The sequence below is a fragment of the Streptomyces typhae genome (genome assembly GCF_009755605.1).
Classification (GTDB): Bacteria; Actinomycetota; Actinomycetes; order Streptomycetales; family Streptomycetaceae; genus Streptomyces; species Streptomyces typhae.
On record NZ_WPNZ01000003.1, the window covers coordinates 57672 to 115342 of the forward strand.

The window sequence follows — 57671 nt, forward strand, 5'->3', positions numbered from 1 at the left end:
CCGGTCGGGCCTGAACTCGCGCTCGGCGGCGTTGAGCCGGGCGCCGATGCCGTCTCCGGAGCCCATCAGCTCGGCGACGACCACGAGGATCAGGGCGAAGCCGAGCGCGACCCGCAGCCCCGTGAAGATCCTCGGCGCGGCCGCGGGCAGCACGACGTACCGCAGCCGGGCCCAGCCGCCCAGGCCGCAGACGCGGGCCGAGTCGAGGTGCAGGGGCTCCACCGAGCGCACTCCGTCGGCGGTGTTGAGCAGCACCGGCCAGACGGCGCCGAAGACGACGACCGCCAGGTGCATGGACGTACCGAGTCCGAAGACGACCATGAAGAACGGGATGAGCGCCGGCGGCGGCACCGCGCGGCCGAACTGAAGCACCGGGTCGGCGAGATGGAACGCCACCCGGGACAGGCCGATGCCGACGCCGACGACGACGCCCGCCACCCCGGCGAGCGCCCAGCCGAGCAGCAGCCGGGCGAGGCTCGGCACGAAGTCGTCGACGGCCTGCTCGCTGAGCCACAGCCGGGACGGAGGCCCCGACCACCACAGCTCCCGCATGGTGCGCACGATCCGGGTGGGCGGCGGGAAGTACAGGTCCCCGGCCCGCCGGGCCGCCGCCTCCCAGACGAGCAGCAGCAGGACGAGCAGCCACCCGCGGGCGACGGCGGCGCCGAGGACCCGGCGCGGTCGCGGGGTCACGGGCCCGCCCCCGCCGCGGCCCGGCGCGGGAACAGCCTGCGCCCCGCCCCCACCAGGACCGCGTTGGCGGCCACCCCGAGCGCTCCCGCCCAGCAGGCGCCCGCCACCATCAGGTCGGGCCGCCCGCCCCCGGACTGGGTGGCGAGGAGGTACACGCCGAGCCCGCCGTCTCCCCCGGCCCGCAGCTCCGCGCTGACCGCCACGACCAGGCCGACCGACGCGGCGATCCGCACGCCCGTGACGACGTGGGGCCCGGCGCTCGGCAGCGACACCCGCCACACCACCCCGAGCGGCCCGAACCCGAAGGAGCGCAGCGTCTCCTTGGCGACGGGGTCGACGTCGCGCAGCCCGTACAGGGTGTGCAGGAGTACGGGCCACAGCGCGGCGTAGCAGACGAGGGACCGCTCCACCCGGCCCGGCTCGACGAAGACGAGGATCGCCAGCGGGATCAGGGCGACGGACGGCACGGGCCGCAGCAGTTCGACGACGGCGAGGGACGCGGTGTCGAGGCGGGGCAGCGAGCCGAGGAGCAGTCCCGCGGGCACCGCGAGGGCGACGGCGAGGGCGAGGCCGCCGAGCCAGGCGGAGACGGTGATCCACAGGTCGCCGAGGAACCCGTCGTCGACGGCCATCTCCGCGGCGCGGGCGAGCACGGACGTGGCGGGCGGCAGCGCCTGCTCGTCGAACAGGCCGCCGCGGGCGAGGAGTTCGACGAGCAGCAGCGTGCCCGCGATCCCGGCGGCGCCGAGTAAGGACCGCCCCCAGGCGTGTCGGGTCAGCCCCCGGGCACGCGCGGTCGGCCGCCGGGCGCGCCCGGCGAGGCTCCCGGTGCGTCCGGCCGTCCGCCCGGCGCGGGCGGGGCGGGTGCGCGCCCCGGGCCCCTGGCGGCCGGGCCCCGGGCCGGAGCGCGCGGGCTGATTCACGGCGCCGTGCGCACGAGGAGCGGTTCCACGTCGATCTCCTGTTTCACATAGCCGAACTCCCGCATCAGGTCGACCACGCGGCGCAGCCGGGCCGGGTCGAGGGCCACGGGGTAGCCGCCCAGATGGAGCTGGGCGGCCTCCTCGGCGGTGATCCTGGTGTAGTCCGGCAGGGCGGCGACGACGTGGGAGCGGTCGGCGGCCTGTTTCTGGGCGCGGGACATGGCGCGCTGGAAGGCGGCGACCGTCTTCGGGTTCTTCTCGGCGAACGCGGCGGTGCTCGCGTAGCCGGCGACCGGGAAGCCCGCGGTGGGCGGCTTGCCGAGGTCGGCGACGACGCGGCCCGCGCCGGACTTCTCGATCGCGGTGGCGAACGGCTCGACGGCCTGCACGGCGTCGACGCTGCCGGACTTCAGGGCGGTGCCCATGTTCGGCATGTCGATCTCGACGAAGTCCTCGTCGTCGAAGGCGGCGCCCTCCGCCTTCCCCGCCTTCTGGACGAGCAGGGCGCTGATGTTCCGCTTGGTGTTGACGCCGATCTTCTTGCCTTCGAGGTCCTTCAGGGACCTGACGGGCGAGTCCTTCGGTACGAGGACCGCGTGCGTGCCGGGCGCGGACTGGAAGGCGTCGGACACGAACCGCACGTCCAGGGCCTTGTTGGCGTGCGCGAGGAAGTACGAGACGTAGTTGCCGAAGGAGACGTCGATGGCGCCCGCCCGCAGCCTGCCCACCGACTCGGCGCCCCCGCTGAGGGTGGTCGTGCGGACCGTGAGCCCCTCCGCCTTGAAGAAGCCCTTGCGGATCGCGATCTGCAGCGGCGCGGTGTCGGCGACCGGCATGGTGCCGACGGTGATCCGGGGCCGCTCCGGGCCCTTGCCGTCGGCCGTCCCCGCGTCGGGGGCGCCGGACACGCCGCAGCCGGCGGTGACGGCACCCGCCAGCAGAACGGCGACCACCGGATGCGTCACACCGCGTAATCGCGCGGCGCCCCGGGCCGACCGCGGTCTTCGCGGCCCGCGCGGGATCCGGACATCGCGTGCACCCCTTGCCATATCCATCCGCTCCCGACCGTACGTCGCCGCTTCAGGCCGCTTCAGGCCGCTCCGGACCGTTTTCCGGCCGGAGCCGACGCGCGGATGCTAACGGCCGCGCGACCGGAGAACAATGGCTCGGCGCAGGCCACGGCGCCACGTGCAAGGATGGCGAGAAACATCGCAGAAACCACGCAAGTCGTACCGAGGAGATGACCGCGTGCCCGGCACCAATCTGACCCGCGAAGAGGCGCAGCAGCGGGCGAAGCTGCTCACCGTTGACTCGTACGAGATCGATCTCGACCTCTCCGGAGCGCAGGGAGGGGGTACCTCCCGCTCGAACGGAGCCGAGAGTGGGGGAGGGACATACCGGTCGGTGACCACGGTCCGCTTCGAGAGCGCGGAGGCGAACGCCGAGACCTTCATCGATCTCGTCGCCCCCGCCGTCCACGAGGTCGTCCTGAACGGACACTCCGTGGACGTCGCCGCGGCGTTCCGCGATTCGCGCATCACGCTGAAGCACCTGCGCGAGGGCGCCAACGAACTCAAGGTCGTCGCCGACTGCGAGTACACCAACACCGGCGAGGGCCTGCACCGCTTCGTCGACCCCGTCGACCAGCAGGCCTACCTCTACACCCAGTTCGAGGTCCCGGACGCGCGCCGGGTGTTCGCCTCGTTCGAGCAGCCGGACCTGAAGGCCACGTTCCAGTTCACCGTGAAGGCGCCGAGCGGCTGGACGGTGGTCTCGAACTCGCCGACGCCCGAGCCCTCCGGCCCCGGGGGCGACGTGTGGGTCTTCGAGCCCACGCCGCGCATCTCGACGTACATCACGGCCCTGATCGTCGGCCCGTACCACTCGGTGCACTCCTCGTACGAGAAGGACGGGCAGAGCGTGCCGCTCGGCATCTACTGCCGTCCCTCCCTCGCGGAGCACCTGGACGCGGACGCGATCTTCGAGGTCACCCGGCAGGGCTTCGACTGGTTCCAGGAGAAGTTCGACTACGCCTACCCGTTCGCGAAGTACGACCAGCTCTTCGTGCCGGAGTTCAACGCGGGCGCGATGGAGAACGCGGGCGCGGTGACGATCCGCGACCAGTACGTGTTCCGCTCCAAGGTCACCGACGCCGCGTACGAGACGCGCGCCGAGACGATCCTGCACGAGCTGGCGCACATGTGGTTCGGCGACCTCGTGACGATGGAGTGGTGGAACGACCTCTGGCTGAACGAGTCGTTCGCCACCTACACCTCCATCGCCTGCCAGGCGTACGCGCCCGGTTCGCGCTGGCCGCACTCCTGGACCACGTTCGCCAACTCCATGAAGACGTGGGCCTACCGGCAGGACCAGCTGCCGTCCACGCACCCGATCATGGCGGACATCCGCGACCTGGACGACGTCCTCGTCAACTTCGACGGCATCACGTACGCCAAGGGCGCGAGCGTCCTGAAGCAGCTCGTCGCCTACGTCGGCATGGACGAGTTCTTCAACGGCGTGCAGGCCTACTTCAAGCGGCACGCCTTCGGCAACACCCGGCTGAGCGACCTCCTCGGCGCCCTGGAGGAGACCAGCGGCCGGGACCTGAAGACCTGGTCGAAGAAGTGGCTGGAGACCGCCGGCATCAACGTCCTGCGGCCGGTCGTGGACGTCGACTCGGCGGGCGTCATCACCTCCTTCGCGGTCAAGCAGGACGCCCCTGAGCTGCCCGCGGGCGCCCAGGGCGAGCCGACGCTGCGCCCGCACCGCATCGCGATCGGCCTGTACGACCTGGACGCCGCGACCGGCAAGCTGGTGCGCACCGACCGCGTCGAGCTGGACGTGGACGGCGAACTGACGGCGGTGGAGGCGCTGGTGGGGCGTGCCAGGCCCGCGGTGATCCTGTTGAATGACGACGACCTGTCGTACGCGAAGGTCCGCCTGGACGCGGACTCCCTCGCCTTCGTCACCGAGCACCTCGGCGACTTCGAGGCCTCGCTGCCGCGGGCGCTGTGCTGGGCGTCGGCGTGGGACATGACGCGCGACGCGGAGCTGCCGACGCGGGACTACCTCTCCCTCGTCCTCTCCGGCATCGGCAAGGAGTCCGACATCGGTGTCGTGCAGTCGCTGCACCGCCAGGTGAAGCTCGCACTCGACCTGTACGCGGCCCCCGCGCACCGCGAGGAGCTGCTCGCGCGCTGGACCGCGGCGACCCTGGAGCAGCTGCGGGCCGCCGCGCCCGGCAGCGACCACCAGCTCGCCTGGGCGCGGGCGTTCGCGGCCACCGCCCGCTCGGAGTCCGACCTGGCGCTGCTCGAAGCCCTCCTCGACGGTTCCGATTCGGTGGCGGGGCTTGCCGTGGACACCGAGCTGCGGTGGGCGTTCGTGGCGCGGCTCGCGGCGACCGGGCGGCTCGACGAGGACGGGATCGCGGCGGAGTTCGAGCGGGACCGGACGGCCGCGGGTGAGCGGCACGCCGCGGCGGCTCGGGCCGCGCGGCCGACCGCCGCGGCCAAGGCCGAGGCCTGGGCCTCCGTCGTGGAGTCCGACAAGCTGCCCAACGCCGTGCAGGAAGCGGTGATCTCCGGCTTCGTCCAGACCGACCAGCGGGAGCTGCTCGCGTCGTACACGCAGAAGTACTTCGACGCCGTGAAGGGTGTCTGGGAGTCGCGTTCCCACGAGATGGCGCAGCAGATCGTGGTGGGGCTCTACCCCGCGCTCCAGGTGTCCTCGGGGACGCTGGACGCGACGGACGGGTGGCTCAAGGCCTCGGAGCCCCCCGCCGCCTTGCGGCGACTCATCACTGAGTCGCGCGCCGGGGTGGAGCGGGCCCTGCGGGCCCGGGCCGCCGACGCCTGACCCTTCCAGGTCCGCCTGGCCCGCCCCGGTTCGCCCGGGGCCGTCCGAGTCCACCCGGTCCGTCTGGGTGCCGGGTCCCTTCCTGACCCGCCGCTCCGCGCCGGATGCCTCCCACCCACCCGCCCGTTGCCCCGCACATACCGGTGCGGGGGGGCGGGTGGGGTCGCCGTTCCCCGGCAGCAGCCCCCCGCTGTGGGCAACTGGCCCGCCAGGGGCGGAACGGGTGGGCACAGCCCGTGTACCGGGGGCCGGTTCAGCCGGGGAGAGGGGCCACCCCCGGCAGCGGTCCCCCCGCTGTGGGCAACTGGTCCGCCAGGGGCGGAACGGGTGGGCACAGCCCATGTGCCGGGGGCCGGTTCAGCCGGGGGGAGGGGTCGCCTCGCGCAGGGCGCCCAGCACCCGGGCAAGAGCCGGAGCCCCCTCCGCCCCCCGGCGCACCGCAGCGACGACATGGCGCCGGGGCCGCCCGGCCCCGAGGTCCCGCATCACCACGCCCGGAGGGCGCATGGCCCCCGCCCCGGCGGCGAGCCGGGGCACTAGAGCCACCCCCATCCCCGCCTCCACCATCGCCAGAATGGCCCCCCACCCGGCCGCACTGTGGGCGGCTTCGGGCACGAACCCCGCCGCCTCGCACGCGGCCAGCGTGATCTCCGACCAGGGCCCGGACCCCCCGAAGATCCACGCCTCCCCGGCCAGCTCGGCCAGGCTCACCCCGGGCGCGGAGGCCAGCGGATGCTCCGCGGGCAGGGCGACGTCCAGCGGGTCGGCGCACAGCGTCACCCGCGTGAACCGCCCGTCCCGCCCCCGCCCCGACGCCTCCCGCGGAGCCCCCGGAGCCCGCGGAGCCCGCGGAGCCCGCGCCGCCAAGGACAACGCCAGGTCCACCTCCCCCGAGGCCAGCAACTCGTACGCCTCGCCCGCCTCGGCCTCCCGTACCCGCACCCGCACCCCGGGGTGCGCGGCCCGCAGGGCCCGTACCGCGGGCACCACCAGGGCGGGCACCGCCGTGGAGAACGCCCCCACCCGCACCTCCCCGGCCTCCCCCTGGGCATAGGCGGCCAACTCCGCGTCCGCCCGCTCCAGTTGGGCGAAGACGGCGTCGGCGTGCCGGAGCAGGAGCCGGGCGGCGGCGGTGAGGCGGACCCTCCTGCCGTGTGCTTCGAGGAGCGGCACGCCCACCTGCTTGGCGAGGTTGGACAGTTGCTGGGACACCGCCGAGGGGGTCATGAGCAGGGCGTGGGCGGTCGCCGTGACGGTCCCGCGCGCGTCCAGGGTGCGCAGGATGTGCAGCTTCTTGATGTCCCACTCGGTCATGGCGCGCCCCACTCGTTCCTGGCATGCCCCGTCCATGGCATGTCCCACTCGGTCACGGCGCCAACGTATCCGCCGCCCGCGGTCACTTCCGCGTCGCCGACCCGAGCACCACCCCGGTCAGGATGAGGCCCATGCACACCACCTGGAGCCACCCCATGCCCTCGCCGAGCAGCGCGAAGGACAGCAGGGCCACGCACACCGGCTGGAGGTAGTAGACGACGCCCGCGCGGGCCGCGCCGACGAGGGAGATCGCCCGGTTCCAGGCGAAGAAGGCCACCGCCGACGACACCACGCCCACGTACAGGAGCGGCGGGACCGTCGCGGCCGTCGGTTCGAAGCCGCCCTGGAGGCCAAGGCTCACCAGGAACACGGGCAGCAGCATCAGGGCGCCCAGGACGAAGGTCGCGAAGAGGAACGGGAGGCCGGAGATCTCCGCGGGCTTGCGGCGCAGCAGGGCGCTGTAGGAGCCGAAGGCGAGCGCGCCGCCGATCACCCAGAGGTCGCCGGCCGCCAGATCCATGGCGAGGGAGCCGCCGCTGACCAGGAGCAGCACCCCGACGCAGGCGACGAGCATGCCCGCGACGCGCCGCGCTCCGAGGCGGGCCCCGCCGAGTCGTTCGTACACCGCCATCAGGACCGGCGAGGCCGCCATGATCATGCCCATGTTGCCCGCCGTGGTCGTCACTCCGGCCTGGTTGACGAGGGTGTTGTAGACGGTGACACCGAGCAGGGACGCGGCGAGCAGGAAGCGCAGATGGCGGCGGAGCAGGGCGCGCTGCCGCCAGGCGCGGCGGGCGGCGAAGGGGGCGACGGCCACGATCGCGATGATCCAGCGCCAGAACGCGTGCTGGACGGGCGGGACGCTGTCGGCGAGGGCCCGCGAGGTGACGAAGCTCCCCGACCAGACGACGGTGGCGAGCGCGGCGAGCGCGAGCCCGAACCCGAGCCCGCGCCCCCGGGCGACCCCCGCGCCCTTCCCGGCCCGCGCCCCCGTCGCCGTCTCCGCCGTCTCCGTCATCGCCGCCGTCGCCGCGGTCGCCGCGGTCGCCGTCCTCGCCGCAGCCGCCGCCGCGGCCGTCGCCGCCGTAGATCCTGTGTCCGCGCCGCTGCGCTCCAGGACGGTCGCCACTGCTCCCCCTTGTCTCTCCCCCGTCCGCGTGCTGCGTCAGGGGCCCGGTTGTCTCTGCCGGACTACCGTCGCACCGCCGCATTCTCCAGGTCCACCGAAACTTTTCGCTCAGTCTTTGAAGCTGAACTGAATGTTTCGGGGTCTGTCGCGGGCCGCCCCGGGCGCAGTTGCCCGAACACCGTCGCCGCGAAGGCCAAGGCCATGCCCCCCAGCTGCACCGCCGTCAGCGCCTGACCCAGCGCCGCCCAGCCGATGACCGCCGCCGTCAGGGGCGAGAGCGGGCCGAGCAGGCTGGCCTGGGTCGCGCTGAGGCTGCCGATGCCCCGGAACCACAGCCAGTACGCGACCGCCGTACCGGCCAGGGACAGGTAGACGTAGCCCGCGACGTTCCGGCCGTCGAGGGCGGGCGGCGCGCCCTCGACGAGGAGCGCCACCGGGGCGATGAGCAGGCCGCCCGCCGTCAGTTGCCAGCCGGTGAGCGCGAGCGGGCCCACGCCGTCCGGGCGGCCCCACCGCTTGGTGAGGACGGTTCCTGTCGACATCGACGCCGTCGACCCGACCGCCGCGAGCAGGCCGACCGCGTCGAGGGCCCCGGCGGCCCTGAGGACGACCAGGCTGACGCCGAGGGCCGCGGCGGCGCCGGTGAGCAGGGTGCGCGGGCTCGGCCGGTCGGCGAGGAGCAGCGCCGAGAGCCCGGCGACGAACAGCGGGCCGACGGAGCCGACGACCGCGGCCATGCCGCCGGGCAGCCGGTAGGCCGAGAGGAAGAGCAGCGGGAAGAAGGCGCCGATGTTCAGCGCCCCGAGGACAAGGGATTTCCACCACCACTCCCCTCTAGGCAGCCGTCTCGCGATGAGGAGCAGCAGCAGCCCCGCGGGCAGGGCCCGCATCAGGCCCGTGAACAGGGGCCGGTCGGCCGGCAGGAACTCGGTCGTGACGGCGTAGGTGGAACCCCAGGTCAGCGGGGCGTAGGCGGTGAGCAGGATCGCGGTGGCGCGCTTCATGACGTACGGCTCCCGAGGAATCGCGGCAAGTGGCTCGACAGGAAGTAGCTTAGCCCTAAGCTACTTTCCGTCAAGCTACTTACTTGTGAGCATCCAATGGGCGCGGGATACTTCTGCCATGGACATCGAGAACGGGGCGAGCGGTCCGCCCGACGCCGTCGACGCGATCATCGAGCAGTGGGCCGCGGTCCGGCCCGACCTGGAGACCACTCCCATGGAGGTCTTCGGCCGCGTCCACCGCATCACGCAGGCGATGGGCGACCGCGTGGAACAGGCGTACCGCCGGCTCGGCACCAGCCGCGGGGAGTTCGACGTGCTCGCCACGCTGCGCCGCTCCGGGGAGCCGTACACGCTCTCACCGCGGCGGCTGTCCTCGACGCTGATGCTGACCACGGGCGGCATGACGGGGCGGCTCGACAAGCTGGAGCGGGCGGGACTCCTTCGCCGCTCCCCCGACCCGCACGACCGGCGGGCGCTCCAGGTGACGCTGACCGAGGAGGGCCTGGCCCTGGTCGAGCGGGCGGTGGCGGCGGGCCTGGAGGAGCAGCGCGCGGCGCTCACGTCCGCGGGCCTCGACACGGCGGAGACGGCCCAACTGGCCGCCTTGCTGCGGAGGCTGCTCGCGGGTTCCCGCCCGGAGGACGGCGCCTGAACAACACGCCGAGGGCGCCCCTCGGCCGCACGCGCGGACGACTGCGTCTGCGTTCGCGACCGGGGAGCGCCCTCGGCAGAAAGACTGAGAGCTGGAACGGACCGGTGCCGTCAGCCCTGCTTCTGCTGCTTGCGGGACTTGTCCCCGACCATCACCAGACCGGCGATCACCAGGAACAGCACGATCGGCGCGGCCACGTACAGGCCGAGCGTCTCCATCACGCTCAGGCCGGAGCCCGGGTCGTCGCCGTCGTCGCGGTGGAGCGACGCGGCCGCGGGGGACGTCATGAGCAGCATCATCAGCGTCGTACCGGCAGCCAGGGCACCGGCGCGCAGGGCGTTCTTCTTGTCCACGGTGCCAAAGTAGCGAACGGCTCCGCGGGCCGCGCGCCCGGGGTGCCGTACGGGGTGTCTCAGCCCGTACCGCCCCCGGGGCGCGGATGCGGGCGGAACACCTCCATGAGGGCGTGCAGGCGCGGCGCGGCGGCGAGTTCCTCCAGGGTGACGGGGCGGCCGGTGGCGTCGGCGACGGGCAGCCGCCAGTTGGGGTACTGGTCCCAGGTGCCGGGCAGGTTCTGCGGGCGGCGGTCGCCGACGGTGTCCGGCAGCCAGATCCCGACCATGCGGGCGGGCGTCGCGAGCAGGAACCGGTGCACGGCCCTGACCGCGTCCTCCTCGTCCCCCGCGCCGCCCGGCAGCATGCCGAGCCGGGCGAGCAGCGCGAGCCAGGTGTGCACGTCGGCGGCGGCCTCGGCGCGTTCGGCGGCCTGCGGCCGGGTCAGCAGGCCGAGGTCGTGGCGGAGGCGGACGTGATCGCCCGTCATGCGGGCGGCCGTGGACGGCAGGTCGTGGGTGGTGGCCGTGGCCAGGCAGTCGGCGCGCCACTGGGCGGGCGGCAGCGGCAGGCCCGAGCCCTCCCAGTCGCGCTCGAACCACAGTACGGACGTGCCGAGCACCCCGCGTTCGCGCAGCGCGTCGCGCACGCCCGGCTCGACCGTGCCGAGGTCCTCGCCGATGACGAGGGCGTCCGCGCGGTGTGCCTCAAGGACGAGGACGGCCAGCATGGCCTCGGCGTCGTAGCGCACGTACGTACCCTCCACGGGGGTGCGTCCCCGCGGCACCCACCAGAGCCGGAAGAGGCCCATGACGTGGTCGATGCGCACCGCGCCCGCGTGCCGCAGCGTGGCCCGCACCAGCTCCCGGAACGGGGCGTAGCCGGACGCGGCGAGCCGGTCCGGGCGCCACGGCGGGAGCCCCCAGTCCTGCCCGAGTTCGTTGAAGGCGTCCGGTGGCGCGCCCGCTGACATGCCGGTGGCGAAGTACCGCTGCTGCGCCCAGGCGTCCGCGCCGTCCGGGTGCACGCCGACGGCCAGGTCGTGGATGAGGCCGACGCTCATCCCGGCGTCGTGCGCGGCCCGCTGGGCGGCGGCGAGCTGCTCGTCGGTGAGCCAGGCGAGGCGTTCGTGGAAGTCGACGCGGTCCATGGCCTCCGTGCGGGCGCGGGCGGTCTCGGGGGACGCCGGGTCGCGCAGGGGCGCGGGCCAGGTGTGCCAGTCGGGGCCGTACCGCTCGGCGAGCGCGCACCAGGTGGCGTGGTCCTCCAGGGCCTGGCCGCGCTCGGCGAGGAAGTCGCTGTAGCCCGCGCATCTGCCGGGCCCGAGCGGCACGCCGCGGATCAGTTCCAGGGCGGCCGACTTGAGCTCCCAGACGGCGTCGCGGTCGATGAGGCCGTTCTCGTGCAGGACGGACCCGCGCAGCGTCGCCGCCTGATCGAGGAAGAGGCCCGCGCGCTCCCGGGCCTCGCCGCGCAGCCCGGCGAACTCCGGTACGTCCGGGACGCGCAGGTGCACGGGGTCGGGGAAGCGGCGCGACGAGGGGCGGTACGGGGAGGGGTCACCGGCGCCGCCTGGGGGCTTGGGCACAGCCGAGTGCAACGGGTTCACCTGGACGAAGCCGGCCCCCAGCGCCCGCCCCGACCACGACGCCAGCTCGGCGAGGTCACCGAGGTCCCCCATGCCCCAGGAGTGGCGGCTCAGAAGGGAGTAGAGCTGCACGAGAAAGCCGTACGTGCGCGGCGGCGGCGCGGGGGCCCGGCGCGGGGCGACGATCAGATGGGCGTCGGCGGTGGCGCCGTCGGGGGTGACGGCGCGGAGGCGGTGGATTCCCAGGGGGATTGCCGAGGGCGTTCCCGAGGGGGCTCCCAGGGGGAGATGGGCGGCTGAGGGCGGCTGCGCGGAGGCCAGGGGCGGCTGCCCGGGGACGGGCGTGGCGGTCTCGACCCGGTCCCCGGCCTCCGTCTCGACGGTGACGCGGGTGCCCGCGGGGAGGTCGGTGAGAACGGCCAGGGAGGCGAGGGAGGCGAGGGCCGCCTCGGGGCCGGGGGCGGGGCCCTTGCCGTCGGGGGCAGGCCGCCCCTCGGCCCACAGGACGACGGTCGGGGGCAGCAACCGCTCCCGCAGCGCCCCCTCGCGGGCCGCCACCGCGTCCCGCACCGCCTCGGGAGTGCTCGCGTCGACACCGAGCGCGGCGAGGACCGCGACGACCGCGGCCTCGGATGCCTGGACCGTGCGGTCCGGGGACGGTGAGTAGGAGGTGGCCACGCCGTACAGGGCGGCCAGCCTGGCAAGGGTCATCTAGACCCCCATGGGGTCCACGCCCGCGGCCGTGCCCGTGGAGGTCGGCTCGCTGGTCAGGGGGGCGGCGTCCATCAGGGACGGCTCGCTGGTGAGCGGGGCGGCGTCGGCGAGCGGCGGCTCGCTGGTGAGGGGCAGCTCCAGACAGCCGCAGGAGCAGGACCCGTCGAGGCCGGAGTCGGGGTGCGAGACCTGTTTGGACAGGGCGGACAGGAGGAGATTCGCGGAAGCGGGCATGAGGTGCTCCTTGGTCGCGGATACCGGTGCGAAAGCCCTACCCACTGCGATGGGGGGCATCCGTATACCGTCCGGGAACGTGGCGCTGGTCACAAACAGGCCTTCCGCCCAGGGTGCCGGACCGCCCGCCTCCGCGCAGAGGCATGCGGGGACACGCATGGATGTGCGGGGTCGCGCGTTGACACGTTCCCGGTGCGGGTGGTGGGCTTTCTGAGCTGTGCGTGACACCGCATCACCTCCACGTGACAAGGAGAGCCTGTGCAGCTGCGGCGCGGGAAGGGCGCGGCCGCCGTCGCGCTCGCCGTCATCGCGGGCGCGCTCGGCACCGCGCCGGGCGCCCTCTCCGCACCTCTCCCGCCGGACGGCGGCGCCGCCCCCGCGACGTCACCGGCCGACCGGCGGGCGGGTGAGGCCCCCCTCGTGTCCGGCCCCGGCCGCACTCCCAGGAGCCCACGGGTCCGGGCAGCACCGTCACCGTCGGCGACACCGTCGTCCTCGTCACCGAGGGCACCCCGGACCGGCACGCCGTCGACGCCCTGCGCACCCTGCTCCGGGGTGCGGGGGCCCGCCGGATCACCGAGGTCCCCGCGGACGCGGCGCTGCCCGCGGGCGGTCACCTCGTGATCCGCGTCGGAAGCGGAGGCGAGGACGGGACGGTAGGCAGGAGCGGAAGCGGAGCCGGAAGCGGGAGCGGAAGCGGGAGCGGAAGCGGAGCCGGAAGCGGGGCCGGGGGCGCCGACGCGGCGCTGCGCGCCCTCGGTGAGCGCCCACGCGGTGATCTCCCCGCGGGCGGCTACCGCCTGGCCGTCGGACGGGTCGCGGGGCGCGCCACCGTGGCGCTCGACGGCGTCGGACCGGACGGCCTCTTCCACGCCGTGCAGACGCTGCGGCAGCTCACCGACCCCGGGGCCCGCACGATCCCGGGCGTGCGGGTCCGCGACTGGCCGGCGACGGCGGTGCGCGGCCTGACGGAGGGGTTCTACGGCACCCCGTGGACGCACCGGCAACGCCTCGCGCAGCTCGACTTCATGGGGCGCACGAAGCAGAACCGCTATCTGTACGCGCCGGGCGACGACCTGTACCGGCAGGCGCGCTGGCGCGAGCCCTACCCTGCCGCGCAGCGCGCCCGGTTCCGCGCGCTCGCCGAACGCGCGGCCCGCAACCACGTGACGCTCGCCTGGTCCTTCGCGCCCGGCCAGTCCCTGTGCCTGTCGTCGGAGGAGGACGCCAGGGACCTGAAGCGGAAGGTCGACGCGATGTGGGCGCTCGGCGTGCGGGCGTTCCAGCTCCAGTTCCAGGACGTGAGCTACAGCGAATGGCACTGCGGACGGGACGCGGACACCTTCGGCTCGGGTCCGCGGGCCGCCGCCCGCGCCCAGGCGCGGGTCGCGAACGCCGTCGCCCGGCATCTGTCCGCGCGCCACCCGGGGGCGCCGGCGCTGTCCCTGATGCCCACCGAGTTCTTCCAGGACGGGGCGACGGACTACCGCGCGGCGCTGTCCGCAGCGCTCGACCCCGCCGTCGAGACGGCGTGGTCGGGCGTCGGCGTCGTACCGAGGACCATCACCGGGCGCGAACTCGCGGACGCGCGCTCCGCGTACGGGGACCATCCGCTGGTCACCATGGACAACTACCCGGTGAACGACTTCGCGCCCGACCGGATCTTCCTCGGCCCGTACAGGGGCCGGGAGCCCGCCGTGGCCCAGGGGTCGGCCGCGCTCCTCGCGCAGGCGATGGAGCAGCCCGCGGCGTCGCGCGTCCCGCTGTTCACGGCAGCGGACTTCGCCTGGAACCCCCGCGGTTACCGGCCGGAGGAGTCCTGGCAGGCGGCGCTCGACGAGCTGGCGGGCGGGGACTCCGGGGCCCGCGCCGCGCTCGCCGCCCTCGCGGGCAACGAGGCCTCGTCCGTCCTCGGCGCCGAGGAGTCGGCGTACCTGCGCCCGCTCCTGCGGGAGTTCTGGCGTACCCGTACGACGACGGACCGGCGCCGCGCCGCCGATGCCGCGCACGCCCTGCGGGACGCCTTCCGCGTACTGCGGGACACCCCGGGGACGCTGGCGGCGAGCAGCGTGGACGGGCTCGGCGACCTCGCGGCGGAGGTGCGGCCCTGGTCGGCCCGCCTCGCGCTGTACGGCAGGGCGGGCGCCGCGGCCGTCGACATGCTGGAGGCGACCGGACGGGGCGACGGCGCCGCCGCGTGGCAGGCGGCCCGCACCCTGCGGTCGCTGCGCGCCGAACTGCGGCCCGGCCGCGTGACGGTCGGCAAGGGGGTCCTCGACCCGTTCCTGGAACGTGCGGAGTCGGCGTACGAGAGGTGGGCGGGCCTCGCCGGGGAACACGCGGCGGCGGGCGCGGATGCCGGGACCGGTCGGGACGTGCCGGGCGAGGACGGGGCGAAGGGCGGCCGGGGGCACCACGCGCGGGACGACGGCGCGGTGGCGCGCTGGCGGGACGCCCGGCCGCCGGCAGCCGTGACGGCCCTGACCGACCCCGGCACCCGGGGCGTCCTGGAGGCGCACGAACCCGGCACGGGCTGGCGGCGCCTCGCGCCCCTGGCGGCCTCGGGGTTCACCGAGGTGTCCCGGGGACGGGGACTTGAGGACATCGAGGCCGACGCCGTCCGGGCGGTCGCGGCGGACGGCAGGGTCCGGCACGTCGTGCCGTGGTTCGCGGACGGGCCCGCCGCCCGGTTCGGCCTGGACCGTACGGCGGTGGACGCGGAGATCGGCGGCGGCCCCGAGCGGGTCACGGCGAGGCTGGGGTCGCGCCGCCCCGGCGAGGTGCGGGGCGAGCTGACCGTGGAGGCACCCGCGGGGGTACGGGTGCGCGCCCCGCGGGCGGTGACCCTGCCGCGCGGCACCGAGGTGTCCGTACCGCTGGAGGTGACCGTCCCGCCTGGGACGCGCGCGGGCTCGTACCGGATCACGGTCGGGTTCGCCGCAGAACCGGGCACGGAGAAACGGGTCACGGAGAAACGGGGCGCAGAGAAACGAGGCGCAGAGAAGGGGACGTCGCAAAGGATCACGGTGCGGGCGCACCCCCGGACCGGCGGCCCGGATCTGGCGCGCGGCGCGAAGGCGACGTCGTCGGGCGACGAGACGAAGGACTTCCCCGCGTCGGCGGCACATGACGGCGACGCCACGACCCGCTGGTCCTCGCCCGCCGACGACGGCGCCTGGTGGCAGGCGGAGCTGGCGGAACCGGTGCGGCTCGGGCGGGTAGTGCTGCGCTGGCAGGACGCGTACGCGGCCAGGTACCGCGTCGAGACGTCGGCCGACGGCAGGACCTGGCGCACCGCGGCCGTGGTCCGTGACGGCGGGGGCGGCCGCGAGTCCGTGCGGATGGACGCGCCGGGGACCCGCTTCGTGCGGGTGCGGGGCGAGAAGCGGGCGACCCGTTTCGGGTACTCGCTGTGGTCGGTGGAGGCCTACGCGGTGGCGGAGGACTGAGGTCGCCTCCGGCACCGCGTACACGAGGAGCCGCCTGCGGAGGACGGCCGCGTCGGGCTCCGCGTACTCCGCGTGTTCCGGCGTACTCGGCGCACTCCGCGTACAACAAAGCCCGGATCGTTTCTAGGCGGATATGCCGTCGATCCGGGCCATCGCGTCGTCCGCGCCGAACGGCTGCAAGTACGGCAGCCAGCGCGGGTCCCTATGCCCCGTGCCGATGATGCGCCAGGCCAGGCCCGTGGGTGGGGCGGGCTTGTGGCGCAGGCGCCAGCCGAGTTCGAGCAGGTGCCGGTCGGCCTTGGTGTGGTTGCAGCGGCGGCACGACGCCACCACGTTGTCCCAGACGTGCTGACCGCCGCGGCTGCGCGGGATGACGTGGTCGACGCTGGTTGCGACGCCACCGCAGTACATGCACCGGCCGCCGTCGCGGGCGAACAGGGCACGGCGGGTCAGTGGCACGGGCCCCCGGTAGGGAACCCGCACGAAACGCTTGAGCCGGACCACGCTGGGTGCGGGGATGGTGCAGGTCGCGCTGTGCATGAAGGCGCCGGACTCCTCGAGGCAGAGTGCCTTGTTCTCGAGGACGAGGACGAGCGCGCGGCGGAGCGGTACGACGCCGAGGGGCTCGTACGACGCGTTGAGGACCAGGACATGCGGCACGGATGCCTCCTTGTACGCCGGCGGCGCGTGGCTCGCGCCGGGACGATCTGCGCCCAGTCTCCCCTCATGCCTGGTCGGAACGCCAGCATGAGCCGGTAACGGCCCTGAAGTGTTTTCGACCACACGGCGTCCGGAGGGCCGCTTCCGCCCTGGTGAGCACCGCCTCTCCGTCAAACGTGACAACGATCCCCACACAATGCCCCGTTAGTGTGGTGGGTCTGTCCGGGGCATCTACTGGGCAGGCCGCTATGCCTGGAGGTACCAGCCGTGTTCCTGTCCGTCCTGTCGGCTGCCGGAACGGACCCGGACCCGACGCCATCACCCACGCGCAAACCCGTGACGCTCGACGAGGCGCAGGAGAGCGCCGAGAACGCCGCCAGCTGGGTGGAGCAGAACTGGTCGACGTGGCTCGCGATCGGCCTGCGCATCCTTCTCATCGTCGTGATCGCGATGACGCTGCGGGTCCTGGTGCGCCGCGCCATCACCAAGCTCATAGACCGCATGAACCGCACGGCGCAGGCCGTGGACGGCACGGCGCTCGGCGGACTCCTCGTGAACGTGGAGCGCCGCCGCCAGCGCTCCCAGGCGATCGGTTCCGTGCTCCGCTCGGTGGCGTCGTTCCTGATCCTCGGCACGGCGGCGCTGATGATCCTGGGTACGTTCCAGATCAATCTGGCGCCGCTGCTCGCCTCGGCGGGCGTGGCGGGCGTGGCGATCGGCTTCGGCGCCCGCAACCTCGTGACCGACTTCCTCTCCGGCGTCTTCATGATCCTGGAGGACCAGTACGGGGTCGGTGACTCCATCGACGCCGGGGTGGCCTCCGGCGAGGTCATCGAGGTGGGCCTGCGCGTCACGAAGCTGCGGGGCGACGACGGCGAGATCTGGTACGTCCGCAACGGCGAGGTCAAGCGCATCGGCAACCTCTCCCAGGGCTGGTCCACGGCGGGCGTGGACGTGACCGTCCGCTCGGACGAGGACCTGGACAAGGTCAAGAAGACCCTCGCCGAGGTCGGCGAACGCCTCGGCAAGGACGAGCCCTGGAACGAGCAGCTGTGGGGCCCGGTGGAGGTACTCGGCCTCGACAGCGTCCTCCTGGACCAGATGGTGTTCCGCGTCGTCGCCAAGACCATGCCGGGCAAGTCCCTGGGCGTCGAACGCGAACTCCGCTGGCGCATCAAGCGTGCCTTCGACGCGGAGGGGATCCGCCTGGTGGGCGGCCTCCCCATCGCGGTCGACGGCGGCGTGGTCGCCGCCCCCGACCCGACGGCGGGCATGGCGGCCCCGTCGGCGTACGCGTCGGCGACGTCCCCCCAGTCCCTGGCGGCGTCCCCCATACCGCAGCCCCCGCCGAACCTGTCGAAGTAGGGGCGCGCCCCCGAGCGGGTACGTCGGCTGCGCCGCTCAGCGGGTCCAGGCTTCGAGCGGTCTCGTGTCGAGGGTGATGCCGACAGGGTCGGGCAGGGTGACCTCTCTGCCGAACGGCAGCGTGCACACCCGCTCGTAGCGGACGCCGTCAGGCCGACTGTGCACCTTGACCTCGCAAGCGTCGCGGTCGATGAACAGATGGACCGGGATGCCGGTCTCGGCGTAGGCACGGGGATTCTCCACCAGGTCGCGGTGACCGGTGCCCGAGCCGGAGCCGGAGCCGCACGAGGTGACCTCGACGACCATGAGTACAGGGGTGGGGTCGGCCCACTCGCCCTGCCCCGCGAAGGCGTCGGCGGGGGCCAGTGAGCCGTCGGGGCGGGCGCGGCCCCCCCGACGGCTCTCGATCACCAGCCCCTGGAGGGTGTCGAGCCACAGCTCGGGCCACTGCCGCAAGCAGGTGCGCGTCAACCACTGGAGAACGCACCCCCGGTCGCCGTGCGGCACGGTCTTGACGCCGAGCTGTCCGCGAAGCAGTTCGACGCGTGCTCCTTCCGCGACGCGGGCCGCGTGCAGGGCGATCGCCTCGAACTCGCCGACCCGCATCCGCGCTGGTCCGCCGGCGCTCACCACGTCAGCTCCGCGTACACGGTCTTGCCCACGGCCCTGGGCTCGCAGCCCCAGCGGTCGGCCAGTGCCGCCACCAGGAGGAGTCCGCGCCCGAACTGGTCCGAGAGGGCCGCGAAGCGGGGCTCCGGGAGCCGCTCCCCGCGCGGGTCGGTGACCTCGATGCGGAGGGCGCCCGCGGTGAGGGTGATCCGTACGCGGATCAGGCGGTCCCGGAGGCTGCCGTGCAGCAGGGCGTTGGTCATCAGCTCGGACGTGATCAGTGCGGCGTCCCCCGCGAGGGCGGGGCGGCCCCACTCGCCGACGAGCCGGGCCGTTCTGCGCCGGGCGAGCGAGACGCTGCCCGCCAGGGGGAGGTAGTCGAGCCGGTCCTCGTGGAGCACCGGTTCGGGTGGGGCCGGCGTGGGGGTTTGTTCGGCCATGGACACGCACCTCCTTGTGCGGTCGGAGTCGCGAAACTCCGCCAACTGTCACCGCTGGGTCAGCGGTTGAGCACTGAACGTAGCGATGCAGCCACTCTGCGCGCAATCAACCTCAGGAAGTTCTTCCTGAAAGAGTGAACCTCTCCACCTCCGTAACGGCGGTGGGACACACTGTGACCGTGACGCGATCAACACAGTCCCGACAGGGCCAGGTCTCAACTGTCCTGGCTCGCAGGCTCGGTGGAGAGCTGCTGCGCCTGCGCGACGCAGCGGGAAAGACCCAGCAGCAGGCTGCGGAGTCCATCAACGCGACCGGCACGAAGATCGTGAAGATGGAGCGCGGCTGGGTCCCGATGCGGGACCCGGACATCCGGGTGCTGTGCGAGTTCTATGGGGTCGAGGACCCCAAGGTCCTGGCCAGGCTCTTGGAGTTGGCGAAGCTGGACCGCGAGCGGCGCAAGGCCAAGGGATGGTGGCAGAACATGCCCAGCGACCGCTTCACTGCCGAGTACATCGCCATGGAGGACGTAGCGAGCCATGTCCGCACTTGGCAGTCCGCGCTGATCCCAGGACTCTTTCAGACGCCTGCTTACACCCGCGCTCTCGGCGTGACGGACGCCAGCTGGACGGACCCCGAGGAGATCGAGTTCTGGGTGCAGACCAAGCAGAAGCGTCAGAGGCGGCTGTGGGGCGGGCAGCCCCTCCAGCTCTACGCGGTCGTCTGGGAAGCCGCGCTGCGGCAGCAAATCGGCGGCCCGGACGTCATGCGCGCCCAGCTGGAGCGCGTGCTCGAACTCGCAGAGCTGCCGAACGTACGCCTACAGGTACTTCCGTTCCGTGCCGGCGCGCACCCCTCCAGCACAGGCCCGTTCAGCATCGTTTCCTTTCTGGAGATGGGCGCCCTGGATGTGGTGCAGGCCGACCGCGTGCTGGGAACAGCTTGGGTGGAGAACGAGGCCGAGAGTGCGCTGTACAGCACGCTGTTCGACCGCACGACTCGCCTCAGTCTGGCTCCACACGATTCCCTGGAACTCATTGACAGCCTGCGCAAGGAGATGTGAACCATGCCCGAGTTCAAGTTCACCAAGTCCAGCCGCAGTGAACTCAGGGACGAGTGCGTCGAAGTAGCCCGCAACGTCCCTGGCACCGTCGCCGTCCGCGACTCCAAGGACCCGGCCCCCGACGCCCCCATAGTCCGCCTGGCCCCGACGGCCTGGACACGCTTCACGGCATCGCTGCGCTGAATAAGGTCAGCTCCCTCAGCGAGGTGCAGAACCCTACCGTGGCCGCTTCGGACTTCCGCTAGTCCAGCCGCAGCAGCGAAAGCGGCGAATTGCGTCGAAGTGGCCGTCAACATCCCCGGCACCGTCGCCGTCCGCGACTCAGCTGGGGCGACACCCGGTCCACCACGCGGGCGAGTTCGGCTCAAAAGGCTCCGGCCGTCTCGGCGGACGCACCAGGATGGGGCGGGTGACACAGTCCGCGCCCGGCCCGAAATCCTCCGGTTCCCCGCAGCGGGTCGGCTACCGGAGCGACCCGCACTTCGAGGACATCGCGAACGCCTCCTGGTGGCGGATGGCCGCCCGGCTTCCCCGTACGCTCACCGCCGCGGCTCGCCTCGGCTGGGCCGCCGATCGCCCCGCGATGCTCTGTCTTGGCCTGTGCCAGCTGGTGGTAGCCGTCTCCTCGGCCGTCTCGCTCGGTGCGCTGCCCGGCGCGATGAACCACCTCTTCAGCGGCGGCGCGGTCGCCGACCGGGTGGGCTCCGCGACGCCCGCGCTGATCGTGGTCGCCGTGGCCACGGGGGTGCGGGCCGGGGCCGACGTGCTCGCCGTGTACGCCTCCGCCAGGCTGGCGCCTGAGGTCGCCACCGAGGCGGACCTTCAGATCCTGGCCGCGACCCCGGAGGTGGAGCTGGAGGCGTACGACCGGCCCGGTTTCACCGACCGCCTCCAGGCCGCGGGCAAAGGGGCGGAGGCAACGGAGAACCTGATCGGCGACACCCAGGCGCTGGTTTCCGCGCTCGCCCAGCTCGTCGCCGCCGCCTCGGTTCTGACGGTCCTGCACCCCCTGCTTCTGCCTCTTCTGGTGCTGGCCGTGGTGCCCAAGGGCGCCGCCGCCGTCACCATCGCGCGGATCCAGCACCGGGCGGACCACCAGAACATCTCGGACAACCACCTGCGATACCTGCTCAGGTACTACTCCACCGACCGCCGCACCGCCGCCGAGGTTCGTGCCACCACCATGACGGGCTTCCTGGCCTCCTGGTACCGCCAGATCACGGATCGGATCAAGGCCACCCACCGGGCGGCGGCCCCGCGTGTCCTGCGCGTGACCCTGCTCGGCTCCGCCGCCAGCGGCCTGATGCTCGGCGCGACCTGGGTCGCGCTCGGGTGGCTGGCCGCCACCGGCCGGATGGACCTGGCCGTCGCCGCGACCGCCGTCATCGCGGTTCGAACCTCGACCGGCGCCCTGACCTCCCTGGTCATGGCCGCTGCAAGACTGTTCCGAACGTCGCTGTACCTGGACGACTGGCAGGCGTTCCTGCGCCGGGCGAAGGCCCTGCGCGCCGTACGCGGCACCGCCTTCATCGCGGCCGCCGGGCCCGCCGAGATCCGCGCCGAGAACGTCTCCTACACCTATCCGGGCGCCAAGACCCCGGCGGTCGACGGCGTCAGCCTCACCCTGCGGCGCGGCGAGCTCATCGCGTTGGTGGGCGAGAACGGCTCCGGCAAGACCACGCTCTCCGCGCTGCTGACCGGGCTGCGGGTCGCGACCGGCGGAGGCAGGGTGACCTGGGACGACACCGACCTCACCGAGGCCGACCCGCACAGCGTGTGGGCGCGGGTCGGCCTGGTGCCGCAGGACTACACGCGCTGGCCCATGGACCTGCGCGCCAACATCCACCTCGGCCAGCCCCGCACCGAAGACGACGCCCTCCTCCTGGACGCGGCGAAGGCGGCCGGCGCGGACAGCGTCATCGCGAAGGTCCCGTACGGCCTGGACACCCTCGTGGCGAGTTCGAACTGGGGCGGCACCGACCTGTCCGGCGGGCAGTGGCAGAGAATCGCGGTCGCCAGGGCGTTCTACAGGGACGCCGCGGTGCTGATGCTGGACGAGCCGACGTCCGCGATGGATCCGCGGGCCGAGCATCTGGTGATCCGCCGGTTCAAGGAGCTCGCCGCGGGCAAGGCCGCCGTGTTCGTCACGCACAACATGGAGAACGCCCGCATCGCGGACCGCATCATCGTCCTCGACCAGGGGCGCGTCGCCGAGTCCGACACCTTCGAGGCGCTCCTGGACGCGGGCGGAATCTTCGCCGAGCTGTACAAACTCTCCCAGGACCGGTGAGAAGTCCGATCAGGGCGATCCGCCCTCCACTGACGCCGACAGCATAACGAGCCGACCACATAACGACTTGATAGCCCCCAACCCACCGCCCCTTGACGCCCTCTGCCCAGAGACTTACGTTCCTCGCATCCAATAGGAAGCCTTCCTAACAGTGAAGCGGGGGAGGCGGGCAGCCGAAGGGCAGGTGTCGAACAGCGATGGCAGGATCCACCCCACCCAGCGGGCCCCCCGGCGCGCCGGGAGCTCCGGGAACCCCCGTGTCCCCGGGAACCCCGGGGACACCCCGCGTACTGCGGGCCATGAACGACCGCGCCGCCCTCGACCTCCTCGCCGCCCACGGGCCACTGACCCGTACCCGCATCGGTGAGCTGACGGGGCTGTCGAAGCCGACGACCTCGCAGTTGCTGAGCCGCCTGGAGGCGGGGGGCCTCGTCCGGACCACCGGGAGGCAGAGCGGCAGGCCGGGGCCGAACGCGGCGCTGTACGAGATCGACCCCTCGGTCGGCCACGTGGCGGCGCTGTCGGCGGACCCCTTCGGGCTCAGCGCCCTGGTGGCCGACATCACCGGCCGCGAGGTGGGCCGCTTCCGCATCGAGGCGGACGCGGTCGCCGAGGACGTACGCAACCGCACCGCGCAGCTGGTCGCGGAGGCCGTCGACGGGGCGCTCGCCGAGGCCGGGGGGCTCGGCCACGACGACCTGCGGGCCACCGTCATCGGCACCCCCGGTGCCATCGACCCGCGCACGGGCCAGCTCCGCTACGCCCCGCACCTGCCGGGCTGGCACTCCCGCACGCTCCGCGACGAGCTCGCGGAAGTCCTCGGCACCCCGGTGACCATCGAGAACGACGTGAACCTCGCCGCCATCGCCGAGCAGTACGAGGGCGCCGCCCAGGACCACGACGACTTCGTGCTCGCCTGGCTGGACGAGGGCGTGGGCGCGGCGATCGTGCTGGGCGGGACGCTGCTGCGCGGGGCGACCGGCGGCGCGGGCGAGATCGGCTACATGCCGGTTCCCGGCGCCCCCCTGCTGCGCGGCGCCCCGACCGGCGCCCCCGGCTCGTACCGGGGCGGCTTCGAGAGCCTCGTCGCCGGCGCCGTGATCCGCGAGCGCGCGGGCGGCAAGTCCATCCCCGACGCCCTCGCCGACCCGGCCGTGCTCGACGACCTGGCCCGGCACATCGCCGGCGGCCTCGCCGCCGTCGTCGCGGTCGTCGACCCCGAACTCGTCGTCATGTCCGGCCAGGTGGCCCAGGCGGGCGGCGAGAAGCTGCGGCTGCGCGTCAAGGAGGAGATGACGGGGCTCGCCCTGCCCCGCCCACTGCTCCGGATCAGCGAACTGGATGGCGACCCCATCCTCACCGGCGCGCTCCGCACCGCCCTCACCCAGGCCCGCGACACCCTCTTCGACACGGCCTGAGCGGCCCCCTCCCGGTCCCTGGACACGCCACCCTCCCCCGGTCCCCCGGTCCCTGGACACGTCCCCCTCCCCCGGATACTCCCCCTCCCGCAAAGGAAGTCCGCCATGCCGCGATGGCGCATACGCCGCACCCGCGTGCCCGCCGTGCCGGTCGTGCTGGCCGCCGCCGGACTGCTCCTGTCCGGCTGCGCCAACCCGAGCACCGGCAGTGCCGACGACGACCCCACCAAGCCGGTGACGCTGAAGTTCTGGCACGGCTGGGCGGCGCCCAGCGAGGTCGAGGCGATCAACGACAGCATCGACCGGTTCGAGGAGCAGCACCCGAACATCAAGGTCAAGGCCACCGGCAACGTCACCGACGAGACCATCAACCAGGCCCTCAGGGCGGGCGGCGGCGAGGCCCCCGACGTGGTGACGTCGTTCACCACGAACAACGTCGGCCAGTACTGCGACTCCGGCATGTGGGTGAACCTCGACCCCTTCATGAAGAAGACCGGGCTCGACAAGAAGAAGACGTTCCCCAAGACGCTGCTCGACTACACGAGCTACAAGGGCACCCAGTGCGCGCTGCCGCTCCTCGCCGACGCGTTCGGCATGTACTACAACAAGGACGCCTTCAAGGAGGCGGGCATCGCCCGTCCGCCCCGCACCATGTCGGAGTTCACGGCCGCCGCGAAGAAGCTGACCGTGCGCAAGGGCAAGGACTCGTACCGGCGCGTCGGCTTCATGCCCAACTTCCGGCTCTACCAGAACAGCCCCGACCGGATGTTCGCGCAGTGGAGCCCCCAGTACTTCGGCGCCGACGGCAAGGCCCGCCTCGCCGACGAGCCCGGCTCGTACGAGTTCTTCAAGGCCGCCGGTGAACTGGTGCGGGCCCAGGGCGGCTACGACGCCCTGGAGAAGTTCCGCACCACCTTCGGCGACGAGATGTCCAGCCAGAACGCCTTCCTCACCCAGAAGCTCGCCATGCACCTGGACGGCGAGTGGCGCGGCCTGATGCTGGACGAGGCCAAGGCGAAGTTCGACTGGGGCGTGGCGCCGCTGCCGGTGCCCGACGACCGGGCCGACACCTACGGCAAGGGCTTCATCACGGGCACCGTCGCGGGCATCGCGCACAGCAGCAAGCACCAGAACGCCGCCTGGGAGCTGGTCAGGTTCCTGACAGCCGACACCGACCAGGTCGTCGAGTTCGCCAACGCCATCCACAACGTGCCCTCGACGTTCGAGGCCCTGAAGTCCCCGAAGCTGGACGCCGACCCCAGGTTCCGCACCTTCTTCAAGATCCTGGAGAACCAGTACAGCCAGGCGCTCCCGCCCTCCACCAACGGCGGCGCGTACGTCGTCTCGCTCCAGGACTTCTCGTACGGAGTCGAGGCCGGACGGGTGAAGGACCTGCGCAAGGGCCTGAAGAAGCTCGACGACCAGATCGACGCCGACAACCTCCAGGCAGAGAACTGAGGAGCGCCCCGCCATGGCCCTGTCCCTGTCCACCCCCGCACGCCGCAGACTGCGCGTGCTCGGGTTCCTCTCCCCCTGGCTGATCGGCTTCAGCGTCTTCTTCCTCTATCCGCTGATCGCCACCGTCTACTTCTCGTTCATGCACTACAACCAGATCAAGGAGCCCACCTTCGTGGGCCTGAAGAACTGGCGGTACGTGTTCGAGCAGATGCCGCTGTTCGGCCCCGCCCTGTGGAACACGCTGTGGCTGGTCGTGGTGATGGTGGCGCTGCGCGTGGTCTTCGGGCTCTCGCTCGGGCTGCTCGTGACGAAGCTGAAGAGCGGCGTCGGGTTCTTCCGCACCGCCTTCTACCTGCCCTACCTCGCCCCGCCGGTGGCGGCCACGGTCGCCTTCGTGTTCCTGCTCAACCCCGGCACCGGACCGGTCAACGAGATCCTCTCCAAGATCGGCATCACCGCCCCCACCTGGTTCAACGACCCGACCTGGGCGAAACCGTCCCTCGTGATGCTGTCCCTGTGGGGCATCGGCGACCTGATGGTGATCTTCATGGCGGCGCTGCTCGACGTCCCCAAGGAGCAGTACGAGGCGGCCGACCTGGACGGCGCGGGCGCCTGGGCGAAGTTCCGGTACGTCACCTGGCCCTCGATCACCCCGATCGTGATGTTCGCGGTGGTCACCGGCGTCGTCCAGACCATGCAGTACTACACCCAGGCCCTGGTCGCCGGAAAGATCGCCTCCGGTGTCTCCATCGGCCCCGGCACGGTGATTCAGCCCGGCTATCCGGACCACTCCACCCTCACCGTGCCCCAGCTCGTCTACTCGATGGGCTTCCAGAACTTCAACACCGGTGCGGCGTGCGTGCTCTCGCTCGTGCTCTTCGCCATCGCCATGGCCGTGACGATGCTCCTTATGCGCAAGCGCTCGGGCCTGCTCTCGGCGGAGGACTGATCCCACCATGACTTCCACGACACTCCCCGGCACGCCCGCCGCGCGGGCCGCCACCGCGGCACCCGTCGAGCCGCGCGGCCCCGAGGCCGCCCGCGCCCGCCGCAAGCGCGTCCTGCACTGGATCGCCGTGCACAGCGTCGCCATAGCGGTCGCGCTCCTGTTCGTCCTCCCCTTCGTCTTCGTCTTCCTCACCTCGGTGATGAGCGACTCGCAGGCGATGAGCGGCGACCTGTGGCCGTCCTCCTGGCACTGGGAGAACTACAAGGCCGTCTTCGAGACCGACGGCTTCCTCACCTGGTGGCGCAACTCCCTGATGTACGCGGGCCTCGGCACCCTCTTCACGGTGTGCTCGGCGATCCCCGTCGCCTACGCGCTCGCCAAGTTCCGCTTCCGCGGCCGGCGCACCGCGATGCTGCTCGTCATCTCCACGATGATGCTGCCGCCGCAGGTCATCGTGATCCCGATGTACCTGGTGTGGGCCCAGCAGTTCCACCTGTCGGGCACGCTGTGGCCGCTGATCATCCCGATGGCGTTCGGCGACGCGTACTCGATCTTCCTCCTTCGGCAGTTCCTCCTGACCATCCCCAAGGAGTACATCGAGTCGGCGCGCGTCGACGGCTGCGGCGAGTTCAGGACGCTCCTGACGATCATCGTGCCGATGGCCAAGCCCGGCATCGCGGCGATCGCCCTCTTCCAGTTCTTCTACTGCTGGAACGACTACTTCGGTCCGCAGATCTACGCGGCCCAGGACCCGACGTCCTGGACCCTCAGCTACGGCCTTGAGTCCTTCAAGAGCGCCCACATGGTGAACTGGAACATGACCATGGCGGCGACGCTCCTGGTCATGGCTCCGGTCATCGTCATCTTCTTCTTCGCACAGAAGGCCTTCGTCGAAGGCGTCACCCTCACCGGAGTAAAGGGCTGATTCAGCAATGAAGCTCGCAGTGGTCGGCGGAGGCTCGACCTACACACCCGAACTCATCGACGGATTCGCGCGGTTGAGGGACACCCTGCCGATCGAGGAACTCGTCCTCGTCGACCCGGCGGCCGACCGCCTGGAGCTGGTCGGCGGCCTCGCCCGCCGCATCTTCGCCAAGCAGGGCCACCCCGGCAGGATCGTCACCACCTCCGACGTGGACGCGGGCGTCGCCGACGCCGACGCGGTCCTGCTCCAGCTGCGCGTCGGCGGCCAGGCGGCCCGCCAGCAGGACGAGACGTGGCCGCTCGACTGCGGCTGCGTCGGCCAGGAGACCACCGGCGCGGGCGGCCTCGCCAAGGCCCTGCGCACGGTCCCCGTCGTCCTCGACATCGCCGAACGCGTCCGCCGCACCAACCCGAACGCGTGGATCATCGACTTCACCAACCCCGTGGGCATCGTCACCCGCGCCCTCCTCCAGGCCGGTCACAAGGCCGTCGGCCTGTGCAACGTCGCGATCGGCTTCCAGCGGAAGTTCGCCGCGCACCTGGGCGTGGACCCGGCCCGGATCCACCTGGACCACGTCGGCCTCAACCACCTCACGTGGGAGACGGGCGTGCGCCTCGGCGGCCCCGACGGCGAGAACGTCCTGCCCCGGCTGCTCGCCGAGCACGGCGAGGCCGTCGCCGAGGACCTGCGCATGCCGCAGGCGATCGTGGACCGCCTCGGCGTCGTCCCCTCCTACTACCTGCGCTACTTCTACCAGCACGACGCCGTGGTGGAGGAGCTGCGCACCAAGCCGTCGCGCGCCGCGGAAGTCGCCGCGATGGAGAAGGAACTCCTGGAGATGTACGGCGACCCGTCCCTGGACGAGAAGCCGGACCTGCTCGCCAAGCGCGGTGGAGCGTTCTACTCGGAGGCGGCGGTCGACCTGGCCGCCTCCCTCCTCGGCGGCGGCGGAAGCCCGTACCAGGTGGTCAACACGTACAACAACGGCACCCTCCCCTTCCTCCCCGACGACGCGGTGATCGAGGTCCAGGCGTCCGTGGACGCCACGGGCACGACCCCGCTCGCCGTCCCGTCCCTGGACCCGCTGTTCTCGGGCCTGATCGCGAACGTCACCGCGTACGAGGATCTCGCGCTGCACGCCGCCCTGCACGGCGGCCGCGACCGCGTCTTCAAGGCACTGCTCGCCCACCCCCTGGTGGGCCAGTACGCGTACGCGGAGCAGCTCACGGACAAGCTGATCGCACACAACCGGGAGCACCTCGCGTGGGCCTGAGCACTCCGCACGGCACCGGCCCCGCGGCGTCCGGGGCACTGCTCGCCATCGACGCGGGCAACAGCAAGACCGACGTCGCGGTCGTCACGGCCGAGGGGCAGGTCGTCGGCACGGCCCGCGGGGGCGGGTTCCAGCCCCCGCAGGCCGGCCTCGAACCGGCGGTGGACGTCCTCGCGGAGGCGGTCTCCCGCGCGCTCGCCGAGGCGGGCACCCCCGTGATCGGGCACGTCTCCGCGTGCCTGGCCAACGCCGACCTGCCCGTGGAGGAACGGCAGTACGCGGAAGCGGTACGGCGGCGCGGCTGGAGCGACAGCGTCGACGTGCGCAACGACACCTTCGCGATACTCCGCGCGGGCCTCGTCGAGGACGCCGAGCCGCGCGGCGTCGCCGTGGTGTGCGGCGCGGGCGTCAACTGCGTGGGCATGCTGCCCGACGGGCGGACCGCCCGGTTCCCCGCGATCGGGAAGATCTCCGGGGACTGGGGCGGGGGCGGGGGCCTCGCCCTGGAGGCGCTGTGGCACGCCGCCCGCGCGGAGGACGGCCGCGGCGGGCCCACCGCCCTCATGGGCGCGCTCCCCGCCCACTTCGGCCTGCCCACGATGTACGCGCTCATCGAGGCGCTGCACCTGGGCGACATCCCCACCGCCCGGCAGCACGAACTGACGCCCGTCCTGTTCGCGGTGGCCGCGGACGGCGACCCCGTCGCCTGTTCCCTGGTCGACCGCATGGCCGAGGAGGTCGTCGCCATGTCGACGGTCGCCCTCGACCGGCTCGGTCTCCTGGACGAGACCGCGCCCGTGCTGCTCGGCGGCAGTGTCCTGGCCGCCCGGCACCGGCGCCTGGACGACGGTGTCCGGGCGCGGCTCGCCGAGCGCGCGCCCAAGGCCGTGCCCCGCGTGGTCACGGAACCCCCCGTGCTCGGGGCCATCCTGCTCGGCCTCGACGAGACAGCCGCCCCGGCAACCGCGTACGCCCGCGCCCGCACCCACTACACCCCTGCGGCCAGCCGCCCCTGACCCTCCCTCACCCTGCCGTCGCGCTGCCGCGCCTCGTCCTAGAACGCCGGACGGGCTTCTTCTCTCCCCCACCCGCCCGCCCTTCCACCGCGCTGACGCGCTTGTCCTCAATCGCCGGACAGGCTTTTCCCACCCGCCCGCCCCCATGCCCCGCCGGGGCACCCCAGCCCGGCCCGGGGAGGTCCCGGGGAAGTTGAAGCCCGTCCGGCGTTTGAGGACGAGCGCGGAGCGCGATTTCAGCCCGTCCGGCGTTTGAGGACGAGGCGCGGAGCGCCGATACGGGGTCCGGGGCGGAGCCCCGGGATCGGAGAAGGGGCGGGACCGGGGCGCCCCGCGAAGGACCGAGCCGCCGAGCCGCCGAGCCGAACAGCCCCCCACGGAACCGAACACCCCTGCGCAGCGTGTTCAAAGATGCCCGGTGGGGGGCCAATCCGTACAAGATCCAGTCAAGGCCTGTGCGGATGTCAGTCCGGGCGGCGATACTTGCGGCCGAGAACCACTTCCGCCGCCACCGGGGCCCGGCCCGGAAGGAAGGCCAGTCCGAAGACCAAGGGGGAGGTCAAGGTCAGGTGACACACCCACCACAGGCACCACCGCAGACACCCGCGCCGACCCGTCCACAGCTCCCGCCCCAGCAGGGGCGAACACCCGGACGACAGGCGCCCACGCCCGCGAGAAGCACGGCATGGGCCGAAGGCATGGACCGCCTGCGCGCGGCGGCGACGACGGAACCGGGCAGGCTCCGCGCCATCGGCGCGATCCTCGCGGCCCTGCTCCTCGCGTTCGGCGCGGTCACCACCTGGCAGACGGCCACCCGCGCGGACGCCGCGGACCGCGTCCTGAACCGCAGCCAGCCCCTGAGCAACGACGCCGCGGCCATCTACCGCTCCCTGGCGGACGCCAACACGGCGGCGTCCAGCGGCTTCCTGGCAGGCGGCCAGGAACCCGCGAAGGTCCGCGAGCGCTACCAGCGCGACATCGACCGGGCCGGCGAGAAACTCGCGACGGCCGCGTCGAACGCGGGCTCCGACTCCTCGTCGGCGGCCTCCGTGAGCCGCCTGAACACGCTCCTCCCCCAGTACACGGCCCTGATCGAGCGCGCCCGCGCCAACAACCGCCAGGGCCTGCCCCTGGGCGGCGCCTATCTGCGGTACGCGAACGACACGATGCAGACCCGGATGCTCCCGGCCGCCGAGAAGCTCTACAAGGCGGAGAACGCCCGCCTGGCCGACGACTACGCCGAGGCCGAGCCCTACCCCTGGGCCGCCATCGCCCTCGGCGTCGTCGCCCTGGCGGCGCTCGGCTTCGCCCAGCACCGCAACTACCGCCGTACGAACCGGGTGTTCAACACGGGCCTGCTCGCCGCCACCACGGCCGCCGCGGTGGCGCTCCTGTGGCTCCTTGCGGGGCACGCCTTCGCCCGCTCCGGCCTGAACGAGTCGTACGACCGCGGAGTGAAGTCCCTGAACGTGCTCAACGACGCCCGCATCAGCTCCCTGAAGGCCCGCGGCAACGAGAACCTGACCCTGGTCAGCAGGGGCGCGGAGACCGTGGCCGTGGGCAGCGCCACGAAGGACAAGTTCGACGTCGCCTATCAGCAGCAGATGAAGCGGCTCGCGGGCGCGCGGGGCACCGGCGGACTCCTCGGCGAGGCGGCGGACCTGGCCGACGACGACGCGGGCAGGACCCCGCTGAAGGCGGCCGCGGACAACGTGACCGAGTGGAAGGACCGCCACAAGTCGGCCCGCACGAGCGACGACTCGGGGGACTACGAGGGCGCGCTCGACAAGGTCATAGGCGCCGCCGGCGCCGAGCCGACCGGTGAGTCCTTCGACAACGTGGACGCGGCCCTCGACGCCGCGCTCGCGCACGAGCAGGGCGAGTTCCAGCGCGCCGCCGAGGACGGCAAGGGCGCCATGGCGGGCCTGCCGGTGGGGGTCGCCGTCCTCGCGGTGCTCGGCGCGACCGCCGCCGTGCTCGGCATCGGCCGCAGGCTTTCGGAGTACCGGTGATAGGGGGCGCGCGGACCATGCGGACGCGACCTGAGAACAGCGGACGGCACGGCGGCGAGGCGCGCCGTCAGGGTGGCGTCGCGGCCCTGCGCGGCTGGGGCGGGGTGGCCACCATGGCGTTCGCCTGCCTCCTCGCGGCCGCGCTCGTCCTGGCCCTGCCGCAGTGGCGCGGCGACGACGGCCGGGGCACCGGGACGGGATCGCGCGAGGGCGACGCGGTGACGCAGGCCGCGCCCGCCCGCGCGGACGAGTGCGAGGCCCCCGAGCGCAGCCTGCGGCCCGACACGAAGGACGGGCCGACGCTGGAGAAGATCAAGCAGCGCAAGGTCAAGAAGCTCGTCGTCGGCGTCGACCAGAACAGCTACCGCTGGGGCTACCGCGACCCGAACAAGGGCGTCGGCACGCTGGAGGGCTTCGACATCGACCTGGCGCGCGAGATCGCGGAGCGGCTGCTCGGCGACCGCGACGCCGTGGTGTTCCGCGCCATCCCCACCAACCAGCGCATCCCCGCGATCCAGAGCGGCCAGGTCGACATGGTCGTCCGCACGATGACGATCAACTGCGACCGCATCAAGGACGTCGCCTTCTCCACCGCCTACTTCGAGACCGGCCAGCAGGTCCTCGCCCCGAAGTCGTCCGACATCACCGGGTACGACGACTCCCTCAAGGGCAAGAAGGTCTGCTCCGCCGCCGGTTCCACGGCGGAGGCCGCGCTCAAGGAGAACAGCTTCGGTGCCGACATCAAGACCACGGTGCCCAATCAACTCGACTGCCTGGTAAGGCTTCAGCTCGGTGAGGTGGACGCGATCGTCACGGACAGCGCGCTCGCCGCCGGCCAGGCCGCCCAGGACCCGACGGTGGAGCTGAAGGGCAAGAAGCCCTTCACCACGGAGTACTACGGCGTGGCGATGAAGAAGGACGCCGACGACCTGGTGCGGCGGGTGAACGCGGTGCTCGACGACTTCCGCAACGACAAGAAGAACGGCTGGCAGGCCTCGTACGACGCCTGGCTCGCCGCCGACCTCGGCAAGTCGGCGGGCCCGCCGAAGCCCACGTACAAGGACTGAGGACGCGTACGCGGGACGAGTGCCGGACGGCGAGTGCCCGACGACGAGAGCCGAACAAGGACAACGCAGAGCGGAGAGGTGATCGATGAGCGTCGCGGGACCCCCCGGCTCCGTGATGGACCGGGACGAGGTGGACCGTGCGCTGGTGCGGCTCGACGCCGAGCACGAGGCGATCGAGACGTCGCTCCTCGCCCTCCAGGACCACGCGGGCCGCCGCCTCCTCGAAGGCGCGAAGCTCACCGGCACCACCCAGGAGCGCTGGCTCGCCGCCGAACGCCAGATCGCGCTCCTGTGGACGTACTTCGACGCGTACGCGGGCACGCTGCGCACCGCACGGGAGGTCCGCGAGCGCAGGCGCTGGCCCAACCGCGAGGACCTCCAGGAGCTGACGCGGCTGCTCCGCGGGCAGAGCGTCACCGTCGCGGGCGGCTCGGCGTCCGGCGCGGCGCCGTCCATCACGGGTCCCGCGAAGCTCACCGAGCACTTCACCCTCGAAGAGCTCGTCACCCGCATGAACGACCTGTACGCGCACTCCCTGGACATGGTCGTCGCCGCCGACGCCGTGTGGTCGGCGCTGCCCGCCCGCATCGACCTGCTCGCCGCCGAACTCCAGCGCACGCGCAGGCTCGCGCACTCGGTGGGCGTGCGCCCCGGGGAGCACCCCTCGGGCGACGACCTGGAGCGCATCACTCGCGAGCTGGCGGCCCTGCGGGAGCAGGTGGTCTCCGACCCGCTGGCGTTCTGGCAGCCCGCGCAGGGCAGTTCGGCGCCGGGCGGCGGCCGCCCGGGCACCGACCGCTACGACCACGCGGCCCGCGCCCTGGAGGACGTGCGCCGCGAGATCGACGCCGTGCTCACGGTCCGCCAGGACGCGGAGGCCCGCCTCGGCAGGCTGCGCGACGTGCTGTCACGGGCGGACCGCACGCTCGCCGAGGCCCGCTCCGCGCGCGGCGAGGTGCTCGCGAAGATCGCCGCCTCCGAGGTGCCCGCGGTCTCCGGACCGCCCACAGCGCTTCAGGAGCAGCTCGCGATGGCCGCCGACTACCGCAGGAACGCCCAGTGGCACCGCCTCTCCCCGCTCCTCGAATCCCTGGAGGAGAAGGCCGAGGACGAACTGCTTCGCGCCCGTGAGTCGTTGACGGCGGTGACCGCGCCGCTCGCCGTCCGCGCCGAGCTGCGCGGCCGGCTCGACGCGTACAAGGCGAAGGTCGCCCGGCACGGCCTGGCCGAGGACCCGTTCCTGATCGAGCGGTACGACGCGGCGCGCCGCATGCTCTGGAGCGCGCCCTGCGACCTGCGCGTGGCCGAGCAGGCGGTCCTGCGCTATCAGCAGGCGGCGGCCGACGCCCTTGCACAAAGGGTTCCGCAGCAGGGCGGGCCCACCGACCGGAGGGGGGAAGCATGAGTGAGCAGCCCGGCGGACAGCAGCCCTGTCAGCGGCCCCAGTGCACGGGTTCGTACGAGGACGTGGGCGGCGGCGAGATGTACTGCGACACCTGCGGCCTCGCCCCGGTGGTGTCGGCGAGCGGCATGGTGGGCTCCCCGGCGACCGGCATCACGGTCGGCGGGCGCAGCGGGAGGAGCGGCCGCAGCGGGCGCAGCGCACGCGGTTCGGCGAGCGTCGGCACCCGCGGCAGCACGCGTTCCACCCGGTCCGCCTCGTCGCGCCGCTCCGTCTCGGGGCGGCTCTCGCGCGCCCTGTCGGGCAAGTCGGGCAGCACGTCGGCGCGTTCGGTCTCGGTGCGCAGCTCCGGTTCGGCGGCGGCCTCCTCCGGCCGCAGCGCGCTCGGCGTCGGCCTGGTCTCCGTACCGCAGGTGCCCCGCCCCGACCCGCGCGGCGCGGTCCAGGAGAAGCCCGAGGTCCCCGAGAGGAAGCGGTTCTGCTCCCGCTCCGACTGCGGCGCGCCGGTGGGGCGCGCCCGCGGCGACCGCCCGGGGCGCACGGAGGGCTTCTGCACCAAGTGCGGCCACCCGTACTCGTTCGTGCCGAAGCTGAACCCGGGCGACATCGTGCACGGCCAGTACGAGGTCGTGGGCTGCCTCGCGCACGGCGGGCTCGGCTGGGTGTACCTCGCCGTGGACCGCGCGGTGTCCGACCGCTGGGTGGTCCTCAAGGGCCTCCTCGACACCGGCGACCAGGACGCCATGGCCGCCGCGATCTCCGAGCGGCGCTTCCTCGCCGAGATCGAGCACGCCAACATCGTCCGCATCTACAACTTCGTCGAGCACCTGGACCAGCGCACGGGCTCCATGGACGGCTACATCGTCATGGAGTACGTCGGCGGCAAGTCCCTCAAGGAGATCGCCAACGGCCGCCGCACCGCGACGGGCAAGCGCGATCCGCTGCCGGTGGAGCAGGCCTGCGCGTACGGCATCGAGGCCCTGGAGGCCCTCGGCCATCTGCACAGCCGCAACCTGCTGTACTGCGACTTCAAGGTCGACAACGCCATCCAGACCGAGGACCAGCTCAAGCTCATCGACATGGGCGCGGTCCGCCGCATGGACGACGACGAGTCGGCGATCTACGGCACCGTCGGCTACCAGGCCCCGGAGGTCGCCGAGGTCGGCCCGTCCGTGGCGTCCGACCTCTATACGGTCGCCCGCACCCTGGCCGTGCTCACCTTCGACTTCCAGGGGTACACGAACGTCTTCGCGGACTCCCTGCCCGACCCCGACAACATCGAGGTCTTCCGCACGTACGAGTCGTTCTACCGGCTCCTCGTGCGCGCCACGGACCCCGACCCGGCCCGCAGGTTCTCCTCCGCTCAGGAGATGGCCGAGCAGCTCACCGGCGTCCTGCGGGAGGTCGTCGCGGTGCAGAGCGGCCGGCCGCGGCCCGCCCTGTCCACGCTGTTCGGGCCCGAAGTGAAGGTCACGGACACCGAGTTGTTCGCGGAGCTCGCGGGCGAGGTGTCGCTCTTCGGGGCGCGCGGGCTGCTCGGCAAGCGGGCCGGTGCGGGGGCGCGGGCCGGTTCCGGTGCGCCCGGCGGCACCGCGCTGCCGGGGCGGGGAGCCGCGAACGCGCTGGGGTTCCCGGCGCCCGGGGAGGCGTCGTCCGGGAATGGTGCGCTGTCGGGCGGTGGGCTGCCGGGCGGTGCGCTGCCGGGCGGCGGTGCGGCGGGCCCGGTCGTCGGGGCCGGTGGAGCTGCCGGTTCCGGTGGGTCCGGAGGGTCCGGAGGAACTGTGGGGGCCTTGGGGGCCGTGGGGGCCATCGGGGCCGGTGAGGGCGGGGCCTCCAGGGCCGCACCCGTGGCCATGGTGCGTCCGCTGGACGCCGCGGCGGCGGCGCTCGCGCTGCCCGTGCCCCGGGTCGACCCGGGCGACCCCAACGCCGGTTTCCTCGCCGGGCTCGTGGACTCCACGGGCAGCGAGCTGATCGCCGCGCTCGGGGCCGCGCCCGCCGCCTCCCCCGAGCTGCGCCTGCGCGAGCTGCGCGCCCGCCTCACCATGGCCGAACCCGCCGCGGCCGCCAAGGCCCTGGAGTCCCTGGAGATAGACCACCACGACGACTGGCGGGTGATCTGGTACCGGGGCGTCGCCTCGCTCACCACCGGCGATCACGAGATCGCCGCGCTCTCCTTCGACGCGGTGTACGACGCGTTCCCCGGCGAGCCCGCGCCCAAGCTCGCCCTCGGCGTCTGCGCGGAGGTGCTCGGCCAGTTGGACAACGCCGCCGAGTACTACCGCCTGGTGTGGGCGACGGACCCGAGCTACGTCAGCGCCGCGTTCGGGCTCGCCCGGGTGCAGCTCGCCGCGGGCGACAGGAGCGACGCCGTGCGCACCCTGGAGTCGGTGCCGGAGTCCTCGATCCACTACACCGCGGCGCGGGTCGCGGCAGTGCGGTCGCGGCTGCGGCAGCGTATGAGGTTCGACACGGAGGCCGGGCCCGGGACCCGGTTCCTCGACGACCTGACGGCCGCCGCGGGGCAGGTGGAGGCGCTCGCGGGCTTCGGTCTCGACGCCGTGCGCAGAGAGCGCCTGTCGACGGAAGTCCTCGGCACGGCGCTCGACTGGGTACTCTCCGGTAGCCACTCCGGTAGCCGTTCCGGCGCCGTGCTGCTCGGCAGCGAGCTGGACGAGCGCGGCCTCAGGTTCGGTCTGGAACGTTCGTACCGAACGCTGGCCCGGCTCGCACAGGGTGGCGAGGAAAGGATCGAACTGGTGGAACGGGCAAACCGTTTCCGCCCTCGGACGTGGGTGTGAAGATGTCGCAGATGCACCAACCGGCGGCCTTGTCGACGTGTCCCAGCTGTGAGGAGCCCCTGGAGTCGGGCGACTTGTTCTGCGGCGCGTGCGGGTACGACCTCTCGGCGGTCCCCGAGCCGCCGGTGGACCGCCCCACCCTCGCGATCAACGGGATGCCTCCGGGGCCTGCGCCTGCCGCGGCTCCGGATCAGGTTCCGGTTCCGGGGCCCGCTCCTGCCGAGTGGCCCGTGGCGCCCGAGGTGGACAGTTCCGACGTCCCGGCGCCGACCCACCGGTCCGCGGACCTGCCCGGCACGGACTCCGCGGGCGGTGACCTCGGGGGCGGCGGCCTCGCGGGCGACGCCGCGCCGGACGACTACCCCCTGCCCGCTCCCGCCGACCCGCGCACGGGCGAGTCCATGGGTGCACCGGCCAACGCGGGAGCACCGGTGAACGCGGGAGCACCCGCCGCCGAAGGAACGGAGGCCGGGATGCCGGCGCCCACCACGGCCACCAAGCTCTGCGTCGCCTGCCGCTCCGGGCACGTCGCCCCGGACGGCTACTGCGAGAACTGCGGTCACGCGCAGCCACGCGAACGGGACCACATGGAGCAGGAGCTCGACGCCGTCGCGGCCGTCAGCGACCGCGGCCTCAGGCACCACCGCAACGAGGACGCGTTCACGATCTCCTCGACCGCGCTGCCGGACGGCTCGCCCGCCGTCGTCGCCATCGTCTGCGACGGCGTCTCCTCCGCGACCAGGCCCGACGAGGCCTCCATGGCCGCGTCCCGGGCGGCCGGCCTCGCCCTCGACGCGTCCCTGCCGCGCGGTACGCACCCGCAGCAGGCCATGCACGAGGCGATCGTCGCCGCCGCCGAGGCCGTCAACGCGCTCGCCGAGGAACCGCACGGGGCCCGCGAGCACCAGCCGCACCAGAACGCCCCCGCCTGCACCCTCGTCGGTGCCGTCGTCACCGGCGGCCTGCTGGTCGTCGGCTGGGTCGGCGACAGCCGCGCCTACTGGGTGCCGGTCGACCGCACCGGGCCGACCGTGCGCCTCACGGAGGACGACTCCTGGGCCGCCCAGATGGTCGCCGCGGGCCTGATGAACGAGGCCGAGGCCTACGCCGACGAGCGGGCCCACGCCATCACCGGCTGGCTCGGCGCGGACTCCTACGAACTGGAGCCGCACACCGCTTCTTTCAAACCGGACCGTCCGGGTGTAGTGGTGGTGTGCACCGACGGCCTGTGGAACTACGCGGAAGCAGCCGAGGAGATGGCCCGCGCCGTACCCGCCGACGCCGCCCTGCGCCCGCTGCACAGCGCCCGGGTGCTCGTCGGCCACGCCCTCGACGGCGGCGGCCACGACAACGTAACAGTGGCGGTCGTACCGTTCCCCGCCGCGCCGCAAGGGGCAGGATCGGCCTAGCGCGGGCGGCGGGGGGCCGCGGCGGCAGGCGCGAGACCTGTGCCTCACGAGACCTGTGCCTCACGAGACCTATGCCTCACGAGACCTGTGCTTCACGAGGCTTCGGCCTCACGAAGCCTGCGCCTCACGAGATCGGTGTCTTACGAGGTCTGTGGAAGAAGTCCTAGGGGGGAGCAACGTCCATGGCCATTTTCTCCAAGTCGAACGTGCCGCAGTTCACGGTCGACGTGTACCAGAACGAGTACCTGCCCGAGGGGGGCCGCGAGGTCAACGCGATCGCCACGGTCACCTCGACCGGCGGCGGCACGATCGGCTCCGCGGTCGGCGCGCCCCATCTGTACTCCGCGGCCGAGGGCCCGGACGCCGCAGTCGCGATCATGGTCGACTGTTCGGGTTCCATGGACTACCCGCCGACGAAGATGCGCGGCGCCCGCGACGCGACGGCCGCCGCCATCGACGCCGTCCGCGACGGAGTCCACTTCGCCGTCATCGGCGGCACCCACGTGGCGAAGGAGGTCTACCCCGGCGGGGGCCGGCTCGCCGTCGCGGGCACGCAGACACGCGCGCAGGCCAAGGAGGCGCTGCGCAAGCTCAGCTCGGGCGGCGGCACCGCCATCGGCACCTGGCTGCGCCTCGCCGACCGGCTGCTCGCCTCCGCCGACATCGGCGCGTCCGCGGTGCGGCACGGCATCCTGCTCACCGACGGCCGCAACGAACACGAGTCACCCGAGGATCTGCGCGCCTCCCTGGACGCCTGCGCGGGCCGGTTCACCTGTGACGCCCGCGGCGTCGGCACCGACTGGGAAGTGAAAGAGGTCACAGGCATCGCCTCGGCGCTGCTCGGCAGCGCCGACATCGTCGCCGACCCCGCCGGTCTCTCCGCCGACTTCACACAGATGATGGAGGCGGCCATGGGCAAGGAGGTCGCCGACGTCAGCCTGCGGCTGTGGACACCCATGGGCGTGGAGATCATGTTCGTCAAGCAAGTGGCGCCCACGGTGGAGGAGTTGACCGACCGCCGCACCGAGGCCGGGCCCCGCGCGGGCGACTACCCCACCGGCTCCTGGGGCGACGAGTCCCGCGACTACCACGTCTGCGTACGCGTTCCCGGTGCCGAACTCGGGCAGGAGATGCTCGCCGCCCGGGTCTCACTGGTCGTACCGGCCGCGGACGGCACCGTACAGACTCTGTCGCAGGGCCTGGTCAGGGCCGTGTGGACGGACGACATGGCGGCCTCCACCTCCATCAATCCGCAGGTCGCGCACTACACAGGTCAGGCGGAACTGGCACAAGTCATCCAACAAGGTCTTGACGCCCGCAAATCGGGCGACTTCGATGGCGCAACGGCCAAACTGGGCCGGGCCGTTCAGCTCGCGAGCGCCTCCGGCAACGAGGACACCGCCAAGCTCCTCTCTAAGGTGGTGGACGTGGTCGACGCCACGACAGGTACTGTTCGATTGAAGGCGCGGGTCGCCGAGGCCGACGAGATGACCCTCGAAACGCGCTCGACGAAGACGGTCCGCGTGAAGAAGTAGCACGCCCCGCCGGTCCCGCGGCGGCAACACCACCAACGCCACAGCAAGCAGTGCACACGGCCTTCGGGCCGGAGAAGGAGAGGGGGAAGCGCCGACATGCCGACCTGCCCGAACGGACACCAGTCGGGTTCCGACGACTGGTGCGAGGTCTGCGGTCACCGCATGGCCGGTGCCGTACCGCCACCGCCTCCCCCGCCGCCTCCGGCCGCCGGGTACGGCTATCCGCCGGCGCCTGGCCAGCAGGGCCAGCACGGTGGGCCGCCCGGTCAGCCTGGCGGTCCTGGTCAGCACGGTGGCCCCGGCGGTCCTGGGGGTCCCGGTGGGCCCGGTCAGCCTGGCGGTCCTGGTCAGCCTGGGCCCGGTCAGCATGGTGGGCCCGGAGGTCCCGGTCAGTCTGGCGGTCCTGGTCAGCACGGTGGGCCCGGAGGTCCCGGGGGCCCTGGTCAGCACGGGGGTCCCGGTGGCCCCGGGGGTCCCGGACAGCCTGGTGGCCCCGGTCCGCACGGAGGTCCCGGGGGCCCCGGTGGTCCCGGCTTCGGCGGTCCCGGCGGTCCCGGCCCGCACGGTGGCCCGGGTGGCCCCGGCCAGCCCGGCCGCCCGCACCTGTCCGCGGTCCCGGACCGCGGCGGCGAGCCCGAGCTCTGCCCCCAGTGCCGCACGCCCCGCGAGGCCAACGCGCCGTTCTGCGAGGAGTGCCGCTGGAACTTCCTGACGGGTACGGCCACGTCGTACACCCCTGCCGCGCCCAACCCGCCACTGCCCACGCCCGGACCCGGTGGGCCCGGCGGCCCCGGGGGGCCTGGTGGGTACGGTCCCGGTGGTCCCGGTGGTCCCGGTGGCCACGGAGGGCCCGGCGGCCCGAGCGGTCCCGGTGCGCCCGGCGGGCCTGGTGGTCCTGGTTTCGGCGGCCCCGGCGGTCCCGGCCCGGGTGGCCCCGGCGGTCCCGGTGGGCAGGGCCCCGGCCCCGGCGGCCCGGGTGGTCCCGGCTTCGGCGGGCCCGGCCCCCATGGGCCTGGTCCCGGCGGTCCCGGCGGCCCCGGCCCCGGTGGGCACAGCGGCCCCGGCGGTCCCGGCCCGGGTGGTCCCGGTGGACCTGGCGGACACGGCCCCGGCCCCGGTGGGCCTGGCGGTCCCGGTGCGCCCGGCCAGCCGTTCCACCAGGGTCCGCCCCCTCCCGGCTCCGGCGGTCCAGGTGGCCCCGGCGGCCCGAACGGCCCCGGCGCCCCCGGCACCGCTCCGGACTCCGGCCGCCCCGGCCCGGGTCAGGACGGCCTCGACTACCAGGGCTCCCGGCCCTCCCAGGTGAACCGCCCGGCCGAGCCGATCCCTCCGTTCGGCAACGGCGGCGGCAACACCGGCGGCGCGGGTGGCCCGGGTGGCCCCAACGGTCCCGGCGGTCCTGGTGGTCCGGGCGGACCCGGCTCGACCCCGCCCGGGGCCCCGCAGGCCTTCCACCAGCAGGGCCCCCCGGCCCCGCCCGCGTACCCGCAGGAGACCGGCGCCCCGCAGGGCCCGCCCGGCCAGGGCGGCCCCGGCCAGGGCGGCCCCGGCGGCCCGTCCGCGCAGCCCTTCGGCGGCGGGGGCGGCGTCGGTGACGACTGGATGATCTCGCCCCCGTCGACAACGGCCCCCGGCCAGGGCGGCCCTGGCGGACCCGGTAGTCCTGGTGGTCCCGGCGGACCCGGCGGTCCTGGCGCTCCCGGCCAGGGCGGCCCCGACGGCCCACCACAGCAGGCGCAGCAGGCGCAGCAGGCGCAGCAGGGCTACGGCTACCCCGGCCCCGCCCCCAGCCAGCAGCAGTCGCAGCCACCGTCGCAGCCCCAGGGCCCCGGCACCTGGACGGCGACCATCGGCCCCGACCGTGAGTACTTCATGGCGATGATGCAGCGCAGCGGCCCCGAGGCCGCGGGCCTGAACCTGCCCGCGTACTCCCCGGAGCAGCAGCGTCCGCTGATCGGCAACCAGATCTCGATCGGCCGCCGCCGCCACTCCACCGGCGACACCCCCGACATCGACCTGTCGGTGCCGCCGGAGGACCCGGGCGTATCGCACCAGCACGCGGTCCTGGTCCAGCAGCCGGACGGCGGCTGGGCGGTCGTCGACCAGAACTCGACCAACGGCACCACGGTCAACGGCGGCGAGGAGCCCATCCAGCCCTTCGTCCCGGTCCCGCTCCAGGACGGCGACCGGGTGCACGTGGGCGCCTGGACGACGATCACCGTCCGCCGCGACTGAACCACCCGCCGCGACGGATCCGTCCGCCGCGACCGACCCGATCCGACCCACCCCCTACGGGGGGAACGCCCCTACGGGGGACCCGAAGGGCCGTACACCTGTCACCGCCGTCACAGCGGCCAGGCGTACGGCCCTTCGGGGTCGTCCAGCCACGCCCACTCGTACGGTCCGCTGATGGTGACCCCGAAGCGTTCCCGTACGGGCCGCCGCTCCCGCTGCCACAGCGCCAGGGCCTCGTACGGGTCGAGGCTGCCCGCCGTGAGTTCGAGCAGGAACCGGAACAGTTCGCTCTGCAGCGCCCTGCGCGGCAGCCCGCCGATGTGCTGCTCCGGCCGTGTCCGGCCGCTGCCGCCGCGCAGCGGCACGAAGTACGCGGGTGTGTGCAGGAAGCGTCCCTCCGCGTGCTCGGCGTCCGTGACCCGCAGGGCGATGAGCCCGGTCGCCAGCGGCGCGAGCACCCGCGCGCCGGGGCGGCACTGGGCGAGCCAGGCCCGGGGCACCGCGTCGAGCGCGCAGGTCGCGATGATCCGGTCGAAGGGCGCCCGCTGCGGGCAGCCCGCGGCGCCGTCGCCGGTGACCACGGCCGGCCGGTACCCGGCGGCCCTTAGGTGCTGCCGCGCGGCCTCGGTGATGTCGGGGTCGAGGTCGACGGTCGTGACGTGCTCGTCGCCGAGCCGGTGGGCGAGCAGCGCCGCGTTGTAGCCCGTACCCGCGCCGATCTCCAGTACGTCGTGCCGGGCGCCGTCGCCGACGTCCAGCTCCAGCAGCATCCTGGCCATCAGCGAGGGCTGGCTGCTGGAGGAGACCAGTTCCCCGTCCCGCACCCGGGTCGCGAGGGGCGCGTCCGCGTACGCGCCGCGCAGCCACCGCGCCCGCCGCACCGGATCGGGGTCCTCGCCCCACAGCCGCTCGTACGCCCCGGTCGAGCTCACGTAGTAGTACGGCACGAAGAGGTGGCGCGGCACCGCCTGGAACACCTCCCGCCAGGCCGGGTCGTCCTCGAAGGCGCCACCGGCCTCGATCTCCCGCACCAGCGCGGCCCGCGCCTCCGCGGCCTGCGCGGGGTCGGGTTCCCTATCGAGCGGAGCGTGCGCACCCATACCTCTACTGTGCTGCCCGGGGCCGCCCTGTGCGAGTGGTCCTAAGCCTTCCGTCCTCGTCCGGCGCGTCTGAGACCATGGAAGGGTGAATGAGATCCCGCGCGGCACGCTTCAGGAGCAGACCTTCTACGAACAGGTCGGCGGCGAGGAGACCTTCAGGCGCCTGGTGCACGTGTTCTACCAGGGAGTCGCGGAGGACCCGCTGCTCCGGCCGATGTATCCGGAGGAGGACCTGGGCCCGGCCGAGGAGCGCCTCGCGCTGTTCCTGATGCAGTACTGGGGCGGCCCCCGCACCTACAGCGACAACCGCGGCCACCCTCGCCTGCGCATGCGCCACGCGCCCTTCACGGTCAACAGGGAGGCCCACGACGCCTGGCTCAAGCACATGCGCACGGCCGTCGACACCCTGAACCTCTCCGAGGAACACGAGCGCATCCTCTGGAACTACCTCACGTACGCGGCAGCCTCCATGCTGAACACCCCCGGCTAGCCCCGGTGCTTCCGCCCCTGTGGAGCTTGGGGCCGGGGGCACCGCCCCCGGCCTTCGGTGCCGCTCATGCGGGCGTGACGGTGAGCCCCTCGGCGACGCCCGCCCGACGCAGGGCAACGGACCCGTAGGACGTACGCAACCGCAGCCAGGGCCCGGCGGCCAGCAGGTCGAGCGCGCCCCCGCGCAGGAACCCCAGGGCCTGCGCGGCATGCGCGGCCCGCACGGGCACCTCGGTCCCGGGCACACACCGGGACCAGATCTCCCGCCCCACCCGGTCGAGTTCGGCCCGCACCCGCCGGTCGGGCGCCAACTCCTCCACCCGCGCCCGGAATTCGGCGACAGCGGCCTTCACGAGCTCCCGCACGTCCCCCATCGGGGGCAGCCCGGACACCTGCCGCCACCCGCCCCTGGGCGGCAGCACACCCGCCCAGGGCGGCCCCGTGACAGCCGCGGGCACGGCGAGGGTACCGGCCGTCTCCACGGACTCCCCCGCGTCCGCCACGCTCTCCAGCAGTTCCCCCGCGGAGACGGTGATGTCCAGCGAGGTGTCGAGCCCGTGCTCGTACGGCTTGGCGAGGCGCGCCGTCCGGATCGCGAGCACCTCGAACGACGGCGGCCGTCCGAACACCGCGAGAGCGTCGCCCGTGGCCTGGAGCCGCACCGCGGCCGCCTTGTCGTAATGGATCAGCCGGGCCAGGAAGGCGGCGAGATCCGCCGCCTCCCCGGCATCGACCAGGTGCAGTCGCACGGTCATGCGACGAGCGCCCCCGAACCGCCCGCGCCCCGGACCGCCGCGGCGGCCACCGGGCCCACGGTGCTCTCGGGCCGGTACTGCTCGAGGACGGCCCGCTCATGGGCGGTGATCCGCCGCGGGCGCTGCGCCTTCAGATCGAAGGGCACGACGACCGTGGAGGCCCGCACGTACACCTGCCCGCCCGGCTCGGGGTCCTTTATCTCGTACGAGACCGTCAGCGAGGCGGCACCGATCTTCGTGACCCACGACTCGATGGTCACCGGCTCGTGCCGGTGCACCAGCGGCCGCAGGTAGTCGATCTCGTGACGCGCCACGACGGACCCGCCGGAGAACGAGGGACCGTCGTCCTCGGCCGAGAGCCGGAACATGAAGTCGATCCGCGCCTCTTCCAAGTACCGCAGGAAGACGGCGTTGTTGACGTGCCCGAAGGCGTCCATGTCCGACCACCGCAGTGGGCAGCTGTAGAGGTGACGGGCCATGTCAGCCCCGGGTGAGCTTCTTGTACGTGGCGCGGTGCGGCCGGGCCGCGTCCGGGCCGAGACGCTCGATCTTGTTCTTCTCGTACGACTCGAAGTTGCCCTCGAACCAGAACCACTTGGAGTCGCCCTCGTAGGCGAGGATGTGCGTGGCGACCCGGTCGAGGAACCACCGGTCGTGGGAGACCACGACCGCGCAGCCCGGGAACTCCAGAAGCGCGTTCTCGAGCGACGACAGCGTCTCGACGTCGAGGTCGTTGGTGGGCTCGTCGAGGAGCAGCAGGTTGCCGCCCTGCTTGAGGGTCAGCGCCAGGTTCAGCCGGTTGCGCTCACCGCCGGAGAGCACACCCGCGGGCTTCTGCTGGTCCGGGCCCTTGAAGCCGAACGCGGAGACATACGCGCGCGAGGGCATCTCGACCTGGCCCACGTTGATGTAGTCCAGCTCGTCCGACACGACCGCCCAGAGCGTCTTCTTGGGGTCGATGTTGGCGCGGCCCTGGTCGACGTAGGAGATCTTGACGGTGTCGCCGACCTTGATGTTGCCGGAGTCCGGGGTCTCCAGGCCCTGGATCATCTTGAACAGCGTGGTCTTGCCGGCACCGTTCGGGCCGATGACACCCACGATGCCGTTGCGCGGCAGCGTGAACGACAGGTCGTCGATGAGCACCTTGTCACCGAAGGCCTTGGAGAGGTTCTCGACCTCGACGACGATGTTGCCGAGGCGCGGGCCCGGCGGGATCTGGATCTCCTCGAAGTCCAGCTTCCGCATCTTGTCGGCCTCGGCTGCCATCTCCTCGTAGCGGGAGAGTCGCGCCTTGGACTTGGCCTGCCGCCCCTTGGCGTTGGAGCGGACCCACTCCAGCTCTTCCTTCAGACGCTTCGCCCGCTTGGCGTCCTTCTGTCCCTCGACCTTGAGGCGGGTGGCCTTCTTGTCCAGGTACGTGGAGTAGTTGCCCTCGTAGGGGTGCGCGCGGCCGCGGTCCAGCTCGAGGATCCACTCGGCCACGTTGTCCAGGAAGTACCGGTCGTGGGTGACGGCGACGACGGTGCCGGGGTACTTCGCGAGGTGCTGCTCCAGCCACTGCACGGACTCGGCGTCCAGGTGGTTGGTGGGCTCGTCGAGGAGCAGCAGGTCGGGCGCCTCCAGGAGCAGCTTGCACAGCGCGACGCGGCGGCGCTCACCACCGGAGAGGTTGGTGACCGCCCAGTCGCCGGGCGGGCAGCCGAGGGCGTCCATGGCCTGCTCGAGCTGGGTGTCCAGGTCCCACGCGTTGGCGTGGTCGAGGTCCTCCTGGAGCTTGCCCATCTCCTCCATGAGGGCGTCGGAGTAGTCCGTCGCCATCAGCTCGGCGACCTCGTTGAACCGCTTGAGCTTGCCCATGATCTCAGCGGCGCCGTCCTGCACGTTCTCCAGGACCGTCTTGGACTCGTCCAGCGGCGGCTCCTGCAGGAGCATGCCGACCGTGTAGCCCGGCGACAGGAACGCGTCACCGTTCGACGGCTGCTCGATGCCCGCCATGATCTTGAGCACCGTGGACTTGCCGGCGCCGTTCGGACCCACGACACCGATCTTCGCGCCGGGCAGGAAGTTCAAGGTGACATCGTCGAGGATCACCTTGTCGCCGTGCGCCTTGCGCGCCTTGCGCATGGTGTAGATGTACTCAGCCAAGAGGAACCGTCCGGCAATCAGTGTGTGGGCAGATACACCCCATCTTGCCTGACGGCCACCTCCCGGAGGAAACCAGTAGGCCCTGGGGCCGCTTACCTGGACCTTCCCCGCGCAAACCCGTGACCGGCCCGTCACCTGCCGTCAGAGGGGCGGAGCGCGTCTCAGTCCTCGGATGGCGCCTCACTCCTCGGACGGGGCGAGGAGCCTCACCCCTCGGACGGGGTCGCGAGGCCTCACCCCTCGGACGGGGTCGCGAGGCCTCACCCCTCGGACGGGGTCGCGAGGCCTCACCCCTCGGACGGCGATGAGGAGCCTCACTCCTCGGGTGCGGAGGGGGATGAGGCGGACGAGGCAGACTCGGCAGGCGGGGCGGTCGGGGCCGTTGCCGCCGGGGCCGCCGGGTCCTTCTTCTTACGGAGGAAGAAGACCGCGCCGCCGCCGACCACGACCATGACGATCGCGATGCCCGCTATCAGAGGCGTCGCGTTCGACCCGCCGGTCTCCGCGAGGTCGCCGCCCCCCGAGGTCCCGCCGGCCGAGGCGGGGCTCGGTGCGGGCGCGGGCTGCGCCTTGCCGCCGACGTCGACCGCGCTGCCCTCGGTCCTGCAGTCGAGGACCCCCGCGAACCGCTTCTGGAAGCCACCGGGCCCCGTGATCGTGAAGTCGTAGGCCTGGTCCTCCTGCAGCGGTATCGTCACCGTCCGCTTCGTACCGGCCTCGATGGTGTGCTCGACCCCCATCAGGCTGAAGCTGAACGGGGCGTCCCCCTTGTTGCTCGCCGTGATGTCCACGCCGCGCTCGGCGCAGTTCTTCTCCGCGGACAGCGCGGGTATCGCGCCCTTCTGCGCCCAGTGGGCGGTCGCGCCCGCGGACACCGTGGACTCGCTGGACCCCGCGAGTATCTGCGTCTGGCTGCGGGTCTCCGAGGTGAAGGCCCGCCCGACGGGCACGGTCGTGGACGCCTGCACCTCCAGGGCGGCCGTGCCGTCCGGGCTGCCCTTCGGCACGTCGAAGAAGAGCCTGCTGCCGTCCCGCGCCGCCTTGACCGGCTTGCCGTCCTTACCGACGATCCGCACACCGCTCGCCGAGTCCGCGGGCGGTGTGACGGTCACGCCGTCCGCGCCGGTCCGCACGGTCACCGGGCCGATGCGCTCGCCCGCGCGCCCGGCGACGGCAGGCTGCTCCAGGGTGAGCGACGCCTTCGGCTCGGGACTGCTGCGGGCGCTGCGCTGGAGGTAGTCCGCTAGCTTCTCGGCCCGCGGGTCCACAGCCTTCACGTCCGCCTTGTCGGAGTACCGCCAGATCGCCACCTGCGTGCCCGCCGCGGCCGCCTCCGCGGTGAGCGACTTGGCGCCCGCCTTCCGCGCGAGCTGCGCCAGGTCGTTCACCCGGGGGTAGGAGTGCTGGAGGATCCAGCGGATCTTGCCGGCCTGGGCGTTGCCGTGCAGGGACGTCCCGCGCCAGGGCGTCTCCCGGTACTTCGCGTCCTTCTGCGTGGGGTTGTTCACGTCGACGCAGTACGTCTGCAGGGTGCCGCCGTTGTCCACGGACATCTCGAAGAGGCCCGCGGGTATGCGCCGACTGACGCCGTCCTCCCGGATGACCGCCTGGCCGTACGTCTTCAGGTCCGTGAGGGTGGCGCTCGCCCCGCCCCGGTACTGCGGGGTGTCCGTCACCGTGGCCGCGATGGCGGGTGCCGCCAGGCCGGCGAGGGCGAGCCCGGACACGGCCGCGGCGACGGCGAGGCGCCCGGCACACCGGCCGCGCGGCGACGACTTGCCGAGCGCCTTGACCGCAGGGCGCTCCGAGAACGCAGAAAACACAGAAATCCCCTCCGGGCGGGACCCCTTCACATGGGGGGACTGGTCCCGCCAGCAGATTCAACCGAGCAGATTCATCTGCCGATCGCCCCGTTGGACCTCTACCGCCTCACGGGGCCACGCCCGGCATCCTAAGGATGTGGCGCATCGTGGTTCCCAGGAGTTCGGTCCGGCAACCGATCCGAATCGGAATTGTTATCGACAACCCCCCTTCTGAGCTGGGTATATCGACAAATCAATGGTTCCGCTTCGATCTTCGCGCGGCTTCCGCACACCGCACCCACCTGAACTGTGCGGCGCCTGCACCCGACTTGCGCGGTGTCTTCACCTGACTCGTGCGGCGCCTTCATCCGCCGCATGCGCGATGTCTGCACCCCCGCACCTGTGCGGTGACTTCACCCGACCGGCACGGCGTCCTGTTCCCGCTCGGTCTCTTCCGCCCCTTCCCCCTCTTCAACTTCAACGTCCGCCGTCCCCGCCCCCTTTTCCGCAGCTCCCGGTTTGGGAAGTTCGAACTCCGACCCCTCTTCCGCCGCTCCCGGTGCGGGAAGTTCGAACTCCGGCTCATCTGCGGTCCCCGGCCCGGTACTTCGGTCCTTCCGGGAGTGAAGGGCCGGTTTCCCCGCACGCCGGAACGCCGACGTACCGCGTGCGAGATCGTGTCCGATCGTGTGGGCGTCGATGTCCGCCGACTGCCAGTGCTGTCCGCCGCGCTCCTCGTCCCGCACCCGCAACCTCCCGCGCACGACGACCGGTTCGCCCACGGAGAGTGAGCTCTGCGCGTTGAGGCCGAGGGTGCGCCGGGCCCATACCGTGAAGAAATTGGTGTGCCCGTCCGCCCAGGCGTTCCGTGCCCGATCGAAGTGCCGCGACGTGACGGCGATCCGGAAGCGCGTCACCGGCCCGGACGGAAGCTCGCGGAACACCGGCGTCGTCGCCACGTTCCCCACCACCGTCACCATCGTGTCGTTCATGCCGACCCCTCCCTCGTCTGCCACGTCCCCGGCCGTACGGGCTCGTCCCGCCCGGCTGCGGCGACTGCGGATCTCAGACTGCACCCCGCCGTGCGGAGCCCGCTGAGACCTGTGTTCTACCGGCCGGTTGTGGACAACTCCGTCACCCGAACACGCACTTCCGCTTCCCTCGCCACGGGGAGGCCCTGGCCGGAAGCCCCCTGGGGCCGTAAGCCCCCTGGGGCCGGAAGCCTCTGCTCGGGGGGGCCGGAGGCCCGGGACCGGGAGGCCGAGCCTCGGAGGCCGAGGGCCGGTGGCCGGTGGCCGAGGGCCGGTGGCTCACCCCCGCTGAGCCACCCGCACGTACTGCTCCCGCACCTCCCGGTACCGCAACAGCTCCGCCGCCACCGGATCGAGGACCCGGGCCCGGCCGCACCCGGCCGCGGCCTCCCGCAGCCGCCGCTCGGCCTCGAAGCCGTAGCGCCGTGCCGGACCGCGCGCCGCCATCCGGCTGGCCCACTCCACGAGAGGGCCGCCGACGATGCCCAGGACCATCAGGAGCACCGGCACGCCCAGGTTCGGCTCCGCGATCCCGACGATCTGCCCCACCAGCCACAGCCCGCCGACGACCTGAAGCAGCGTCATCGCGGCCTGGGCGAGGACCGCGACCGGCCACCACCCGGGACGTGGCGGCCGCCCGCCCGGCAGCGCAGCCCGCAGCGCCAGCTCGTCGAGTGCTTCGGGCAGCCCCTGGGCGCCGCGCGCGGCGGCCTCCCTGACGGCCTGTCCCCAGGGGGTGGGCAGCCCGGTCGCCGCCGCGTCGGCAACGGTGCGTACGGCGTGCTCCACGCGCGCGCGTGCCGTCGCCTCCTTGTCCACCGGGGGCGGCACCACGTGCTTGCCGGTGTGGTGCGGGAAGCGCTTCGCCTCGTACCAGCGCCACAGCCGCAGCCAGGGCGCGGAGCAGGCCTTGCCCGCGTGCCGGCGCCAGGCACGCTCGGCGGCCTGGCCCGCCGCGACCGCGCCGACCGCCTCCCCGAGCCGGTCGGCGAACTCGTCGCGCGCCTCCTCGCTGAGGCCGATCGCGCCCCGCGCGGAGGCGGACCCCACGCCCGAGGCGTACACCGGCCGCAGCCGGGCCGCAGCAGCGTCCAGGTCGGCCTCGACGCGACGTGCGGCGGCTCCCCGCTCGCGCGTGAACTGGCTGAGCGACTCGCGGAGCTCGCCGACGCCGTCTCCCGTCAGGGCGGACAGCGCGAGCACCGTGGCGCCCGGTTCGCCGTGCTCCCCGAGGGCGATGCCGTCCTCGTCGAGGAGGCGCCGCAGGTCGTCGAGGACCAGGTCGGCTGCGTCCTCGGGGAGGCGGTCCATCTGGTTGAGCACGATGAACATGACCTCGGCGTGTCCCGCCATGGGCCGCAGATAGCGCTCGTGCAGCATCGCGTCGGCGTACTTCTCGGGGTCGACGACCCAGATCACCGCGTCCACGAGGCCGAGGATCCGGTCGACGTGCTCGCGGTGGTCCTCCGCCGCCGAGTCGTGGTCGGGCAGATCGACCAGGACGAGGCCTTGCAGCGCCTGCGCGTCGGGCCCCTGGAGGGGCCGTCTGCGCAGCCTTCCGGGGATGCCGAGCCGGTCGAGCAGCGGGGCGGCGCCGTCCGTCCAGCTGCATCCGATGGGGGCGGCGGTGGTCGGCCTGCGGACGCCGGTCTCCGAGATCGTCACGCCCGCCAGGGCGTTGAACAGCGTCGACTTGCCGCTGCCGGTGGCACCCGCGAGGGCGATGACGGTGTGCCGGTCGGACAGCTTCCGACGCGCCGCGGCCTCGTCGAGCACCTGTCCGGCCTCCGCGAGCGTCGCGCTGTCGAGGCGCGCCCGGGACAGCCCGATGAGTTCCCGCAGGGCCTCTAGCCGACCCCGCAAGGTCCCTTCGTAGGCGACGGTCGTGCGCGCGGAGGCACTGTACGGAGAGGGCTCGCTGTACGAGGAGGACGTCCCTGTGGTGCCGTACGAGGACGACGTGTCCGCGTACGAGGACGACGCCCCGGCGGCATACGAGGGCGACGCCACCGCGTCGTACGAGGAGGACGTCCCCGGAGGCATGGACGGGGGCAAGGGCGCCACAGCTGCGGCTGCGGTCGGCGGTTCGAAGGTGCGCGCCGCCCTCGCCCCCGTGACCGCTCGCAGCTCCCTGTGGGCGTCTCTGGCGGCTGTGGTGGCTGTGGCGTCCTTGACATCCCCGGCAGCCGCGCCCGGGGCCACCCGTCGCGCGATGAGCCCGTCGTCCCAGACGACTTCGGCACCCGTTTCGCCGTTCCCCGCGCGGGCGGCGGCGAGGTCGCCGGAGCCCCTGGGGCCCCCGGACGTCCCGCAGTTTTCAGCACGCTTGGTAGGCGCAGAGACGGAGACGTCGGTAGCGGGGGTGGGTGCGGGAGCGCCGGAGTCCGCGACCGCACCGGAACGCCTACGGCGGTGTTCCGCACACGCCCCTGCTTCGCCACACCTCGCACATTCCGCACGATCAGCACATTCCACACGTTCGGCGCAAGAGGAATCGTCCGAACGATCGATCGGATCCATACGGTCGGTGGCGTCGACGCGGCCCGTGTGATCGGCGTGATTGGTGTGATTAGTGTGATCTGTGTGGCCCGTATGGCCCGTGACGGCGGTCACCGCGGTCACCTCTCCTTCTGCAGTACGGACAGCGCGGCGATGAGTTCGGCCTGCGGCTCCGGGGTGACGTCGAGGGCGTCGAGGGGGGCGAGGCGCCGCTCCCGCTCCGCGCCGAGGACCTTGTCCAGGTAGTCGGCGAGGAGCCGGTTGCCGCGGTCGCGCAGGCGCAGGGCGCCGTGGACGCCGATGCGCTCGGCCAGGGTCTCCCCGGCGTTGCGTGCCCGGCGTCCGCCGAGGACGGCGGTGGCGAGGAGCGCGGCGACGACGTCGGCGTCGGGCAGGGCGCCCTTGTCGATGCGGTCGAGAGCGCGCACCTCCTCCTCGGCGTGCTCCTCCAGTTCGCGCCGCCAGCGCCGCACGGCGACGCCGATGCGGTGTTCGGGCCTTTCGGCGTCTTCGTAGGGGGCTCTTTCGTAGCGGCCCTCGCGACGGGCGAGCCCGGGGGCCTTCGCGGCGGGTTCGCGCCGCCACGCGTCGTCGATGCGTTCGTCGGCGGCGGTGACCGCGCACAGGAGCAGCGCTTCCAGGCTCTCGGAGATGGCGTCGAGGAGCTCGTCGGGGCCGCAGTCCAGCGGGTAGGCGCGCCAGCGCTTCAGGGCGTCACCGGCGAGCGCGGAACCCGCCTGCAGCCGGTCGCGTACGCGCGCGTGCTCGCGTTCGTAGGCGTCGTCGACGGCGGAGACGAGCCGCAGGGCGGCGGCGTACTGGGCGGCGACCGCGCCGGCCAGTTCCGGCATGCGGGCGTTCAGCGAACCGAGCACTCCGTAGGCGGTGCGTTCGATGACCTGCCTACGGGAGGACGCGTCCTGTGCGCGTTGGGCGAGCCAGACCCGGAGCGACTCGACGGCGCTGGCGGGCAGCAGTCCGCCGCCCCCGGCGGACTCGGGCAGCTCGGGGACGGTGAAGCGGGGCACCTCGCCGAGTCCGGCCTTGGTGAGCAGGGCGCCGTACTGGCGTGAGACCTCGCCGACGACCTGATGCGGTACGCGGTCGAGGACGGTGACGAGGGTGGCGTCGTGCTCCTTGGCGGTGCGCAGCAGGTGCCAGGGCACGGCGTCGGCGTACCGGGACGCCGTGGTGACCATGACCCACACGTCCGCGGCGCAGATCAGCTCGGCGGCCAGGACCCGGTTGTCGGCGATGAGGGAGTCGATGTCGGGGGCGTCGAGGAGGGCGAGGCCGCGGGGCAGGGTGTCGGCGGTCTCGACGCGCAGCGCCCTGTCGCTGTCGCCACCCGCCGCCGGGGCGGCCCTGTCGTCCCGCGTGCCGTCCCTGCGGGTCGTCCACACGCGTGTGAGGTGGGGCAGGACGCGCACTCCGGAGAACCAGTGCTGATCCTCCGGATGGCACACCAGGACGGGCGTACGGGTGGTGGGCCGGAGCACCCCGGCCTCACTGACCTGCCGCCCGACGAGGGAGTTCACGAGCGTCGACTTGCCGGCGCCGGTGGAGCCCCCGACCACGGCCAGCAAGGGCGCTTCGGGGGCCCGTAGCCGGGGCACCAGATAGTCGTCGAGCTGTGCGAGCAGCTCGTCCCGGTTGGCCCGCGCGCGAGGCGCCCCCGGCAGGGGGAGCGGAAAGCGTGCGGCGGCCACACGCTCACGCAGGGCGGAGAGCGCGTCAAGCAATTGAGGCCGTACGTCCAAGGTCGCCACATGCGAAGAATGCCCAATTTTGGCGGCTTTCTGAAGCATATGGGCACCCCTGCGCGCCGATCGGACACCCGCGAGGGAAGGGGCGACTGGGGCGCAGGCATAACGAGTGCACAACACCCGGGGCGTCAGACGCCAAAAGCGATGCGCGATTCGCACCTGCCTGCGATTATCGGGATCGCTTCACCGAACCTCCACATCACGTGGCGGAGGTGAAGCACCAGGGACAAGCCACCAGGAGCCCTATCCTTGTCCCCGGTCCATGGTCCACGGCCCCCGGCAGGGCCACGGCCCAGCCACACCGGGCTCCAGGCCACCGGCCGCCACCCGGCCCCCGTAGCTCAGTGGATAGAGCAGGCGCCTTCTAAGCGCTTGGCCGCAGGTTCGAGTCCTGCCGGGGGCGCCACTGGCACTCTGCCAGTCGGGCCACGTTTTGGCAGGTCAGACCACGTCTGACCGACCGCCGAGGCAAATCGGACTCCTTCCCTCCGCCGAGGGGAGAGTCCGGCTGACGCCAGCGGAAATCGGGTTTCTACGGGTGTCCGTCCCACAGGCGTCCCACAGAATCGAGCGCCTGAGCAGGCACCTCGACCCCTTACGGCACATGGCGAAGCCGCCCTGAGGCCCGCACTTCGCAGGGTTCCGGGGTCGCTCATCACGTCGCGGTCTTTGGTAGGTCTTGGAAGCTTTCAACCCATTTCAGGTAGTCGGCCAGTTGGCCGACGATGCATCGCGCATAGATGACCAGCAGAACCGGCGGACGACACGTTGTTGCCCGCCCACGCGGCAACCTGGGCGGCGGGATGCCGCCGTTGAGCCAGGTGGACAGGCAGGCGTGGTGCAGGTCACACACGCGTCTGCCAGTCGGCGTCCGGACCTTGCGCCCGGAAAGGATCTCCATACGCGCCTGGCCTAGACACGCCCGAAAGCCTGGGGCCATCCCTGCGGATGCGGGGACAGCCACGCACGCCCTACCGAATGTCGGGGCCAGCGGAGCCATCCCCGCGGGCGCGGGGAGCAGCCTTTCGCGCCGTCGGCCAGGGCGCGGTTGACGGGACCATCCCCGCGTGCGCGGGGAGCAGCAGGTCAACCGGGCACCCATCCCGCAGCCTCTCCGCGACTTCGTGGGACCATCCCCGCGTGCGCGGGGAGCAGTTGCCGGAGCCCAGGCCGCCCAGCGCGAGGCTGGGGCCATCCCCGCGTGCGCGGGGAGCAGACTGATTGACCTGCGGGTTCCCTAAGCCCAGACCCTGATTCCCACCACTTTCCCCGACTCCGGCATAAGCATCGAGAAGGCATATCTCCCGCATTACCCACGACCGCAACACCGACACTTGGACGCCCCGCTCCAGCCGCCCAGCGGACCGGATCGGGACCACGGACCGACCACCTCTGCGGCAACCTCAACGGTCAGCGAATGCTGAACAGTTTGCAAGAAGGATGGCCCGCATGAGACTCCACCCTCACCCCAACCCACCCACCACCGCGGAAGAGTTGGTCTGCCACCAGCCCAGAGGCACCAGTACCTCCGCCCCACACCTCCAGCCATCTACTTGGCACGAGCCAACGGCCGCACCCTCCTGGCTACAACGGTTCCTCCCAGAGGCAAGGTCCAACCCGCCCACGGGCCAGCATCACGCAAAATCCAAGAAGCATCACGATCTGCGCAGGTCAGGCACCAGATGAGACGGCTCCGCGCCCTGCTGTCCCTCGACGACGGCCAGGCGGTACTGCGCTCACGGCACGGCACCGACATGGCGCCCGCCTTCCCCGAGATCACTCCGCACTCCACCAACTGCCAGATGTCAGCGCCCTGGATGGGGAACTGGTCGTGTAGGAGGCGAACGGGGCGGGCCGGAACGCGTTAGAGGCTGCAGAACCGGCTACACCACCGCGGCGCCGGCGTACGGCAGGCCGCCCTCGAATCGCCCGCCCCCCTTCGTCGCGTTCGCCCTGCTGCGCCAGTCCGGGACCGACAACCACCACCCGGCCCTGTCGGTAGCGCAGGACCGCCCTGAAAGGCCTCTTCCGACAACAGCGGTTGACGACCCTGTACCCTCTCGACCGGTTTCTCGGCCCCCAGCCGTAGTCGCCTTGACCGGTTCCAGCACCGGGTGCGACGCGCTGCGGGTGGACACGAGCGGGCCTGAATGCGCTCTACCGTTGCGCTGGTGCGAGGCGGCACACTGTGCACCGGCGATCCAGCAACGGCTGGAGGCAGCAGTGCGCGAGACTGCAGTCCCCTGGGGTGTGACCCGCATGCGGCCCTACCCCGACACGGTCGCGCTCCCCGCTGCCGAGATCATCCTCGACCCCGAGACCCAGACCGGGCGCTTCGTCGGCCCGGACGGCCTGGACGTACCTCGCGCAGCCAGGCACAAAAGAACCGAGACGAGCAAGGAGACCTCCACCAGGACCAGCCTGGACGGCACCACTGATGAGGGCAGTGACCAGGAAGGCGACACGGATTGACGTCGGCCGCCGCTGTTCTCGTCGTCTCGCGGGCAGACGATGCGACCGCCGATGCGGTCACCGGTGAGCTGAACCGGCGGCGGTTCCGGTGGTGCGCCTGGATCCCGGTGACTTCCCCGAGGACCTGTCCGTTGCGGCGCGCCTGGACGAGAGCGGGATGCGCGGAAGCGCATGGACGCGCTCCCGCGTGGTGGATCTGGAGCGCGTGCGTTCGGTGTACGGGCGCCGCCCGCGTCCCTACGCTGCTCCTGCCGGCCTGGCGGAGCAGGATGCCCGCTGGTGCGTGGAGGAGGCCAGGTACGGGCTCGGCGGCATCCTCGCCTCCCTGCCCGGCGCGCACTACGTCAACCACCCCTGGCGCAACCGGGACGCGGAGTACAAGCCCGCCCAGCTCGCCACCGCGAGGCGCTGCGGCTTCCACATCCCGCCGACGCTGCTCACGAACGACGTCAGCGCCGCCCAGGACTTCGTCCGCGAGCACGGGGCGGTCGTCTACAAGCCGCTGCGCAGCACGCACTATGCGGATCCCGCGGGCCGGGCGCTGACGGTCTGGGTCGAAGAAGTGGACGCAGCCGAGCTGCATGCCGGGGTCGCCCAGACCATGCACCTGTTCCAGAAGCGGGTGCCGTCCGTCGCCGATCTGCGGGTGCCGGCCGTGGGCGACGACATCTTCACCGTCCGGATCGAGGGCTCGCCCAGCCTCGACTGGCGACGCCACTACGACGTCCTGTCCTACTCCCTCATCGACACCCCGGCGCACTTGGCCCAGAGCGTGCGCCGGTACCTGGACGCCTTCGGTCTTGTCTTCGGCGCCTTCGACTTCGGCGTCGAGGCCGACGGCCGGATCTGGCTGTACGAATGCAATCCGAGCGGCCAGTTTGCCTGGTTCCCCGAGCCGATCACCGGCAGGATCGTCACCGCCCTCGCCGACCGGCTCCAGCACGCAGGAGAACACCGTGCCCGCTGACCCCGCTGCCCTGCGCCTCGCGCTGGCCGACCAAATCGCTGCTGCCAATCCGGTCCTGGACGCCGGGTGGCGCGAGGCCGTCGCCGCTGTCCCGCGCGAACTGTTCCTGGGCCCGGCGGTCTTCCGCCCCGCCGACAGCAAATGGGAACCGGTCCACCGGGCGAAGGCAGGTGAACAGGAGTGGCTGCGGATGGCTTACCGTGACCAGACGTGGGTCACCCAGGTCGAGGGCCAGGACGCCGCCGCCGTGACCCGCCCGGTCTACGGAAACCCCACCTCCTCGGCCACGCTGCCCTCCCTGGTGGCCCGCACCGCCCAGGTGGCAGAGCTGCGGCCGGGCCTGAAGGTCCTGGAGGTGGGCACCGGCACCGGCTACTCAACCGCGCTGCTGTGCCACCGGCTCGGCGCCGGGAACGTCGTCAGCATCGAGCACGACGCCGGCCTCGCGGCCGGCGCCGTCGCGCACCTGGCCGAGGCCGCCTGCACACCCGTACTCGCGGTCGGGGACGGCCTCCAGGGGTGCAAGGAACACGCCGACTACGACGCGATCATCGCCACCTGCTCCGTACGCTCCATCCCGCCCTCGTGGCTGTGGCAGCTGAACGACGGCGGATCGATCACCACCACCCTCAGCGGCTGGATGCAAGCCGCCGGACTCATCCGCCTCGTCCTGGACGACGAAGGCACCGCACACGGGCGCTTCACCAACGACACCATCACCTACATGCTCGCCCGCCCGCACGAGCGGCCCCCCTCCCCACGCTTCTTCCGGCTCGAGGGTGAAACCCAGCGCGCGCTGCGGGACCCCGCGCTCCTTGAGGAATGGGCG

At 72.7% G+C, this 57671-nt stretch carries 44 protein-coding genes, 1 tRNA gene and 1 pseudogene (2 of these 46 cut by a window edge); 26 read left to right on the forward strand and 20 right to left on the reverse strand.

The genetic code is table 11. The features are described from left to right. The 3 genes in view from GPA10_RS06820 to GPA10_RS06830 are tightly spaced (each overlapping or abutting the next) and all read right to left on the reverse strand, a layout consistent with a single transcriptional unit that may run on beyond the window. Nucleotides 1-693, reverse strand: the 5' portion of a protein-coding gene (locus GPA10_RS06820; protein ID WP_343040456.1) for an ABC transporter permease. The gene continues 117 nt to the left of window position 1, outside the view; the window shows 693 of its 810 coding nt (coding positions 1-693); the start codon lies at nucleotides 691-693; the stop codon falls past the left edge of the window. Then, nucleotides 690-1616, reverse strand: a complete 927-nt coding sequence (locus tag GPA10_RS06825; protein ID WP_343040457.1) for an ABC transporter permease — start codon at nucleotides 1614-1616, stop codon at nucleotides 690-692. Before GPA10_RS06825 ends, GPA10_RS06820 begins: the two co-directional genes overlap by 4 nt. Next, entirely contained in the window at nucleotides 1613-2581 is a 969-nt protein-coding gene (locus GPA10_RS06830) for an ABC transporter substrate-binding protein (RefSeq protein WP_157164716.1), read from the reverse strand. The genes GPA10_RS06825 and GPA10_RS06830 overlap by 4 nt, the downstream gene beginning before the upstream one ends. 283 nt (nucleotides 2582-2864) lie before the next feature. On the opposite strand from GPA10_RS06830, the gene pepN reads away from it, so the two are divergent. Continuing rightward, nucleotides 2865-5474 carry an aminopeptidase N gene (pepN, locus tag GPA10_RS06835; RefSeq protein ID WP_343040458.1) on the forward strand — a complete coding sequence of 870 codons (2610 nt, stop codon included), beginning with the start codon at nucleotides 2865-2867 and terminating at the stop codon, nucleotides 5472-5474. Nucleotides 5475-5831: 357 nt separating this feature from the next. On the opposite strand, the gene GPA10_RS06840 is transcribed toward pepN, so the two are convergent. The 3 genes from GPA10_RS06840 to GPA10_RS06850 form a co-directional block, all read right to left on the reverse strand. Beyond that, nucleotides 5832-6788 carry a LysR family transcriptional regulator gene (locus tag GPA10_RS06840; RefSeq protein WP_157164717.1) on the reverse strand — a complete coding sequence of 319 codons (957 nt, stop codon included), beginning with the start codon at nucleotides 6786-6788 and terminating at the stop codon, nucleotides 5832-5834. Nucleotides 6789-6870: 82 nt separating this feature from the next. Beyond that, a complete protein-coding gene (locus tag GPA10_RS06845) occupies nucleotides 6871-7806 on the reverse strand; it encodes a DMT family transporter (RefSeq protein WP_246258929.1) in 936 nt (311 codons plus the stop codon). Nucleotides 7807-7979: 173 nt separating this feature from the next. Beyond that, the gene (locus GPA10_RS06850; RefSeq protein ID WP_157164718.1) at nucleotides 7980-8921 is read right to left on the reverse strand and encodes an EamA family transporter; all 942 of its coding nucleotides are present in this window, start codon (nucleotides 8919-8921) and stop codon (nucleotides 7980-7982) included. Between the two features lie 118 nt (nucleotides 8922-9039). On the opposite strand from GPA10_RS06850, the gene GPA10_RS06855 reads away from it, so the two are divergent. Next, on the forward strand, nucleotides 9040-9573 hold the full coding sequence (locus tag GPA10_RS06855) for a MarR family winged helix-turn-helix transcriptional regulator (protein WP_157164719.1): 534 nt from the start codon (nucleotides 9040-9042) through the stop codon (nucleotides 9571-9573). 110 nt (nucleotides 9574-9683) lie between these two features. On the opposite strand, the gene GPA10_RS06860 is transcribed toward GPA10_RS06855, so the two are convergent. Genes GPA10_RS06860 through GPA10_RS06870 form a run of 3 tightly spaced genes read right to left on the reverse strand, consistent with a single transcriptional unit; the run spans nucleotide 9684 to nucleotide 12442 of the window. Then, nucleotides 9684-9926 (reverse strand): hypothetical protein, encoded by a 243-nt coding sequence (locus tag GPA10_RS06860; protein ID WP_058851018.1) that lies wholly within the window; start codon nucleotides 9924-9926, stop codon nucleotides 9684-9686. Nucleotides 9927-9985: 59 nt separating this feature from the next. Further along, a complete protein-coding gene (malQ, locus tag GPA10_RS06865; RefSeq protein ID WP_157164720.1) occupies nucleotides 9986-12205 on the reverse strand; it encodes a 4-alpha-glucanotransferase in 2220 nt (739 codons plus the stop codon). Then, a complete protein-coding gene (locus tag GPA10_RS06870) occupies nucleotides 12206-12442 on the reverse strand; it encodes a hypothetical protein (protein ID WP_157164721.1) in 237 nt (78 codons plus the stop codon). Nucleotides 12443-12918: 476 nt separating this feature from the next. Between GPA10_RS06870 and GPA10_RS43960 the strand changes: the two are divergent. Continuing rightward, nucleotides 12919-14670, forward strand: a pseudogene (locus GPA10_RS43960) (glycoside hydrolase family 84 protein); the annotation flags it as partial. A 798-nt stretch (nucleotides 14671-15468) separates the two neighbouring features. After that, the gene (locus GPA10_RS43965) at nucleotides 15469-15891 is read left to right on the forward strand and encodes a discoidin domain-containing protein (RefSeq protein ID WP_425505694.1); all 423 of its coding nucleotides are present in this window, start codon (nucleotides 15469-15471) and stop codon (nucleotides 15889-15891) included. 123 nt (nucleotides 15892-16014) lie between these two features. Here GPA10_RS43965 and GPA10_RS06880 read toward each other — a convergent pair whose 3' ends face one another. Then, complete coding sequence (locus tag GPA10_RS06880; protein ID WP_058851022.1) at nucleotides 16015-16551, reverse strand: HNH endonuclease; 537 nt, start codon at nucleotides 16549-16551, stop codon at nucleotides 16015-16017. Between the two features lie 267 nt (nucleotides 16552-16818). On the opposite strand from GPA10_RS06880, the gene GPA10_RS06885 reads away from it, so the two are divergent. Continuing rightward, nucleotides 16819-17916: a mechanosensitive ion channel family protein gene (locus GPA10_RS06885; protein WP_343040459.1), complete on the forward strand. Its 1098-nt coding sequence runs from the start codon at nucleotides 16819-16821 to the stop codon at nucleotides 17914-17916. 36 nt (nucleotides 17917-17952) lie between these two features. On the opposite strand, the gene GPA10_RS06890 is transcribed toward GPA10_RS06885, so the two are convergent. Together GPA10_RS06890 and GPA10_RS06895 are read right to left on the reverse strand one after the other, a co-directional pair. After that, nucleotides 17953-18522, reverse strand: a complete 570-nt coding sequence (locus GPA10_RS06890) for a Uma2 family endonuclease (protein ID WP_157164931.1) — start codon at nucleotides 18520-18522, stop codon at nucleotides 17953-17955. Nucleotides 18523-18542: 20 nt separating this feature from the next. Next, entirely contained in the window at nucleotides 18543-18965 is a 423-nt protein-coding gene (locus tag GPA10_RS06895; RefSeq protein ID WP_058851025.1) for an ATP-binding protein, read from the reverse strand. Nucleotides 18966-19144: 179 nt separating this feature from the next. Between GPA10_RS06895 and GPA10_RS06900 the strand changes: the two genes are divergently transcribed. The 16 genes from GPA10_RS06900 to GPA10_RS06975 all read left to right on the forward strand — a co-directional run bounded on the left by GPA10_RS06900 (nucleotide 19145) and on the right by GPA10_RS06975 (nucleotide 41816). Next, a complete protein-coding gene (locus GPA10_RS06900; protein ID WP_343040462.1) occupies nucleotides 19145-20026 on the forward strand; it encodes a helix-turn-helix domain-containing protein in 882 nt (293 codons plus the stop codon). A 3-nt stretch (nucleotides 20027-20029) separates the two neighbouring features. Beyond that, nucleotides 20030-20209, forward strand: a complete 180-nt coding sequence (locus tag GPA10_RS06905; RefSeq protein WP_157164722.1) for a DUF397 domain-containing protein — start codon at nucleotides 20030-20032, stop codon at nucleotides 20207-20209. A 217-nt stretch (nucleotides 20210-20426) separates the two neighbouring features. Continuing rightward, the gene (locus tag GPA10_RS06910) at nucleotides 20427-22316 is read left to right on the forward strand and encodes an ATP-binding cassette domain-containing protein (protein ID WP_157164723.1); all 1890 of its coding nucleotides are present in this window, start codon (nucleotides 20427-20429) and stop codon (nucleotides 22314-22316) included. Between the two features lie 299 nt (nucleotides 22317-22615). Beyond that, nucleotides 22616-23734, forward strand: coding sequence for an ROK family transcriptional regulator (locus GPA10_RS06915; RefSeq protein WP_246258882.1), 1119 nt, complete (start codon nucleotides 22616-22618; stop codon nucleotides 23732-23734). Nucleotides 23735-23839: 105 nt separating this feature from the next. Next, complete coding sequence (locus GPA10_RS06920; RefSeq protein WP_157164725.1) at nucleotides 23840-25192, forward strand: ABC transporter substrate-binding protein; 1353 nt, start codon at nucleotides 23840-23842, stop codon at nucleotides 25190-25192. Nucleotides 25193-25205: 13 nt separating this feature from the next. Continuing rightward, a complete protein-coding gene (locus tag GPA10_RS06925) occupies nucleotides 25206-26141 on the forward strand; it encodes a carbohydrate ABC transporter permease (RefSeq protein ID WP_058851031.1) in 936 nt (311 codons plus the stop codon). A gap of 7 nt (nucleotides 26142-26148) precedes the next feature. Continuing rightward, nucleotides 26149-27066 (forward strand): carbohydrate ABC transporter permease, encoded by a 918-nt coding sequence (locus tag GPA10_RS06930; protein ID WP_058851032.1) that lies wholly within the window; start codon nucleotides 26149-26151, stop codon nucleotides 27064-27066. Nucleotides 27067-27073: 7 nt separating this feature from the next. Beyond that, a complete protein-coding gene (locus tag GPA10_RS06935; protein WP_157164726.1) occupies nucleotides 27074-28339 on the forward strand; it encodes a 6-phospho-beta-glucosidase in 1266 nt (421 codons plus the stop codon). Continuing rightward, nucleotides 28330-29355, forward strand: coding sequence for an N-acetylglucosamine kinase (locus tag GPA10_RS06940; RefSeq protein ID WP_058851034.1), 1026 nt, complete (start codon nucleotides 28330-28332; stop codon nucleotides 29353-29355). Before GPA10_RS06935 ends, GPA10_RS06940 begins: the two co-directional genes overlap by 10 nt. Nucleotides 29356-29924: 569 nt before the next feature. Next, complete coding sequence (locus GPA10_RS06945; RefSeq protein ID WP_343040463.1) at nucleotides 29925-31367, forward strand: hypothetical protein; 1443 nt, start codon at nucleotides 29925-29927, stop codon at nucleotides 31365-31367. 17 nt (nucleotides 31368-31384) lie between these two features. Continuing rightward, nucleotides 31385-32434 (forward strand): glutamate ABC transporter substrate-binding protein, encoded by a 1050-nt coding sequence (locus GPA10_RS06950; protein WP_157164728.1) that lies wholly within the window; start codon nucleotides 31385-31387, stop codon nucleotides 32432-32434. Nucleotides 32435-32519: 85 nt separating this feature from the next. After that, on the forward strand, nucleotides 32520-33839 hold the full coding sequence (locus tag GPA10_RS06955) for a coiled-coil domain-containing protein (RefSeq protein WP_157164729.1): 1320 nt from the start codon (nucleotides 32520-32522) through the stop codon (nucleotides 33837-33839). Continuing rightward, the gene (locus tag GPA10_RS06960) at nucleotides 33836-36637 is read left to right on the forward strand and encodes a serine/threonine-protein kinase (RefSeq protein WP_157164730.1); all 2802 of its coding nucleotides are present in this window, start codon (nucleotides 33836-33838) and stop codon (nucleotides 36635-36637) included. Before GPA10_RS06955 ends, GPA10_RS06960 begins: the two co-directional genes overlap by 4 nt. 2 nt (nucleotides 36638-36639) lie before the next feature. Next, a complete protein-coding gene (locus tag GPA10_RS06965) occupies nucleotides 36640-38046 on the forward strand; it encodes a PP2C family protein-serine/threonine phosphatase (RefSeq protein WP_157164731.1) in 1407 nt (468 codons plus the stop codon). A 182-nt stretch (nucleotides 38047-38228) separates the two neighbouring features. Next, nucleotides 38229-39581: a vWA domain-containing protein gene (locus GPA10_RS06970; protein WP_157164732.1), complete on the forward strand. Its 1353-nt coding sequence runs from the start codon at nucleotides 38229-38231 to the stop codon at nucleotides 39579-39581. Between the two features lie 96 nt (nucleotides 39582-39677). After that, entirely contained in the window at nucleotides 39678-41816 is a 2139-nt protein-coding gene (locus GPA10_RS06975) for an FHA domain-containing protein (RefSeq protein ID WP_157164733.1), read from the forward strand. Nucleotides 41817-41926: 110 nt separating this feature from the next. Here GPA10_RS06975 and GPA10_RS06980 read toward each other — a convergent pair whose 3' ends face one another. Continuing rightward, nucleotides 41927-42916, reverse strand: coding sequence for a methyltransferase domain-containing protein (locus GPA10_RS06980; protein ID WP_157164734.1), 990 nt, complete (start codon nucleotides 42914-42916; stop codon nucleotides 41927-41929). Nucleotides 42917-43001: 85 nt separating this feature from the next. On the opposite strand from GPA10_RS06980, the gene GPA10_RS06985 reads away from it, so the two are divergent. Beyond that, complete coding sequence (locus tag GPA10_RS06985; protein ID WP_058851044.1) at nucleotides 43002-43406, forward strand: globin; 405 nt, start codon at nucleotides 43002-43004, stop codon at nucleotides 43404-43406. A gap of 64 nt (nucleotides 43407-43470) precedes the next feature. On the opposite strand, the gene GPA10_RS06990 is transcribed toward GPA10_RS06985, so the two are convergent. The 7 genes from GPA10_RS06990 to GPA10_RS07020 all read right to left on the reverse strand — a co-directional run bounded on the left by GPA10_RS06990 (nucleotide 43471) and on the right by GPA10_RS07020 (nucleotide 53406). After that, a complete protein-coding gene (locus GPA10_RS06990) occupies nucleotides 43471-44160 on the reverse strand; it encodes a DUF8185 domain-containing protein (protein ID WP_157164735.1) in 690 nt (229 codons plus the stop codon). Then, the gene (locus GPA10_RS06995; protein WP_157164736.1) at nucleotides 44157-44639 is read right to left on the reverse strand and encodes an acyl-CoA thioesterase; all 483 of its coding nucleotides are present in this window, start codon (nucleotides 44637-44639) and stop codon (nucleotides 44157-44159) included. Before GPA10_RS06995 ends, GPA10_RS06990 begins: the two co-directional genes overlap by 4 nt. Before the next feature lies 1 nt (nucleotide 44640). Continuing rightward, nucleotides 44641-46305 carry an energy-dependent translational throttle protein EttA gene (ettA, locus tag GPA10_RS07000; RefSeq protein ID WP_058851047.1) on the reverse strand — a complete coding sequence of 555 codons (1665 nt, stop codon included), beginning with the start codon at nucleotides 46303-46305 and terminating at the stop codon, nucleotides 44641-44643. 314 nt (nucleotides 46306-46619) lie between these two features. Further along, entirely contained in the window at nucleotides 46620-48128 is a 1509-nt protein-coding gene (locus GPA10_RS07005) for an LAETG motif-containing sortase-dependent surface protein (RefSeq protein ID WP_425505681.1), read from the reverse strand. Between the two features lie 392 nt (nucleotides 48129-48520). After that, nucleotides 48521-49099 carry a single-stranded DNA-binding protein gene (locus tag GPA10_RS07010; protein WP_157164737.1) on the reverse strand — a complete coding sequence of 193 codons (579 nt, stop codon included), beginning with the start codon at nucleotides 49097-49099 and terminating at the stop codon, nucleotides 48521-48523. Nucleotides 49100-49417: 318 nt separating this feature from the next. After that, nucleotides 49418-51181, reverse strand: coding sequence for a YfjP family GTPase (locus GPA10_RS07015; protein ID WP_343040467.1), 1764 nt, complete (start codon nucleotides 51179-51181; stop codon nucleotides 49418-49420). Between the two features lie 575 nt (nucleotides 51182-51756). Then, nucleotides 51757-53406 carry a dynamin family protein gene (locus tag GPA10_RS07020; protein WP_343040468.1) on the reverse strand — a complete coding sequence of 550 codons (1650 nt, stop codon included), beginning with the start codon at nucleotides 53404-53406 and terminating at the stop codon, nucleotides 51757-51759. Nucleotides 53407-53733: 327 nt separating this feature from the next. Between GPA10_RS07020 and GPA10_RS07025 the strand changes: the two genes are divergently transcribed. The 4 genes from GPA10_RS07025 to tgmC all read left to right on the forward strand — a co-directional run. Then, nucleotides 53734-53809 (forward strand) — tRNA-Arg (locus GPA10_RS07025). A gap of 1817 nt (nucleotides 53810-55626) precedes the next feature. Then, nucleotides 55627-55875, forward strand: a complete 249-nt coding sequence (gene tgmA, locus GPA10_RS07030; RefSeq protein ID WP_079086827.1) for a putative ATP-grasp-modified RiPP — start codon at nucleotides 55627-55629, stop codon at nucleotides 55873-55875. 91 nt (nucleotides 55876-55966) lie between these two features. Next, complete coding sequence (locus GPA10_RS07035; protein ID WP_343040469.1) at nucleotides 55967-56842, forward strand: MvdC/MvdD family ATP grasp protein; 876 nt, start codon at nucleotides 55967-55969, stop codon at nucleotides 56840-56842. Then, nucleotides 56832-57671 carry the 5' portion of an ATP-grasp peptide maturase system methyltransferase gene (gene tgmC / locus GPA10_RS07040; RefSeq protein WP_058851050.1) on the forward strand. Its footprint extends 303 nt past the window's final position, so 840 of the gene's 1143 nt are visible here — the first part of the coding sequence; it begins with the start codon at nucleotides 56832-56834; its stop codon lies beyond the right edge, outside the window. Before GPA10_RS07035 ends, tgmC begins: the two co-directional genes overlap by 11 nt.

Coding starts and splice junctions, on each gene's coding strand:
- GPA10_RS06840 (WP_157164717.1), bottom strand. CDS start 6,788: ATGACCGAGTGGGACATCAAGAAGCTGCACATCCTGCGCACCCTGGAC.
- GPA10_RS06845 (WP_246258929.1), bottom strand. CDS start 7,806: ATGACGGAGACGGCGGAGACGGCGACGGGGGCGCGGGCCGGGAAGGGC.
- GPA10_RS06850 (WP_157164718.1), bottom strand. CDS start 8,921: ATGAAGCGCGCCACCGCGATCCTGCTCACCGCCTACGCCCCGCTGACC.
- GPA10_RS06855 (WP_157164719.1), top strand. CDS start 9,040: ATGGACATCGAGAACGGGGCGAGCGGTCCGCCCGACGCCGTCGACGCG.
- malQ (WP_157164720.1), bottom strand. CDS start 12,205: ATGACCCTTGCCAGGCTGGCCGCCCTGTACGGCGTGGCCACCTCCTAC.
- GPA10_RS06870 (WP_157164721.1), bottom strand. CDS start 12,442: ATGCCCGCTTCCGCGAATCTCCTCCTGTCCGCCCTGTCCAAACAGGTC.
- GPA10_RS06890 (WP_157164931.1), bottom strand. CDS start 18,522: ATGCGGGTCGGCGAGTTCGAGGCGATCGCCCTGCACGCGGCCCGCGTC.
- GPA10_RS06895 (WP_058851025.1), bottom strand. CDS start 18,965: ATGGCCGAACAAACCCCCACGCCGGCCCCACCCGAACCGGTGCTCCAC.
- GPA10_RS06905 (WP_157164722.1), top strand. CDS start 20,030: ATGCCCGAGTTCAAGTTCACCAAGTCCAGCCGCAGTGAACTCAGGGAC.
- GPA10_RS06910 (WP_157164723.1), top strand. CDS start 20,427: ATGGGGCGGGTGACACAGTCCGCGCCCGGCCCGAAATCCTCCGGTTCC.
- GPA10_RS06915 (WP_246258882.1), top strand. CDS start 22,616: ATGAACGACCGCGCCGCCCTCGACCTCCTCGCCGCCCACGGGCCACTG.
- GPA10_RS06920 (WP_157164725.1), top strand. CDS start 23,840: ATGCCGCGATGGCGCATACGCCGCACCCGCGTGCCCGCCGTGCCGGTC.
- GPA10_RS06925 (WP_058851031.1), top strand. CDS start 25,206: ATGGCCCTGTCCCTGTCCACCCCCGCACGCCGCAGACTGCGCGTGCTC.
- GPA10_RS06930 (WP_058851032.1), top strand. CDS start 26,149: ATGACTTCCACGACACTCCCCGGCACGCCCGCCGCGCGGGCCGCCACC.
- GPA10_RS06935 (WP_157164726.1), top strand. CDS start 27,074: ATGAAGCTCGCAGTGGTCGGCGGAGGCTCGACCTACACACCCGAACTC.
- GPA10_RS06950 (WP_157164728.1), top strand. CDS start 31,385: ATGCGGACGCGACCTGAGAACAGCGGACGGCACGGCGGCGAGGCGCGC.
- GPA10_RS06955 (WP_157164729.1), top strand. CDS start 32,520: ATGAGCGTCGCGGGACCCCCCGGCTCCGTGATGGACCGGGACGAGGTG.
- GPA10_RS06960 (WP_157164730.1), top strand. CDS start 33,836: ATGAGTGAGCAGCCCGGCGGACAGCAGCCCTGTCAGCGGCCCCAGTGC.
- GPA10_RS06965 (WP_157164731.1), top strand. CDS start 36,640: ATGTCGCAGATGCACCAACCGGCGGCCTTGTCGACGTGTCCCAGCTGT.
- GPA10_RS06970 (WP_157164732.1), top strand. CDS start 38,229: ATGGCCATTTTCTCCAAGTCGAACGTGCCGCAGTTCACGGTCGACGTG.
- GPA10_RS06975 (WP_157164733.1), top strand. CDS start 39,678: ATGCCGACCTGCCCGAACGGACACCAGTCGGGTTCCGACGACTGGTGC.
- GPA10_RS06980 (WP_157164734.1), bottom strand. CDS start 42,916: ATGGGTGCGCACGCTCCGCTCGATAGGGAACCCGACCCCGCGCAGGCC.
- GPA10_RS06990 (WP_157164735.1), bottom strand. CDS start 44,160: ATGACCGTGCGACTGCACCTGGTCGATGCCGGGGAGGCGGCGGATCTC.
- GPA10_RS06995 (WP_157164736.1), bottom strand. CDS start 44,639: ATGGCCCGTCACCTCTACAGCTGCCCACTGCGGTGGTCGGACATGGAC.
- GPA10_RS07010 (WP_157164737.1), bottom strand. CDS start 49,099: ATGAACGACACGATGGTGACGGTGGTGGGGAACGTGGCGACGACGCCG.
- GPA10_RS07015 (WP_343040467.1), bottom strand. CDS start 51,181: ATGCCTCCGGGGACGTCCTCCTCGTACGACGCGGTGGCGTCGCCCTCG.